General features: G+C 41.8%; 59 protein-coding genes, 1 rRNA gene and 3 pseudogenes (1 of these 63 running past the window's edge). 36 read left to right on the forward strand and 27 right to left on the reverse strand.

All coding sequences use genetic code 11. From position 1 onward, the window contains the following. The first annotated feature begins 28 nt into the window (after positions 1-28). Together rrf and E7T07_RS11115 are read left to right on the forward strand one after the other, a co-directional pair. Positions 29-144: ribosomal RNA gene (gene rrf / locus E7T07_RS08320) — 5S ribosomal RNA — on the forward strand. 243 nt (positions 145-387) lie between these two features. Then, positions 388-1,488, forward strand: coding sequence for a DUF3375 domain-containing protein (locus tag E7T07_RS11115; RefSeq protein ID WP_342773698.1), 1,101 nt, complete (start codon positions 388-390; stop codon positions 1,486-1,488). A 50-nt stretch (positions 1,489-1,538) separates the two neighbouring features. Here E7T07_RS11115 and E7T07_RS11220 read toward each other — a convergent pair. The 7 genes and pseudogenes from E7T07_RS11220 to E7T07_RS08350 all read right to left on the reverse strand — a co-directional run. Further along, a pseudogene (locus E7T07_RS11220) lies at positions 1,539-1,604 on the reverse strand (Mor transcription activator family protein); the annotation flags it as partial. Positions 1,605-1,658: 54 nt separating this feature from the next. Beyond that, on the reverse strand, positions 1,659-1,844 hold the full coding sequence (locus tag E7T07_RS11225) for a hypothetical protein (RefSeq protein ID WP_342773700.1): 186 nt from the start codon (positions 1,842-1,844) through the stop codon (positions 1,659-1,661). Positions 1,845-2,036: 192 nt separating this feature from the next. Beyond that, a complete protein-coding gene (locus E7T07_RS10985) occupies positions 2,037-2,174 on the reverse strand; it encodes a hypothetical protein (RefSeq protein WP_167874950.1) in 138 nt (45 codons plus the stop codon). A gap of 197 nt (positions 2,175-2,371) precedes the next feature. Beyond that, complete coding sequence (locus E7T07_RS08335) at positions 2,372-2,863, reverse strand: phage exclusion protein Lit family protein (RefSeq protein WP_246046186.1); 492 nt, start codon at positions 2,861-2,863, stop codon at positions 2,372-2,374. Further along, complete coding sequence (locus E7T07_RS08340) at positions 2,864-3,226, reverse strand: helix-turn-helix domain-containing protein (protein WP_135710694.1); 363 nt, start codon at positions 3,224-3,226, stop codon at positions 2,864-2,866. It lies immediately after the preceding gene. 127 nt (positions 3,227-3,353) lie between these two features. Beyond that, positions 3,354-3,809 (reverse strand): gp16 family protein, encoded by a 456-nt coding sequence (locus E7T07_RS08345; protein ID WP_135710695.1) that lies wholly within the window; start codon positions 3,807-3,809, stop codon positions 3,354-3,356. A gap of 4 nt (positions 3,810-3,813) precedes the next feature. Then, a complete protein-coding gene (locus E7T07_RS08350; RefSeq protein ID WP_135710696.1) occupies positions 3,814-4,122 on the reverse strand; it encodes a hypothetical protein in 309 nt (102 codons plus the stop codon). A 127-nt stretch (positions 4,123-4,249) separates the two neighbouring features. On the opposite strand from E7T07_RS08350, the gene E7T07_RS08355 reads away from it, so the two are divergent. After that, positions 4,250-4,609: an SbcC/MukB-like Walker B domain-containing protein gene (locus E7T07_RS08355; protein ID WP_246046206.1), complete on the forward strand. Its 360-nt coding sequence runs from the start codon at positions 4,250-4,252 to the stop codon at positions 4,607-4,609. Next, positions 4,609-5,790 (forward strand): Wadjet anti-phage system protein JetD domain-containing protein, encoded by a 1,182-nt coding sequence (locus tag E7T07_RS08360; RefSeq protein WP_135710697.1) that lies wholly within the window; start codon positions 4,609-4,611, stop codon positions 5,788-5,790. The genes E7T07_RS08355 and E7T07_RS08360 overlap by 1 nt, the downstream gene beginning before the upstream one ends. Before the next feature lie 58 nt (positions 5,791-5,848). Here E7T07_RS08360 and E7T07_RS08365 read toward each other — a convergent pair whose 3' ends face one another. The 5 genes from E7T07_RS08365 to artP all read right to left on the reverse strand — a co-directional run bounded on the left by E7T07_RS08365 (position 5,849) and on the right by artP (position 9,273). Beyond that, entirely contained in the window at positions 5,849-6,307 is a 459-nt protein-coding gene (locus tag E7T07_RS08365) for a surface-adhesin E family protein (protein ID WP_135710698.1), read from the reverse strand. 142 nt (positions 6,308-6,449) lie between these two features. Next, positions 6,450-7,133, reverse strand: coding sequence for an arginine ABC transporter permease ArtM (artM, locus tag E7T07_RS08370; protein ID WP_135710699.1), 684 nt, complete (start codon positions 7,131-7,133; stop codon positions 6,450-6,452). Further along, the gene (artQ, locus tag E7T07_RS08375) at positions 7,133-7,804 is read right to left on the reverse strand and encodes an arginine ABC transporter permease ArtQ (protein WP_135710700.1); all 672 of its coding nucleotides are present in this window, start codon (positions 7,802-7,804) and stop codon (positions 7,133-7,135) included. The genes artM and artQ overlap by 1 nt, the downstream gene beginning before the upstream one ends. A gap of 3 nt (positions 7,805-7,807) precedes the next feature. Next, the gene (locus tag E7T07_RS08380) at positions 7,808-8,530 is read right to left on the reverse strand and encodes a transporter substrate-binding domain-containing protein (RefSeq protein ID WP_135710701.1); all 723 of its coding nucleotides are present in this window, start codon (positions 8,528-8,530) and stop codon (positions 7,808-7,810) included. 8 nt (positions 8,531-8,538) lie between these two features. Next, positions 8,539-9,273, reverse strand: coding sequence for an arginine ABC transporter ATP-binding protein ArtP (gene artP, locus E7T07_RS08385; protein ID WP_135710702.1), 735 nt, complete (start codon positions 9,271-9,273; stop codon positions 8,539-8,541). A gap of 317 nt (positions 9,274-9,590) precedes the next feature. On the opposite strand from artP, the gene rlmN reads away from it, so the two are divergent. From rlmN to gorA, 7 genes are all read left to right on the forward strand, one after another. Continuing rightward, positions 9,591-10,709, forward strand: a complete 1,119-nt coding sequence (rlmN, locus tag E7T07_RS08390) for a dual-specificity RNA methyltransferase RlmN (RefSeq protein ID WP_135710703.1) — start codon at positions 9,591-9,593, stop codon at positions 10,707-10,709. A 40-nt stretch (positions 10,710-10,749) separates the two neighbouring features. After that, positions 10,750-11,301: a type IV pilus biogenesis/stability protein PilW gene (gene pilW, locus E7T07_RS08395; RefSeq protein ID WP_425455039.1), complete on the forward strand. Its 552-nt coding sequence runs from the start codon at positions 10,750-10,752 to the stop codon at positions 11,299-11,301. Between the two features lie 97 nt (positions 11,302-11,398). Next, positions 11,399-12,346: a RodZ domain-containing protein gene (locus E7T07_RS08400; RefSeq protein ID WP_135710705.1), complete on the forward strand. Its 948-nt coding sequence runs from the start codon at positions 11,399-11,401 to the stop codon at positions 12,344-12,346. Positions 12,347-12,354: 8 nt separating this feature from the next. Beyond that, positions 12,355-13,470 carry a flavodoxin-dependent (E)-4-hydroxy-3-methylbut-2-enyl-diphosphate synthase gene (gene ispG, locus E7T07_RS08405; protein WP_135710706.1) on the forward strand — a complete coding sequence of 372 codons (1,116 nt, stop codon included), beginning with the start codon at positions 12,355-12,357 and terminating at the stop codon, positions 13,468-13,470. Positions 13,471-13,493: 23 nt separating this feature from the next. Beyond that, on the forward strand, positions 13,494-14,765 hold the full coding sequence (gene hisS / locus E7T07_RS08410; RefSeq protein ID WP_135710707.1) for a histidine--tRNA ligase: 1,272 nt from the start codon (positions 13,494-13,496) through the stop codon (positions 14,763-14,765). A 10-nt stretch (positions 14,766-14,775) separates the two neighbouring features. Further along, on the forward strand, positions 14,776-15,390 hold the full coding sequence (locus tag E7T07_RS08415; protein WP_135710708.1) for a YfgM family protein: 615 nt from the start codon (positions 14,776-14,778) through the stop codon (positions 15,388-15,390). Between the two features lie 158 nt (positions 15,391-15,548). After that, entirely contained in the window at positions 15,549-16,919 is a 1,371-nt protein-coding gene (gene gorA / locus E7T07_RS08420; RefSeq protein ID WP_135710709.1) for a glutathione-disulfide reductase, read from the forward strand. A 37-nt stretch (positions 16,920-16,956) separates the two neighbouring features. On the opposite strand, the gene E7T07_RS08425 is transcribed toward gorA, so the two are convergent. Then, positions 16,957-17,280, reverse strand: a complete 324-nt coding sequence (locus E7T07_RS08425; RefSeq protein WP_135710710.1) for a DciA family protein — start codon at positions 17,278-17,280, stop codon at positions 16,957-16,959. Between the two features lie 96 nt (positions 17,281-17,376). Here E7T07_RS08425 and secM point away from each other — a divergent pair, with 96 nt between their 5' ends. From secM to mutT, 3 genes are all read left to right on the forward strand, one after another. Next, positions 17,377-17,694 carry a secA translation cis-regulator SecM gene (gene secM / locus E7T07_RS08430; protein ID WP_135710711.1) on the forward strand — a complete coding sequence of 106 codons (318 nt, stop codon included), beginning with the start codon at positions 17,377-17,379 and terminating at the stop codon, positions 17,692-17,694. Between the two features lie 108 nt (positions 17,695-17,802). After that, entirely contained in the window at positions 17,803-20,508 is a 2,706-nt protein-coding gene (gene secA, locus E7T07_RS08435) for a preprotein translocase subunit SecA (RefSeq protein WP_135710712.1), read from the forward strand. 65 nt (positions 20,509-20,573) lie between these two features. Next, complete coding sequence (gene mutT, locus E7T07_RS08440; RefSeq protein ID WP_135710713.1) at positions 20,574-20,978, forward strand: 8-oxo-dGTP diphosphatase MutT; 405 nt, start codon at positions 20,574-20,576, stop codon at positions 20,976-20,978. Between the two features lie 87 nt (positions 20,979-21,065). Here mutT and E7T07_RS08445 read toward each other — a convergent pair whose 3' ends face one another. The 7 genes from E7T07_RS08445 to ppdD form a co-directional block, all read right to left on the reverse strand. Beyond that, entirely contained in the window at positions 21,066-21,329 is a 264-nt protein-coding gene (locus E7T07_RS08445) for a GNAT family N-acetyltransferase (RefSeq protein ID WP_135710714.1), read from the reverse strand. Positions 21,330-21,339: 10 nt separating this feature from the next. Beyond that, complete coding sequence (gene yacG, locus E7T07_RS08450) at positions 21,340-21,546, reverse strand: DNA gyrase inhibitor YacG (RefSeq protein WP_246046207.1); 207 nt, start codon at positions 21,544-21,546, stop codon at positions 21,340-21,342. Then, positions 21,540-22,157 (reverse strand): dephospho-CoA kinase, encoded by a 618-nt coding sequence (coaE, locus tag E7T07_RS08455; RefSeq protein ID WP_135710716.1) that lies wholly within the window; start codon positions 22,155-22,157, stop codon positions 21,540-21,542. The genes yacG and coaE overlap by 7 nt, the downstream gene beginning before the upstream one ends. A 28-nt stretch (positions 22,158-22,185) precedes the next feature. Then, a complete protein-coding gene (locus E7T07_RS08460) occupies positions 22,186-22,860 on the reverse strand; it encodes a prepilin peptidase (RefSeq protein WP_135710717.1) in 675 nt (224 codons plus the stop codon). Beyond that, entirely contained in the window at positions 22,857-24,077 is a 1,221-nt protein-coding gene (locus tag E7T07_RS08465; RefSeq protein WP_135710718.1) for a type II secretion system F family protein, read from the reverse strand. Before E7T07_RS08465 ends, E7T07_RS08460 begins: the two co-directional genes overlap by 4 nt. After that, a complete protein-coding gene (locus E7T07_RS08470) occupies positions 24,074-25,456 on the reverse strand; it encodes a GspE/PulE family protein (protein WP_135710719.1) in 1,383 nt (460 codons plus the stop codon). Before E7T07_RS08470 ends, E7T07_RS08465 begins: the two co-directional genes overlap by 4 nt. Positions 25,457-25,532: 76 nt before the next feature. Next, on the reverse strand, positions 25,533-25,976 hold the full coding sequence (ppdD, locus tag E7T07_RS08475; RefSeq protein WP_135710720.1) for a prepilin peptidase-dependent pilin: 444 nt from the start codon (positions 25,974-25,976) through the stop codon (positions 25,533-25,535). Positions 25,977-26,083: 107 nt separating this feature from the next. On the opposite strand from ppdD, the gene ampD reads away from it, so the two are divergent. Continuing rightward, a complete protein-coding gene (ampD, locus tag E7T07_RS08480) occupies positions 26,084-26,641 on the forward strand; it encodes a 1,6-anhydro-N-acetylmuramyl-L-alanine amidase AmpD (RefSeq protein ID WP_135710721.1) in 558 nt (185 codons plus the stop codon). A gap of 66 nt (positions 26,642-26,707) precedes the next feature. Here ampD and mazG read toward each other — a convergent pair whose 3' ends face one another. After that, positions 26,708-27,496, reverse strand: coding sequence for a nucleoside triphosphate pyrophosphohydrolase (gene mazG, locus E7T07_RS08485; RefSeq protein WP_135710722.1), 789 nt, complete (start codon positions 27,494-27,496; stop codon positions 26,708-26,710). A gap of 162 nt (positions 27,497-27,658) precedes the next feature. On the opposite strand from mazG, the gene uspA reads away from it, so the two are divergent. From uspA to E7T07_RS11280, 11 genes and pseudogenes are all read left to right on the forward strand, one after another. Then, positions 27,659-28,084, forward strand: a complete 426-nt coding sequence (uspA, locus tag E7T07_RS08490; RefSeq protein ID WP_135710723.1) for a universal stress protein UspA — start codon at positions 27,659-27,661, stop codon at positions 28,082-28,084. A gap of 183 nt (positions 28,085-28,267) precedes the next feature. Continuing rightward, on the forward strand, positions 28,268-30,895 hold the full coding sequence (alaS, locus tag E7T07_RS08495) for an alanine--tRNA ligase (RefSeq protein WP_135710724.1): 2,628 nt from the start codon (positions 28,268-28,270) through the stop codon (positions 30,893-30,895). 85 nt (positions 30,896-30,980) lie between these two features. Continuing rightward, positions 30,981-31,163, forward strand: coding sequence for a carbon storage regulator CsrA (csrA, locus tag E7T07_RS08500; RefSeq protein WP_135710725.1), 183 nt, complete (start codon positions 30,981-30,983; stop codon positions 31,161-31,163). A gap of 27 nt (positions 31,164-31,190) precedes the next feature. Beyond that, positions 31,191-32,555 (forward strand): phosphohexomutase domain-containing protein, encoded by a 1,365-nt coding sequence (locus E7T07_RS08505; protein WP_135710726.1) that lies wholly within the window; start codon positions 31,191-31,193, stop codon positions 32,553-32,555. Positions 32,556-32,634: 79 nt separating this feature from the next. Next, complete coding sequence (gene galU / locus E7T07_RS08510; RefSeq protein WP_135710727.1) at positions 32,635-33,522, forward strand: UTP--glucose-1-phosphate uridylyltransferase GalU; 888 nt, start codon at positions 32,635-32,637, stop codon at positions 33,520-33,522. A gap of 146 nt (positions 33,523-33,668) precedes the next feature. Then, positions 33,669-34,076: a preprotein translocase subunit SecE gene (gene secE, locus E7T07_RS08515; protein WP_135710728.1), complete on the forward strand. Its 408-nt coding sequence runs from the start codon at positions 33,669-33,671 to the stop codon at positions 34,074-34,076. A gap of 1 nt (position 34,077) precedes the next feature. After that, positions 34,078-34,635, forward strand: a complete 558-nt coding sequence (gene nusG, locus E7T07_RS08520; RefSeq protein WP_135710729.1) for a transcription termination/antitermination protein NusG — start codon at positions 34,078-34,080, stop codon at positions 34,633-34,635. Between the two features lie 149 nt (positions 34,636-34,784). Then, positions 34,785-35,957 (forward strand): DUF6892 domain-containing protein, encoded by a 1,173-nt coding sequence (locus E7T07_RS08525; protein WP_135710730.1) that lies wholly within the window; start codon positions 34,785-34,787, stop codon positions 35,955-35,957. Between the two features lie 141 nt (positions 35,958-36,098). After that, on the forward strand, positions 36,099-36,527 hold the full coding sequence (gene rplK / locus E7T07_RS08530; protein WP_005818234.1) for a 50S ribosomal protein L11: 429 nt from the start codon (positions 36,099-36,101) through the stop codon (positions 36,525-36,527). A gap of 4 nt (positions 36,528-36,531) precedes the next feature. After that, positions 36,532-37,221, forward strand: a complete 690-nt coding sequence (gene rplA, locus E7T07_RS08535) for a 50S ribosomal protein L1 (protein WP_135710731.1) — start codon at positions 36,532-36,534, stop codon at positions 37,219-37,221. 170 nt (positions 37,222-37,391) lie between these two features. After that, positions 37,392-37,655: pseudogene (locus E7T07_RS11280) on the forward strand (IS1/IS1595 family N-terminal zinc-binding domain-containing protein); the annotation flags it as partial. A gap of 407 nt (positions 37,656-38,062) precedes the next feature. Here E7T07_RS11280 and E7T07_RS08545 read toward each other — a convergent pair. Beyond that, positions 38,063-38,557 carry a YfbU family protein gene (locus E7T07_RS08545; protein ID WP_135710732.1) on the reverse strand — a complete coding sequence of 165 codons (495 nt, stop codon included), beginning with the start codon at positions 38,555-38,557 and terminating at the stop codon, positions 38,063-38,065. A gap of 9 nt (positions 38,558-38,566) precedes the next feature. Further along, positions 38,567-39,319 carry an MlaA family lipoprotein gene (locus tag E7T07_RS08550; RefSeq protein ID WP_135710733.1) on the reverse strand — a complete coding sequence of 251 codons (753 nt, stop codon included), beginning with the start codon at positions 39,317-39,319 and terminating at the stop codon, positions 38,567-38,569. Between the two features lie 346 nt (positions 39,320-39,665). Between E7T07_RS08550 and carA the strand changes: the two genes are divergently transcribed. The 9 genes from carA (at position 39,666) to gyrB (ending at position 52,376) form a co-directional block, all read left to right on the forward strand. Next, positions 39,666-40,793, forward strand: a complete 1,128-nt coding sequence (gene carA / locus E7T07_RS08555; RefSeq protein WP_135710734.1) for a glutamine-hydrolyzing carbamoyl-phosphate synthase small subunit — start codon at positions 39,666-39,668, stop codon at positions 40,791-40,793. Between the two features lie 45 nt (positions 40,794-40,838). Next, positions 40,839-44,045 (forward strand): carbamoyl-phosphate synthase large subunit, encoded by a 3,207-nt coding sequence (gene carB / locus E7T07_RS08560; protein WP_135710735.1) that lies wholly within the window; start codon positions 40,839-40,841, stop codon positions 44,043-44,045. 240 nt (positions 44,046-44,285) lie between these two features. Further along, complete coding sequence (locus tag E7T07_RS08565; RefSeq protein ID WP_135710736.1) at positions 44,286-44,822, forward strand: PepSY domain-containing protein; 537 nt, start codon at positions 44,286-44,288, stop codon at positions 44,820-44,822. Positions 44,823-45,085: 263 nt separating this feature from the next. After that, positions 45,086-45,763, forward strand: a complete 678-nt coding sequence (locus E7T07_RS08570) for a response regulator (RefSeq protein ID WP_135710737.1) — start codon at positions 45,086-45,088, stop codon at positions 45,761-45,763. Continuing rightward, positions 45,756-47,102: an ATP-binding protein gene (locus E7T07_RS08575; RefSeq protein WP_135710738.1), complete on the forward strand. Its 1,347-nt coding sequence runs from the start codon at positions 45,756-45,758 to the stop codon at positions 47,100-47,102. The genes E7T07_RS08570 and E7T07_RS08575 overlap by 8 nt, the downstream gene beginning before the upstream one ends. 235 nt (positions 47,103-47,337) lie before the next feature. Next, positions 47,338-47,559 carry a hypothetical protein gene (locus E7T07_RS08580; RefSeq protein WP_135710739.1) on the forward strand — a complete coding sequence of 74 codons (222 nt, stop codon included), beginning with the start codon at positions 47,338-47,340 and terminating at the stop codon, positions 47,557-47,559. A 37-nt stretch (positions 47,560-47,596) separates the two neighbouring features. Further along, positions 47,597-49,222 carry a phosphoethanolamine transferase gene (locus E7T07_RS08585; protein WP_135710740.1) on the forward strand — a complete coding sequence of 542 codons (1,626 nt, stop codon included), beginning with the start codon at positions 47,597-47,599 and terminating at the stop codon, positions 49,220-49,222. 101 nt (positions 49,223-49,323) lie between these two features. Next, a complete protein-coding gene (gene trmL / locus E7T07_RS08590; protein WP_135710741.1) occupies positions 49,324-49,800 on the forward strand; it encodes a tRNA (uridine(34)/cytosine(34)/5-carboxymethylaminomethyluridine(34)-2'-O)-methyltransferase TrmL in 477 nt (158 codons plus the stop codon). A 116-nt stretch (positions 49,801-49,916) separates the two neighbouring features. Next, entirely contained in the window at positions 49,917-52,376 is a 2,460-nt protein-coding gene (gene gyrB, locus E7T07_RS08595; protein ID WP_425455040.1) for a DNA topoisomerase (ATP-hydrolyzing) subunit B, read from the forward strand. A 70-nt stretch (positions 52,377-52,446) separates the two neighbouring features. On the opposite strand, the gene E7T07_RS08600 is transcribed toward gyrB, so the two are convergent. From E7T07_RS08600 to E7T07_RS08615, 4 genes and pseudogenes are all read right to left on the reverse strand, one after another. Further along, positions 52,447-53,064: a glutathione S-transferase family protein gene (locus tag E7T07_RS08600; protein WP_135710742.1), complete on the reverse strand. Its 618-nt coding sequence runs from the start codon at positions 53,062-53,064 to the stop codon at positions 52,447-52,449. 9 nt (positions 53,065-53,073) lie between these two features. Then, the gene (gene lysA / locus E7T07_RS08605; RefSeq protein WP_135710743.1) at positions 53,074-54,321 is read right to left on the reverse strand and encodes a diaminopimelate decarboxylase; all 1,248 of its coding nucleotides are present in this window, start codon (positions 54,319-54,321) and stop codon (positions 53,074-53,076) included. A 72-nt stretch (positions 54,322-54,393) separates the two neighbouring features. Then, positions 54,394-54,498, reverse strand: a pseudogene (gene lptM, locus E7T07_RS11120) (LPS translocon maturation chaperone LptM); the annotation flags it as partial. Positions 54,499-54,618: 120 nt separating this feature from the next. After that, on the reverse strand, positions 54,619-56,130 hold the full coding sequence (locus E7T07_RS08615; RefSeq protein ID WP_135710745.1) for a CoA-acylating methylmalonate-semialdehyde dehydrogenase: 1,512 nt from the start codon (positions 56,128-56,130) through the stop codon (positions 54,619-54,621). 217 nt (positions 56,131-56,347) lie between these two features. Here E7T07_RS08615 and iolB point away from each other — a divergent pair, with 217 nt between their 5' ends. Continuing rightward, a protein-coding gene (gene iolB, locus E7T07_RS08620; RefSeq protein WP_135710746.1) for a 5-deoxy-glucuronate isomerase crosses the window boundary here: on the forward strand, positions 56,348-56,573 show its start. 608 nt of this gene lie beyond the right edge of the window; only the first 226 of its 834 coding nucleotides appear in the window; its start codon is at positions 56,348-56,350; the stop codon falls past the right edge of the window.

A 56,573-nucleotide genomic window follows, 5' to 3' on the forward strand; every position in this document is an offset into this window, starting at 1 on the left:
ATTAAGATAAAGTCATCAAAAGAATAATCTTGGCGGCGATAGTGCGGTGGTCCCACCTGACCCCATGCCGAACTCAGAAGTGAAACGCCGTAACGCCGATGGTAGTGTGGGAATTTCCCATGTGAGAGTAGGTCACCGCCAGGTAGGTATAGAGAGAAGTCCGAGTAGAAATACTCGGGCTTTTTTGCATTTAGAAACTATAATAACTACAATAAGAGAAATATAGTAGGCAAAATTGTATTTGATCAATCAGTCACAATTTCTGTGTTACACCTGAAAAACAATTTAAATAATATTAAGCTTAAATTAACGCTGACTAGCGTAATTCTATGAAATCGGCCTAGTAGATAGATGGAATTTGAGCTTCGATAAACCAAGGGGATTTCTTTGACCTTTCAATCTCTTCAAGCCAAATACAAACGCCTATTGTCGGAACATCGGGCGTGGTCGTTATTGCGTGCGGATAATGCACCTTATATTTTAGCGTTTATCGAGTCCTTATTTTCAGATGAAAACGAAGTAGAGTATGGGCAAGCGCGTTTATTATTGGAAGCCGAAATTGAGCGTAGTCGCGAATTGGGGATTTGGGAAACGGAAACTAATGCCAATACTTACCTAAATCAATGGATTCGCCAAGGTTGGTTAAGGGAAATGGATAACCAACTCACCAAAACCGATGCCGTTCAAACGGCATTGCGTTTTGCTCGCCAATTAGAAGAGCGTGCCACGGGGACGACAGCATCTCATCTGAGAATTGTGCAAGATGCAGTGCGAGATTTTGTGGTGGCGTTGAGCAGTAATACGGATGATCGCCTTGCCTTGTTAGAGCAGAAGAAAGCAGAAATTCAGCGTGAAATTGATGCGTTGCAAGCAGGTATTTTGGTGGAATTAGATGACAATACCAAGCGCGAACGAATTCGGGAAATTTATCAGCTTTGTTCCTTGTTAACAGGGGATTTTCGTCTGTTGGAAGAAGAAATCCGCCATCTTGATCAAGAACTACGTATTCAAATGATTGCAGAAGATAGCTCACGGGGCAAGGTGTTGCAATCCATAATGGAAAAAGAAGAATTACTGGCAAAAACCGAAGCAGGTAATGCGTTTGAAGGCTTTTTCCAGCTACTTTGTGATGCCAATCGTGCCACAGAATTCCGTGAGCAAATTCGACTGTTATTGGAAAATGACAGCGTATCGCAACATCTTTTGGCTAATCAGTCTCGTTTCTTGGCACAACTCATGAACGAGCTTAATAATGAAAGTCAACGGATTTTCCGTATTCGCCGCCGTACAGAGCAAGAGTTACGAGCTTATATTGAAAGCGGTCAGGCGCAAGAAAACCAAGCGGTTGATCGGCTCATTAGCCAATTGGAAAAATTGGCACTAGAATTTGGCGGTGTGGAAAATTTATTGCAAAAAAGCACCGCACTTTCTTTACCGGTCGGCCCTATTGTTATTTCATCTCCCCAATCTATGCGTTTAATCTCATAAATCTGTGTTTGCGACAAACGATATTTACGGATCAACTCATGAACATTATTACCCGTGAACTCTTGGTAAATCTGTGCATCACGCAAGGCGATTTTTAAGCGGTCGCCTGAGGGCATATAAATAGTCTGTTCGCCAAGATAGTGGGCAATCACACCTGTGATTTTGCCGGCTTACACTTTGGCGGCTTTATCTTCCAAACCTTGACGACATAATTCCGTACGCACCACTTCCACTAGATCTGCCAAGGTAGTCGGCCAAATATTGGCAATTTCCACATCGGGAATATGATCTAAATTATCAAACAACGCTCCCACAAAAGCGTGGTCTTCGGCAAAAAGATCGGTTTGCTTATCCATTTTATTCCCCCAGTTTAATCCGTCATAAATAAATGATAGCAAAACTATTCCGCTATGCGTGGAATTTTTTCACCGCACTTTCTATGGAAAATCACTTAACATAATGAATTTAAAAAGAAAAACCGCCATTCCTGGCGGTTAAAAAAGTTTGGTTTGATGTATAAAAAACACCCTTTCGGGTGTTTTAAATAATTATTTACAGTCACATTGTGGAATGGGCATTGGGCGATGTTTTGCTCTGATAATCGCACCAGTTCTCGGATCTTCACGAGTCCAGCGGAAAATGAGCGGGCAAACACGACCACATTTAGAACAAATAGTTGTAGCCATAAGACTAATCTCCATTTGATAAGTTACCATCACTTATCTATGGACAACAACACACAATTTGTTTTAGAATAATTTACCGTTTTCAAAGGTGTTCTTCTTTTGTGTGCATTGTGTACAGCGGATGGGGAACTATACATAGTAATTAATATTGGCGTATTATTTACTATCCAAAGGCCCAGCTCTTATGAGTTGGGTTTTTACATTCCATCAAAATCGAATTCTAACTGTGCTGAATAGTAAAATCCTAATCGTTCTAGTACAATGTCCGCAAAAGTATCGGCTTGCCATTCTGCATCTTCATTCTTCGTTGGCGGTTTTTTGGCATTATGTAATACGGCTCGATGACCTAGAAATAAATGTCCAAATTCGTGAAAGATAATAAACAATGCGGTTTTATCCCCGCGGCAAGCAAGGCGGTACGTTTTTTCTGGAATAGTTACTGTAAACGTACTCGGATCAAAATGACCGCGAGTCAAATTTTCCGTTGATTTTTTCCATTCTTCATCTGATTTTACAGATAAGTTAATAATAAAATTACTTCTCTCTTCGATTTGTTGGAAGACTCGTTCACATTTCTTTCGCATTCGTTTATTCAATGCAAACTCATTACAAAAATTTAAAGCAATGGATGCTATTTCTACTTCTTGCATAGGATGAACCCTATTTCCACGTAATTCGTATGTAACCATTTACTCTCCTTTTTCGTGACTAATACGAGTTAATAATTCTGAAATTTGAGCTAATTCCTGAGCTGTATAACGAGAATTAGCGAATCCAGCAACAAGCATTTTATGATGCTCAGATAAACCTTCAAGAGGAACATTTTGGTTAGAAACATCTGCTAATTTTTGCAAGTTTGTAATTTCAATACCTTTTTCTTTAAAGAAACGAGAAATTGCTACAACCCATTTTTTCGAAATTTTTTTACTCCCCGTTTCCAACCCGCTCAAATATGCTGGGGTAGTGTCTAATGCCTGAGACATTGTAAGCAAAGTTTCGTTGGCATCAATTCTAGCCTTACGAACAGCTTTGCCGAATTCTGTAAGTGCCATAATGTAATTCTCCTAATGATAATCAAGTCACTTTTTAGTGACGTTTTAATAATACCTAAATTAAATATTAAATTCAACCATTTTAGTTAAATTTTTTCACACAATAAAGCCACCTTTCAGTGGCTATCTATATGAGTTGTTTCCGCCATTGTTTTAGCCGTTCTAAAACAAGGCTCGCCATTTGGTCATTCAGCGATTGCACATTTAACACAATGGGCAGATCTCGGTGTTCTAAAATCGGGTTCACAATACTGCGAACCCATTTATTTAACGCCTGTTCCGAGCCGTCTCGGATAATGCCTTGCTTGTGCATTTCAATCCAAATAGCTCGAATTTTCGTTGCAATATTGCTTGTTACTCTCGCACTTTTTGAGCTTGGTGAGTGTTGGCGTTTTACGGTTTTCTTAAAGCCTTTTTGTTCCAATTCTTGCATCACTTTCATCAACTCTGTGACGCTCATTGCCTTGGTGCTATCCTTGCCTGTTAGTCGTTCCAACATTGCACGATAGCTAAATTCATCCATTGCTAGTTTTTGCTTGGCAATGTGTATGAGCTGGATTAGCTTTGGTTTGGTGTCGTGCATAAAGTCACGCCTCAAAAAAAGTATCGTTTTCTTCTAATAAAGACTCATCAAATTTAATCTCATCAATGACATCTTTTAATGTTAAAAAAATAGCGGATTTCGTTTTTTCCATTCCTTTATCTCGGTCTAACAAAAAGACCATTTGGTCACCATTTAATAAATCACGGTAAAACTCTACCTCATCAAATGTGTTACCTTCCCAATTAAAACGCCCAATCTTGCCACCTAAAACATCTGTTTTGGCATTAATCACAAGATTATCTTTATCGCATTCATCTTCAAAAATCACTTCTACACATACTTTTACTTCCATATTTTTCTCCTTAATTCAGCGACTTTTTTTACATAGTTATGCAGCTTTTTTAAATCACGCCCTACAAGCGTTAAGAGCTTGTCGGCATCTTGAATTTTGTCATCTAAACCCGAAGTGATTTGCTGTGATGATCGTTTTTGCCGGCGTGATTATGGCGGCAAGTTTGGCTTATGTTTTAACCCCGGATCATTGTGATCGTCCGGTGTATTGCTCTGTATTCTTAGACGAAGCCTTTTCCAATACAGCGGAAACTGTGAGCCGCCGTGTTTTGCGTGTGTTTAAAGCCTTGCATATTCATGTCAATTTAATTACGCCATTTAAGAATATTGATTTAGCCCGTGAATCGGCAAAAAGCTTGCTGATTGCAGAACGGGATCCTGACAAACATGAGAGCCGTTTGTGTGAAATGACTTGGCAAGAGCTGGATCGTCAGCAAGCAGAAAAGCAGCAGCAAGCGTTGAATAAATTAGGCATTGAGGTTATTTAGTGATTTTACCCGAGCAAGCCATTGCCCAACTGTATCAAAAAGAGTGGCAAAACCGCACGCAGTGTCGAGCAAGGCTAAAAGGCGAGCGGGCATTTCCCATTGAAATTGCGCTCAAACCGCCCAAAAGTGGCAATTTATTGTTAAAACAGACCGCACTTTTTGAACAATTTGTCACTGCTTGGCAACATCAACCTGCTTATTTTCAGGTTCAATGGACTACGCGGCAATATCGTCATTTTGGCGCGCAGCAAGTGCCGACCAAATGGATCATTCCCAATTGGGATAATTTGATTGAAGTATTGGGAGAAAAGGCTAAAAGCCAGTTTGAAAGTTGGAAAACCAAATTGGCATTTTTGCTGGAAACATTACCTGCAGAATCGTCATTATTTAATGTTTTTATCGATCATTTAGAGCAAATTGAAGCATTTTCACCTGAAGATCTTGCCTTATTTCGTAATTTAGTACCACAACTCAAACCACAAATGGGGCATGGCGATTATTTGCGTGCATTGCCACTCATTGGTGTTGACACAAAATTTGTGGAGCGACATTTTCGCTTGCTGGAAGATGTGTTGGATGTGCTTTATAAAGGGGCAGTGAAAGAACAGGGGCTTTTAAGTTGGCTCAATTGCAAAGCCAAACCCAAAGATTGGCTATTAGTTAAGCCCCTTTGCCCTAAAACCCAACAGGCTTTAGGTGGGCTGCCGTTGTTGCGTTTAAGTTCGGAAACCTTATGGGATTATGTGCTACCCGCCGAAAGAATTTTGATTGTGGAAAATGAACAATCTTGTTTGGCTTTGCCAACCCTTACGAATACGATAGCCGTCGCCGGTGGCGGAAAAAATGTTGCTTGGCTGGCAGCAGATTGGTTGATAAATAAAAAAATCGGCTACTGGGGCGATATAGACGGCGATGGCTTTCATATTTTGAGTTTAGCGCGAGAACGTTGCCCAAATTTGACCGCACTTATGATGGATGAACAAACCATACTGAAGTTTCAAGGACGAATGGTCGATGAACCACAAGCGTTGAACCAAATTCCACCCAATTTAACCGCCGAAGAACAAGAGTTATTTCAACGCCTAAGGCAAGGAGACTACGGTAAAACACGTTTAGAGCAAGAGCGAATTAGCGCGGATTATATTGAAGGCTGCTTGTTAAATTGGCTGAAAAGGACGTAGTGCAAAGTCGTGTAAAAAGGTGTAATAGGCGGATTTGTCTATTACACCTTAATATCAACTAGCGCATTAAGTTAACACACAAAATCTCGCTTAATGTATAAAGGGAAGAACCTTTTCTTAGCTTGATGGTGCGTTGGCGTTGTTTTTTGAGAGAAGAACGTTCGCCCTTGCCCCAAAAATCAGAATAATAATCCGTATTTAATTGGGTCAATTGATAAGTTTGACAGTTGATTACTTTGGATTGGCGCATTGATTTTGCATAGATTGTTGGGTCATCAAAATTATAAAGCCCTTTTGTCATATTGATTACAATATCAAAATAAACGAGATGTCGTTTACCGGATTCCGCCCATACAGAATTAATATCCGCATAATAATGTGCTTGTTGTGAGATTTTTAGATAGCCTTGCTCTACTACTTGAGGCGGTTCAAGTGGGATGTTGGGCATTTTTTTAGTTTCTTTTGCTGCGCAACTTGCGAGAATCAGAGCAAGTAAAATAGTCATCACTTTTTTCATGGTAGGCTCCTTAAACCATAAATCTAGGTTGGTTCATTAAGGGTATTCTTATTGTGTCACAAATAGGTTTGCTTTGAAACTACTAATTTCTTCATCCTTGTCGTATTAAAAAAGCGATTTGCCGGTGCAAATCGCTTGGACATTAGGCTTTTTCGACTTCTAATCGTTCAAAAGAGAGTACTTTTGTTTCCAGTTTCCGTAACAATAAAGTGGCAATGCCTGTAATGATTAAATAAATCAGCCCGGCAATGCTGTATATTGTCAGCGCATCATATTCAGTACCATAAAGTTGTCTCGCATATCCCATAATATCTAAAATGGTAATGGTCGATGCTAAAGACGTACCTTTGAAGACCAAAATAATCTCATTGCTATAGGATGGCAATGCACGGCGCAAGGCATAGGGAATTAAGATTTTTAATGTTTGTAAACGACTTAATCCTAAGGCGGCACAACTTTCCCACTGTCCTTTCGGAATGGCTTTTACTGCACCGTGGAATAGCTGTGTTGAATAGGCGGCACTGTTTAGCGCAAGGGCTAACATCGCACAGAACCATGCGTCAGAGAGCAATCCCCACATAGGGCTTTCAACAATCCACTGAAATTGTCCGGGCCCTGCATAAATCAGGAAAAACTGCACGAGCAATGGGGTGCCGGTGAATAAAATGACAAAAATTTTCACCGCGCTTTTTAGTACTTTATTATTTAGTGATAATAAAAAAGTGAAAAACACCGCCAAAATAAAGGCGACAATGAGTGCCACTACGGTGAGCGCCAAACTGGTTGGAATACCTTGCGCAATGACTTTGAGATATTCATAAAACATTAGTGAACTCCTCGTTCAAAACGCGTGAAACGTAATTCCAGTTTGCGGATAAACACTTGGCTAATAATTGTGATCACTAAATAAATCAACGCGGCTAACCCATACCATGTAAAGGGTTGGTGGGTGTTCGTATTAATTAGCTCCGCTTGGCGCATTAAGTCACTGACACCGATTAATGAAATTAATGCGGTATCTTTTAGTAATACGAGCCATTGGTTGCTCAGACCCGGTAAGGCATGACGCCAAACTTGCGGCATGATGATATGGAAAAACGCATAACTACGGCTTAAACCTAATGCGGCGGAACTTTCCCATTGTCCAAGGGGAATCGCCTGAATGGCTCCACGTAAGGATTGAGAAGCATACGCAGCAAAAATGAGCGATAATGCAGTCACACCGCAACCGAAAGCACTAAATTCAACGTAATCGCCCGTGATGAGTTCAACCAGTTCGGTTGCACCGAAATAAATTAAAAACACCACAATAATTTCAGGTAGCCCACGTAATAGGGCAATAGCAACAGAAACGGGTTTGCGGACACAAGCAAATTTGTTGGTTTCAAGGACAACAAAAAGCATGGATAACAGCAAACCCACAATCAAAGACGAAACTGCAAGCCCTAAGGTCATTAGGGTTGCAGATTTCATTAAAGGAAGATATTCAAAGAACATGGCTTATTTTGCGGTCATCCATTTATCATAAATTTTTTGGTATTCGCCATTGGCTTTAATGGTTGCTAAGCCTTTATTTAATTCTTCAACTAAGTCTTTGTTCCCTTTGTTAACCGCGATACCTAAACCATTACCAAAATATTTCGGGTTGGTTACTTTATCACCGACAAAGGTTAAGTTCGCTTCTTTGCTCAACATATCAGCTAGCACGGCAGTATCGCCGAAGATGATATCAATACGACCATTTTTCAAATCTAAGATCGCATCTTGTAAAGATGCATAAGCTTTAGGCGTATATTGCGTTGCTTCTGCCACAATATATTGTTGGAAGGTTGTACCGTTTTGTACACCGATATTTTTCGCAGTCGTTAAATCCGCTTTACCTTTGACCGCAATGAAACTCGCTGAGCTGTCATAATAAGCATCGCTAAACAGCACTTGTTTTGACCGCGCTTCTGTAATGTCCATCGCTGAAATAGCCGCATCAATACGTTTTTGTTTAATCGCTTGAACTAAGCCGTCAAAAGAATGGCTTTTGAATGAGCAGTTTGCTTGGATTTCTTTACAAATTGCATTGGCAATATCCACATCAAAACCAATAATGTCCCCTTTTTCATTGGTTAATTCAAAAGGTGGGTAACTTGGTTCCATCGCAAATTGAATGTCGCGTGCTTGTGCGCCCAATGCGGTGGTGGCTAAAAGTGCGGTTAAAAGTAATTTTTTCATAGAATCTCCTATTCAGAGTGGGATAGATATTGTTTAAACTGTTCCGTTTTTGGATTTTCAAAGCAACTTGCATCGCCCATTTCAATGATATGGCCGCGTTCCATATACACCACTTTTGTGGCCACTTTACGCGCCATACCGACTTCGTGGGTCACAATGACTTGGGTAATGCCGGTTTCTTTTAATTCTTGAATAATAGACACAATTTGCGCCGTAATTTCAGGGTCGAGTGCCGCAGTGGGTTCATCGAATAACAATACCTGCGGTTTCATCATTAATGCTCGCGCAATCGCCACCCGTTGTTGCTGACCGCCGGAAAGTTGCAACGGAAAACGTTCCGCATGCTCTTCTAAACGCAAGCGTTTCAGTAATTCAATCCCTTGCGCTTTGGCTTCCGCTTCACTAACGCCCAAAATTTTCATCGGGGCTTCGATCAGATTTTCCAACACCGTAAAATGCGGCCATAAGTTGTATTGTTGAAACACCATGCCCACGTTTTTACGCAGTTGAAGCAATTTCTTCTGATCCATTTTTTCTGATAAATCAAACGTGCTGTTGGCGATATTTAGCTCGCCCGATTTAGGCACTTCAAGTAAGTTCAAGGTTCGGATTAAGGTACTTTTTCCTGCACCACTTGGCCCAAGCAATACAACGGTATCGCCATCTTCCGCCGTTAAGTTAATGTCAAATAAGGCTTGCGCGGAACCGTAAAAGAAATTGAGATTTTTAACACTAATGGTCATGGTAAAATTACGTTATCAAGATAAAGGAAAATTGAAAATATATTACTTTTTTTTGCATAAATATGCAATATAAAAAGAGATTTATGCATGAAAAATCACAGCAGTATCATATAGCACTTGTACAACGCTGAAATGATGCTTGGTGGGCTTGTCAAATCATAGGATATTTCGGTTTTTTTATTATTTTTGTGATCTTCATTCCAAAAAAGTGCGGTCAAGCTTGGTGGAAATTGGAAATATTGATAGATTATTTCGCATGAAATCTGTACAATCGCCGCCTACGATTTTCCTGCCGTAAGGTGTAATAACGAGGCGATATGTCAGAAAAAATTAACTTAATGAATTTAACGCGCCAGCAAATGCGCGAATTTTTTAAAGAATTGGGTGAAAAACCTTTTCGTGCCGATCAATTAGTGAAATGGATTTACCACTTTGGCGAAGATAACTTCGATAATATGACCAATATTAACAAGAAGTTACGTGAAAAATTAAAAGAAGTTGCCGAAATTAAAGCGCCAGAAGTGGCGGTGGAACAACGCTCCGCCGATGGTACGATCAAATGGGCAATGCAAGTTGGGGATCAACAGGTTGAAACCGTTTATATTCCCGAAGCGGATCGCGCAACTCTTTGTGTTTCTTCGCAAGTGGGCTGTGCCTTGGCTTGTACGTTCTGTTCAACAGCGCAACAAGGTTTTAACCGCAATTTAACGGTGTCTGAAATTATTGGACAAGTTTGGCGTGCGTCAAAAATTATCGGGAATTTCGGTGTAACAGGCGTTCGACCTATTACGAACGTGGTCATGATGGGCATGGGAGAGCCTTTGTTAAATGTGGCTAACGTTGTGCCTGCAATGGAAATTATGTTAGATGACTTTGCTTACGGTTTATCCAAGCGCAGAGTCACCCTTTCGACTTCAGGCGTTGTTCCCGCATTAGATAAATTACCGGAAATGATCGATGTGGCGTTGGCGATTTCATTACACGCACCAAATGATGAATTGCGCGATGAAATTGTGCCGATCAACAAAAAATATAACATCAAAATGTTAATGGATAGTGTGAACCGTTATTTGAGTGTATCTAACGCGAATCACGGGAAAGTCACCATCGAATACGTCTTGTTAGATCACGTGAATGATGGCACGGAACATGCACACCAGTTAGCGGAAGTGTTAAAAAATACACCATGTAAAATTAATTTAATTCCATGGAATCCGTTCCCTGAAGCACCTTATGCGAAAAGCTCAAACAGTCGCATTGACCGCTTCCAGAAAACCTTAATGGAATACGGTTTTACGGTGATTGTGCGTAAAACACGAGGTGATGATATTGATGCTGCTTGTGGGCAACTCGCAGGTGATGTTATTGACCGCACCAAACGTACGGCGCAAAAACGTCAATTTGGTCAGACTATTGATGTCGCGGTACGTGCATAATGTAAATGCAATTAAAGTGCGGTTAGATTTAGGAGAGATGATGAAAAGATTAAAAATCGCCCAAATTAAACCGCACTTTTTATGGGCATTACTTCTTACCGCTTGCGTTTCAAGCGCACCCAATGGAACATTTGATAAACAACAGGCCGCCAAAGCGCGCGTTGAACTGGCTATTGGTTATTTGTATCAACAAGATCTCGCGCAAGCAAAACTGAATTTAGATAAAGCCCTAAGTTATGCCCCTGATTATTATCTTGTCCATTCTGCCTTAGCTTATTTTTATCAAAAGCAAGGGCTGATAGAGCAAGCAGACCAAGCCTATATTAAGTCTATTGATTTAAATCCTGAACAAGGGGATGTGCTGAATAACTATGGAACATTTCTTTGTGAACAAGGCCATTTTGAACGTGCTTATACGCAATTTCGACAAGCCTTGACTACCCCTAATTATTATCATCAAGCGGATACCTTTGAAAATCTTGCACTTTGCGCTTATGAACAGAATAACCCTATGATTTATCAAGAAAATATCCAAAAACTCGAGAAAATAGCCCCTGCACGTGCAATGCAACTGAAAACTCGCCTGAAATAACAGCTAATTTTGTCAATTTAGGTAATAACTGTTGCAAAAGCCCTTTTTCATATTTAAACTTTAGCGGATCATTTCTTTACTAAAGTTAGCACTTTTTATGGCAGAAACAGAACAATTAACGACAGAATTATCTGTAGGCGAGCAATTTCGTCAAGCTCGTGAAAAAATGGGGTTAAGCTTAGAGAATACGGCAAATAAAATTAACTTGCGCGTCAAAATTCTCGAGTATATTGAAAACAATGACTTTTCTCACAAGAATATTCCCGCAACTTTTATGAAAGGGTATATCCGTACTTATGCCAAATTTCTTAAATTACCCGAAGAGATTTGGGAGACGACTATTGCGAATTTAGGGGATACCACCAAACATGACTTTAATCGCATTGCCCGTGTTGAGCGTGTAACCAATCCCCATTCACACAGTCGTTGGGTTGGCTATTTCACAACAGGCGTGGTTGCAGTGGTGATTGGTATGACGGTGCTTTGGTGGTGGGAAAATTATCAGCAATCTAACACTGAACGTGATACCCTTGTGCAAAATTATACGCCAAGCGAAAACAGTGTTTCTGATAACCCTGATAACAATGTTGCCTTGCCGTCACCGGCTGCTACGGTATTAAATAATACGGATAGCGCAACATCAGCATTACCGCAAACAGAAGTACCTGCTCAAGCATCAGCAGAAATGGTGCAAGCTGAACCTGTTACTCAACCCGCTACCGAACAAAATTCGTCTAATCCAATGATGAATGAACAAGCGGCGAAGGAAAGTGCGGTGGAAAATTCACAAGAAAATCAGCCGGCGGCAAATGTTCAAGGTGATTTGCATATTGAAGTGGTGACAGCAACCAGTTGGATTAGCGTCAAAGATGCGAATCGCAAAGTACTGGCTGAAAAAGAATATAAAAAAGGTGAAATCCTGTCTTTTGACCACAAAGGTCCTTATTCAGTTATTATTGGCGCGCCAAGCAATGTTAAAATCACTTACAAAGGCGAAGATTATCCGCTTAAAGTGGATGGTCGAATTGCAAAATTTAAATTATAAGAAGTCCAATGTCAGCATTTAAACCCACTATCAAACGTCGTGAATCGACAAAAATTTATGTAGGAAATGTACCCATCGGTGGGGATGCACCGATTGCGGTACAATCGATGACCAATACGCGCACCACAGATGTGGAAGCCACCGTGGCACAAATTAAAGCCCTTGAGCGCGTAGGCGCAGATATTATCCGTGTTTCTGTGCCAACGATGGAAGCGGCAGAAGCTTTCAAGTTGATCAAACAACAAGCGCACGTGCCATTGGTCGCCGATATTCATTTCGACTATCGTATCGCCTTAAAAGTGGCGGAATATGGTGTAGATTGTTTACGGATTAACCCGGGCAATATCGGACGAGAAGATCGTATTCGTGCGGTAGTTGATTGTGCGAAAGATAAAAATATTCCAATCCGAATTGGGATTAATGCAGGATCTTTGGAAAAAGATATTCAAGAAAAATACGGCGAGCCAACACCTGAAGCCTTGCTTGAAAGCGCATTGCGTCACGTGGAAATTTTAGACCGTTTGAACTTTGACCAATTTAAAGTGAGCGTTAAAGCTTCCGATGTCTTTTTAGCAGTGGAAAGTTATCGTTTACTGGCGAAAGCCATTAAACAGCCATTGCATTTAGGTATTACTGAAGCAGGCGGTGCGCGTGCCGGCGCAGTAAAAAGTGCGGTGGGTTTAGGGATGCTTTTAGCGGAAGGTATCGGCGATACGTTACGGGTTTCCTTGGCGGCAGACCCTGTGGAAGAAGTCAAAGTCGGCTTTGATATTCTGAAGTCATTGCGTATCCGTTCTCGTGGTATTAACTTTATCGCCTGTCCAACTTGTTCACGCCAAGAATTTGATGTAATTGGCACGGTGAATGCCCTTGAGCAACGCCTTGAAGATATTATTACCCCAATGGACGTTTCCATTATTGGCTGTGTGGTTAACGGGCCTGGTGAAGCTTTAGTATCTGAGCTGGGGGTTACAGGCGGTAATAAGAAAAGCGGTTTTTATCTCAACGGCGAACGTCAAAAAGAACGTTTTGACAACGATGATATGATCAACCAATTAGAAGCGAAAATTCGCGCCAAAGTCGCAATGAAAGAACAACGCATTGACATTTCTCAAAGCGAATAACATTAATGAAAAAAGGATAAAGTGTGGCAAATATTATTAAAGCAATCCGCGGTATGAACGATACTTCACCCACAGAAACGCCATTGTGGCAATGGGTTGAAGGCAAAGTGCGGTCCGTTTTAGTCAATTATGGTTACTCAGAAGTGCGTATGCCGATTGTGGAAAGTACGCCATTATTCGCGCGGGCAATCGGCGAAGTGACGGACGTAGTTTCTAAAGAAATGTACACATTCTGGGATAATGATGAACAATTAACTTTACGCCCGGAAGGAACGGCAGGTTGTGTGCGCGCGGCGATTGAAAATGGCTGGAGCTATAACAATGAGCAACGTTTATGGTATATGGGGCCAATGTTCCGCCACGAACGTCCACAAAAAGGACGTTATCGCCAATTCCACCAAGCCGGTGTAGAAATTTTCGGTATCAGCAATCCTGAAATTGACGCGGAATTGATTATTTTAACCGCACGTTTATGGAAAGAATTAGGTATCGACAAAGACGTGACCTTGCAATTGAACTCTATCGGTTCCCTTGAAGCGCGTGCCAATTACCGTTCAGCATTAGTGGCATTTTTGCAAAATCACACCGCACTTTTAAGCGAAGAAGAAAAAGAGCGTTTGGTGAAAAATCCATTACGTATTTTGGATACCAAAAATCCTGAATTGCAAAAAGTATTAGATAACGCGCCAAAACTGTTGGATTATTTGGATGACGAAAGTCGCGAACACTTTGCACAACTTTGTGCACTGTTGGATGCGGTTGGTGTGGCTTATGAAATCAATCCAAAATTGGTGCGTGGTTTAGATTATTACAACAAAACCGTGTTTGAATGGGTTACAACGGCATTAGGCGCACAAGGCACTGTTTGTGGCGGTGGACGTTATGACGGCTTAGTAGAGCAGCTTGGCGGTCACGCTACACCGGGCGTTGGTTTTGCTATGGGCTTAGAACGTTTAGTGTTGCTAGTGCAAGAAGTAAACAAAGACATTGCACTGCCAAGTGCGGTGGATATTTACCTTGTTTTTGCCGGTGAAGGCACAACTGTCAGCGCGTTCCAATTAGCGGAAAAACTGCGTTCAGAATTACCGCACTTACGCGTGATGACGCATTGCTCAGGCGGCAACTTTAAGAAACAATTTAAACGTGCGGATAAAAGCGGTGCAAAATTTGCCTTAGTCATTGGTGAAAGCGAAGTACAAAATAACCAAGTGGTGGTAAAAGATTTGCTCGGCGGCGCAGAACAACAAACCATTGCCGCAGCCGATGTGGTGACCTATTTAAAAAACGCATTTTAAGGACTAAAAAATGGCATTAACAAGTTTTGAAGAACAAGAACTCAACGAATTAAAATCTTGGTGGCAAGATAACTATAAGACCATTATTGCGGTGGTGGTTTTATCATTAGCCGGCTCTTTTGGTTGGCGTTACTGGCAGGATCATCAAGTAACTAAAACACAAGAAATTTCTGCCCAATACGATCAAATTATTTTAAGCAATCAATCGGCAGAAGCGAAAAATGCAGAAATCGATGCGTTTGCAAAAGAGCACAACAAAACGGCTTATGCAACCTTGGCATTGTTTGAAAAAGCAAAACTTGCTGTTGAAGCTAAAGATTATCAATTAGCAGCAGCCGCGTTGCAACAAGCAATCACTGAAGCCCCGGACGATATTTTAGCTTCTTTAGCAGCATTGCGTTTAGCGAGCGTACAACTACAACTTAATGAAACCGATGCCGCATTGGCAACGTTAAATAATCAAGTAAAAGACACTTCGCTAGAAGCACGTAAGCTATTGTTAATCGGTGATATTCAAGCAGCAAAAGGCGACAAAGCCGCCGCCAAAGCAAGCTATGAACAAGCACAAAAAAACGCTTCGTCATTAGAGCAAGAATGGCTGCAAGTGCGGTTAAATAATTTGTAGTTTTGTTATTGTATTGAAAGGCTTGGGGTAAAATATCTCAAGCCTTTTTTATTTTTGGATTGGTAATATCAATTAAAATAATCTATTTAGACTTTTGCCTTTTTCACTCAATTTCGGCAGAATAACCGTAATTTTTATTGTAGATAGGAAACTGAATTATGACAAAACATTACGATTATTTAGCTATCGGTGGTGGTTCGGGCGGTATTGCGTCTATTAACCGTGCGGCGAGTTATGGTAAAAAATGTGCGATTATTGAAGCGAAACATTTAGGCGGAACTTGCGTGAATGTAGGCTGTGTACCGAAGAAAGTGATGTTTTATGGCGCGCAAATTGCGGAAGCGATTAAGAGTTATGCGCCTGATTATGGTTTTGATGTTACCGTAAATAACTTTGATTTCGCGAAATTGGTGGAAAGCCGTCAAGCCTATATTGGTCGTATTCATACTTCTTATAACAATGTGTTAGCGAAAAATAATGTGGATGTGTTAAATGGTTTCGCTAAATTTGTGGATGCGAAAACCGTGGAAGTGCATTATGCGGACGGTTCAACGGAGCAAGTGACGGCGGATCATATTTTGATCGCAACGGGTGGTCGTCCGAGTATTCCAAAGGTAAAAGGGGCGGAATATGGCATTGATTCAAACGGCGTATTTGCCTTGACTGAATTGCCAAAACGCGTGGCAATCGTTGGTGCAGGTTATATTGCCGTAGAGCTGGCGGGGGTATTTAATAGCCTTGGCGTGGAAAGTCATTTATTTGTGCGTCAACATGCGCCGTTGCGCAATCAAGATCCGTTAATCGTGGAAACTTTGCTTGAAGTCTTAGCGCAAGACGGGATTCAACTGCATACCAAAGCTATTCCGCAAGAAGTGGTGAAAAATGCAGACGGTTCTTTGACGTTGAAATTAGAAGATGGACGTGAAACCAACGTAGATTGTGTGGTTTGGGCAATTGGTCGTGAGCCTGCAACGGATGTGATCAACTTGGAAGCAACAGGTGTGGCAACCAACGAACGTGGTTTTATCAAAGTGGATAAATTCCAAAATACCAATGTGGACGGTATTTATGCAGTGGGCGATATTATTGAAGGCGGTATTGAATTAACGCCGGTGGCAGTGGCAGCGGGTCGCCGTTTGTCGGAACGTTTATTCAATAATAAACCAAACGAACACTTGGATTACAATCTTGTTCCAACGGTGGTATTCAGTCATCCTCCAATTGGTACCATTGGCTTAACCGAGCCGAAAGCCATTGAAATGTACGGGGCAGAAAATGTGAAAGTGTACAAATCTTCTTTCACCGCCATGTACACGGCGGTCACACAACATCGCCAACCTTGCCGTATGAAGTTAGTTTGTGTAGGCAAAGAAGAAAAAATTGTAGGCTTGCACGGTATTGGTTTTGGCGTGGACGAAATGATCCAAGGCTTTGCAGTCGCAATTAAAATGGGCGCAACCAAAGCAGATTTCGATAATACCGTGGCAATTCACCCGACAGGTTCGGAAGAATTTGTGACCATGCGTTAAATGAGCTAAGGTTAAGATAGTCGCTTCGGCGGCTATTTTATTTGTGTTTCCCAAGTTGAGGGTTAATGCTAAATTGTAGTGTCTCAATACTTGGATATTGCTGTTGAATCAATTGGATTAATTCTTGCTGGCGGAATAAAAAACTTTGACGAACCATCGCATTTGCCACGTCAATATTTAAACATTTTTCGCCAAAGTTAACGATTTGATACAAGCCATCAAATTGAATGGGAAATATCTTTTTGATGTGTTGATTTATCTCATTGATTAACAAACCTTTTTTCATTACATCTGCCAAGCTGGATGTTTCAAGCAGATCTTTAATATTCATGGCTTTTTGATAGCGTCTCATTTTTTCCATAAATTTGCTTTTTTATATTCCCCTAATATTTACTGCACATTTTAGCGAATTTCCGTTATAATTCGACCAATTTTTTACTAATTTCACGAGTTGATTTTGAATAATCTCTATCATCGCACGGCACAAGGACGGACGTATTTTTGGTCGCACATACTTTTTAGTATGATTGCGCTTTTTGCGTTGCCGCAAGTACAGGGTGTTGAACCGGCGGAGTTGCCGCGTTTAGAGTATCAAAATCAACCGATTCAAACTCAAGTTGTTCGTTCAACTTTTGTTCAACAGCAACAATTACAACGAACGCAAGGCGTTCATCCTATCTTCCAATCTGAAAAACAATCTCAATTTTTACCGCACTTTGCCACACAAATTTTTGCAAAGCATGCGCCTATTCGTGGTAGCCCCTATTTTTCTTAATTATCTCAGATCTTAGAGAGATCTTATTGTGCCGCTTATTATTTTATGGCGAGAGCTAAATAATAAGTGTATTGTCATTTATTGAATTAGAAAATTAAGAAAATCATTATGTTAAGAACAATTGTTACAAAAATTTTTGGTAGCCGTAACGAGCGTGTTTTACGCCGTTTAAATAAAGATGTAAAAAAAATCAATGCATTAGAACCGACTTTTGAAGCATTGAGCGATGAAGAATTAAAAGCCAAAACCGCAGAATTTCGTGAGCGTTTAGCGAACGGGGAAACCCTTGAACAATTATTGCCGGAAGCTTTTGCTACCGTGCGTGAAGCCAGTAAGCGTGTGCTTGGTATGCGTCATTTTGACGTGCAGTTAATTGGCGGTATGGTGTTGACCAGTCGTTGTATTGCGGAAATGCGTACAGGGGAAGGGAAAACATTAACTGCAACCTTGCCTTGCTATTTGAATGCATTGACAGGAAAAGGCGTTCACGTGGTGACGGTGAATGATTACTTGGCGCGCCGCGATGCGGAAACTAACCGTCCGCTTTTTGAATTCCTTGGTATGACGGTGGCGGTGAATATCCCGGGTTTGCCACCTGAAGTAAAACGTGAAGCCTATAAAGCAGATATTACTTATGCCACTAACAGCGAATTAGGTTTTGACTATTTACGCGATAATTTGGCGCACAGTGCGCAAGATCGTTTCCAACGCCCGTTGCATTATGCTTTAGTGGACGAAGTGGATTCCATTTTAATTGATGAAGCACGTACACCATTAATTATTTCAGGCCCTGCCGCAGACAGCTCAGAGCTTTATCTTGCAATCAATAAATTAATTCCAAATTTAGTTGAGCAAGAGAAAGAAGATAGCGATGAATTCCAAGGGGATGGCGACTATGCGTTAGACCTGAAAAACAAACAAGCGAACTTAACGGAACGTGGTTTAGAAAAATGTGAAAACTGGTTAATCGCTCAAGGTTTGATGGGCGAAAATGAAAGCTTATATTCACCGGCAAACTTAACCTTATTCCATCATATTACCGCGGCATTGCGCGCCCACACCTTATTCCAAAAAGACGTGGATTATGTGGTAAAAGATGGTGAAGTGGTGATTGTTGATGAACATACAGGCCGTACAATGGCAGGTCGCCGTTGGTCAGATGGTTTACACCAAGCTATTGAAGCGAAAGAAGGGGTGAACATTCAATCTGAAAACCAAACTGTCGCTTCTATTACGTATCAAAACTATTTCCGTTTATACGAAAAATTAGCGGGGATGACAGGGACGGCGGATACAGAAGCCTTTGAATTCCAACAAATTTATGGTTTGGAAACTATTGTTATTCCAACAAACCGCCCGATGATTCGCGATGATCGTACTGACGTTATGTTTGAGAATGAACAATATAAATTTGATGCGATCATTGAAGACATTAAAGATTGTGTGGCACGAAATCAGCCTGTGTTAGTGGGGACTATCTCGATTGAAAAATCGGAAGCCTTGTCGGCCGCATTGGATAAAGCGGGCATCAAGCATAGCGTATTGAATGCGAAATTCCACGCGCAAGAAGCGGAAATTGTTGCCAACGCCGGTTATCCCGGTGCGGTAACCATTGCTACCAATATGGCGGGGCGTGGTACGGATATTGTATTAGGCGGTAACTGGAAATCGGAAGTGGCGAAATTAGACAATCCAACGGAAGAGCAAATTGCGGCCATTAAAGCGCAATGGCAAGAACGTCATGATACGGTGATGAAAGCCGGTGGTTTACATATTATCGGAACAGAACGTCATGAGTCACGCCGTATCGATAACCAGTTACGTGGTCGTTCAGGCCGTCAAGGTGACCCGGGTTCTTCACGTTTCTATTTGTCGTTAGATGATGCGTTAATGCGTATTTACTTGAACGAAGGCAAGTTAAATATGATGCGCCGTGCATTCAGCACCCCAGGCGAAGCGATGGAATCGAAACTATTGGCGAAAGTGATCGCACAAGCGCAAGCCAAAGTGGAAGCGCACAACTTTGATGGACGTAAAAACTTATTGCAATATGATGATGTAGCGAATGACCAACGTCATGCGATTTATGCACAACGTAATACATTACTTGATAACGAAGATATTTCAGAAACCATTGATGTCATTCGTCAAGATGTGTTTAACGCGGTGATTGATGAATATGTGCCACCACAATCTGTGGAAGAACAATGGAAAATCCCTGAGCTAGAAAACCGCTTACGTAGCGATTTTGCGCTTGATTTACCGATTGCGCATTGGTTAGAAGAAGATAAAAACTTCCATGAAGATCATTTACGCGAGCGCATTATTGAAATAGCGACAGAAGAATATCGTAAAAAAGAAGCCTTAGCCGGTGCGGAAACCTTAAGACGTTTTGAAAAAGACATTATGTTGCAAACCCTTGATGAGCTATGGAAAGAGCATTTAAGCGCGATGGATTATCTACGCCAAGGGATTCATTTACGTGGCTATGCGCAAAAAGATCCGAAACAAGAGTATAAACGCGAATCTTTCGAGATGTTCACCAATATGCTTGATGCCTTGAAACTGAATGTTATTCGTATTTTAAGCCGAGTACAGGTTCGTTCAGCAGACGAAGTGGAGCAAGTTGAACAAGCGTACCAAGAAAAGGCACAACGTCAGGCGCAAGCCATGGAATATAACGGTCAAACGGAAGCGACTAACGAAGATGTTGCGATAGCTGAAAGTGAGCGTAAAATCGGACGCAATGAACCTTGCCCTTGTGGTTCGGGTAAGAAATATAAACATTGCCACGGTAATCGTGCGAATTATTAACCCTTTAATGTGCGGTCGTTTTTGACCGCACTTTTTATTTTTCATCGATATAGAACAATAAAAATATGGATACGAAAAAAGTAATACATGTTGCAGCCGGCATCATCCGTAATGAATTTGGTCAAATTTATTTGACCCAACGATTAGAAGGGCAGGATTTTGCACAGTCTCTTGAGTTCCCCGGGGGAAAAGTGGATGCAGGCGAAACCCCTGAAGTCGCACTGAAACGTGAGTTAGAGGAAGAAATCGGGATCCACGTATTAAGTGCGGTGTTGTATGAGCAGTTTTTGTTTGAGTATCCAAATAAAGTGCTGCATTTCCATTTCTATCTTGTGGAAGAATGGTTGGGCGAACCCTTTGGGCGCGAAGGGCAAGAGGGGTTCTGGCTAGATCAACGAGAATTGGATGCGGGTCAATTTCCACCCGCAAATTCGAAATTAATTCAACGTTTATTAGCAGAAACTCATTGAGCGTATTGATGCGCTGAGAAACAACCTAGCACGGCTCGTGCTAGGTTATTTCTCAAAGATGAACTTTGTTAGCAATCTATGAGCGCATTAATGCTCTCTTTCCCATTTCTTGGCGATATAGCTACAAGTGGGATGAAGATGGAGAGCGTTGGTTTGCACAAATTGGCGTAACGCCTGATAGAGCTTATCGGCAACGCCTTGCCCACGCAGGGTTTCGGATACATAGGTATGATTGGCGTTAATGGTGTTAGCGTTTTCAAAAAAATAAGTGAGTTCCGCTATTTTATTACCGTTCTCATCTAAGAGAAAAAACGCGCCTTGTTCGTCCTGTTGTTGATGTTGAATGTTCATTTCTCTTTCCTTAACGGCTGGTCCAATCGTCAGAAAATTCCGGATTACTCGCAAAATCCGCGGTATCACAAGGGATGGCTTTTTCTTCATCTGCCCATTCGCCTAAATCAATAAGCTGGCAACGTTTGCTACAAAAAGGGCGATAAGGGCTTTGTGTTGACCAGATTACGGATTTTTTACAAGTTGGACATTCCACAGTAAAGGTTTCGGTCATAATTTTTCCTTGGCTAATTTCAAATAAGTGCGGTGTAATTTTAACACGTTTTCGCGTAACGTATCGGCACTTTCCGCTTGTTCGGTATCATTATTAATTACATCATCCGCATAGCGCAATCGTGTTTCACGACTTACTTGGGCATTCATAATTTGTTGAATTAATTGAATGTTATTGTTATCTCGCTGACTGGCACGATGTAATTGGGTTTCTGGTTTAACATCAATCACCAATATACGATCACAAAGTTCGCACAGGTTATTTTCAATGAGCAGCGGGACGACAAATAACACATAAGGCGCGGTTTGCGCTTGTAGTTGAGCCAGCATTTCGGTACGAATGGCAGGATGTAAAAGTTCATTAAGCCAGTTTTTTTCAGCTTCATTGTGAAATACTAACTCACGCAATGCCGCACGATTGAGTTCGCCTTGTTCGGTTAATACCTGTTCACCAAAGTGAGCCGCAATTTGGGCTAATAACGGTGAGCCTTTTTCTACCACTTGCCGCGCTACCACATCCGCATCCACAATAGGTACACCGAGTTCGGCGAATATATTGGCAATGGTGCTTTTGCCGCTACCAATCCCCCCTGTTAATCCAACCACATAACGCATAATTCATCCTTCAATGTTTATATTTTGCTTATCCTATCACAAAGGCAATCATTGCCCCAAGGTTCAGAAAGGGCGCAAAAGGAATAATGGTGGTGCGACTGATTAAGGCATAGCCGATGGCGCTGAGACAAGCGAGAAAAATAAAGAGCGGTAAAAGTTGCCAAGGTAAAAAACTGCTTAGTGCCGCAATTAACCAGTAATCACCACGTCCAAAGGCTTCTTTTTGGTAATACCATGTTGAAATATGAAAAATCCCCCAAAACAGCCCAAAGCCTATTCCCGCGGAAAAAAGGCTTTGCTCTAGGGGGAGCGAAATGATTTGATAATAAGCGGATCCCAAGCCGATACCAAGCAATAGCTGGCATAGGGCGGGGGAAATTAATTTGTAATGCCAGTCAATCAGCCCAATCACAAAAAGGAGTATCAATCCCGCACTTATCATGAGCGCGAAGATCGGGCGACTAACAATCAGGTTATTGAGAGCAAATATCGTTCCTGCAGTTAAAAAACTCAGCCATTTTTTACCGCACTTTATGGGCTTTAATATCGCATTTTGGGGTAAAAACGGTGGTGGATTTTCAGGGAAAATTTCACAATAACTTGCATAAATATTGAGCGTGAGCTGTTGGGCAAAATGGGTGACATAATGGTGTGCTGCTAATCCCATACAACCACTTAACGCAAAACAAAGAAAATACATCATTGAATCAGCGATCCCATGTTAAAAATCGGTAAATACATGCCCAACATAATTAAGCCAATTAGTCCGCCGATGATGACCATCAGTAAGGGTTCGAGCATTTGAGACAGCAGATCAATTTGGTGATCCAATTGTTGTTGATAAGTCTCGGCGATATGTTTCAACATTTGGCTTAACTGCCCCGATTGCTCGCCAACCTGTAACATTTGTTGGGCTTGCATGGGAAATAAACCTGAACCTACGCTGTCAGAAAAGGCATAGCCCTGCGTAATCCACTGCAACATAGCGTCCACTTCTTGAATTAAAATGGGATCCCCTTGCCAAGGCGTTTTGGTTTGCCAACTTTTCTTTTGGGGCAAAAAAGATTGTAACGCTTGAGTGAGTGGCACGCCGGATTGCAACATTAATTGCAGGCTTCGGCAAAAGCGAATTAATCGCGCCAATGCGGTAATGTTTCCTAAAATCGGCAGGTTGTAAATCAGATTCGCTTTGTAGTGATTCAGTTGAACCGAATGGCGAAGTTGATATTTGAGTATGAAAAACGCGATTGTGAGTAGACTCACCAATAGCCAAAAATAATGCTGCAAGCCATGGGACAAACTAAGCAAAATGGCAGTGAAAGTCGGTAGCTGGGTTTGATTGTCACCATACATTTCGGCAAATTGTGGCACGATAAAAATTAATAACAGCATGGTTAGTAACAATGAAATTCCCAAAACCATCATAGGATAGAGCAAGATTTTTTGGATTTTGCGTTGTAGTACGAGTGCCTGTTGTTTATGAGTGGCGATTTGGGTACACACCGTGGCTAATTTACCTGTCATTTCGCCCACTTTAATTAACTGATTTTCCTGAGTCGTTAAAAATAAGGCTTGGCGTTCTAAGGTTTGTGAGAATGATAAACCACGCTCAATATCCGCGATGCAATGGCGTAACCATTGATTGAGAGAAATATTGGTGCAGTTTTGTAATAAAATATGCAACGCATTTTTTAAGGGAACCGCAGCGTTGAGTAATGTCGCCAACTGTTGCAACAGATCGCAAATTTCGGCATTTTTCGGTTTTGTTGAGAGTGGCCAATTTTGGTGTAGCTGAATTTGGTGTAAACCACGTTTAAATAATGCTTGTTTTGCCTGAATTTCATCTTCAGCCACCAACATACCTTTTTGTGTTTGGTTTAGGCGATTTTTCGCTTTCCAACGATAGCTTTTCAATGTCATGTTTCACTTCCTAAAACCCGTTGCAGTTCGGCTAAATCTGTCGTGTGATCCGCCACTTTCATCAGCCCTGCTTGATAAAGCGAAGGGAAATCCGTTTGGAAATTGCCGTCAGAGGTTGGCTGTAAGAATTGATAAACTCCGATACGCCCTTTGTAGCCTTGATGACAATCGCATAAACTTTCCATTTTCTCACCGCACTTTTGGCAACGTTTCCGCACCAAGCGTTGCGCAATGACAAGCAGTAATGCGTTATCAATTTCATGACGTTGAATACCTAATTGTAATAAGCGAGAAATCGCGGATGGTGCATCATTGGTGTGTAGGGTGGATAGCACTAAATGCCCTGTTTGCGCCGCCCGTAATGCCATGGTCGCACTTTCTTCATCACGGATTTCCCCCAACATAATGACATCAGGATCTTGACGCAAAAACGTACGAAGTAACCGACTAAAATCTAATCCAATTTGCAGGTTAACTTGGGTTTGAATAATACCCGCTAATTCGATCTCAATAGGATCTTCTGCGGTCATAATATGCTTATCCGGCGTGTTAAGATAGGAAAGTGCGGTGTAAAGGGAAATACTTTTTCCGCTACCGGTTGGGCCTGTCACCAAAATTAAGCCTTGCGGTTGCATTAAGGCGCGTTGAAAAGTTTGCTGTTGTTGGGCGGTCATCCCCAAATCCGCAAAGGCGAAGGTCACCGGCTTATTTTGCTGAACACGCAACACAATTTTTTCACCCAAGGGTGTCGGCAAGGTGGAAAGACGAAAATCCAACACATCGGAAAAGGTGGTTTTAAAATGAAATCGTCCATCTTGTGGCAACCGCGTTTCCGCAATATCCAGTTTCGCCAGTAGTTTTAAACGAGAAATCACGCGTTGAGACAATGCCTGTGAAATGGGGGATTGCGTTTGCAATACGCCGTCAATACGAAAACGCACCTGCAACTGGGCGCTTTGGGGTTCAAAATGAATATCAGAGGCCTGCTGTTGCAATGCTTGCTCAAAAATACGATCTAACAGCTGAATAACGGGTTCATCGGTTTTTTGTGCGATTTCTGCGTCTGTATTTTGCTCAATATGATAGAAAACCGGGTTTTCTTCCACTTGATATGTCTGTGGTGCAAGGGATTGCAGCTGTTTTTTTAATTCTGCCGTAGATAGCAACACGGGCTCAACGGTTTTTCCCACGAGAAAGGAAAAGGTATCACAGGCGGAAATATTGGTTAAGCTGTCTATGCCAAGCCAAAGCGTTTGTTCCGTCTCTTTTAAGGGCAAGGCAAAATAGCGGATCAACAGATGTTGTTGATCCTGATTTTTCGCCCATAAGTGCGGTGAAATTTCCATTTGTTTTCCGTCAGCGGTTGTAGCGATCGGCATGGCATTATCCTGTATAAACAATTGAGAATAAAAAAACAGCGGTAAAAATGAGTTACCCTAATGCGTTCCCCAAAAATCAGTTACAAAAACCTGATGGGAAAATACTGGAATCAGGGGTACATACCGTTGCCCAAGTGACGCCGCTTGAGGCATTTCCGCTTGCCGTTAAGGTATAGCTTACGCCATCAAGAGAGCCTTTCCCTTTTACTGTGACTACGCCGGCCGCTACATTGACGCTGGCGACATATTTCCCTAAACCGGTGTTATTGGCTTGAATACCATTGCTGCCCGCGGTACAGTTGGTGGCAGCGCCCGTGTTATAAACACAAAGTTCGACTTCGGAACGATAAGGCGCGGATGCCTGTAATAGTTCGGAAATCGCCGCTTTTTTGGTGTAGTTTTGATAAGACGGAATGGCAATGGTGGCGAGAATAGCCACAATGGCGATAACAATCATTAACTCAATCAAGGTAAAGCCTTTACGTATATTGAAGGTTAATGAAGTGCGGTTAAATTTCATGGTGTTTTCCTTTTAATGATAAATGGTGGGCGCACTTTGAAATAAAGTGTAAATCCTGTCAAAATAACGCTTTCAATTTTGGAATGAAGATCACAAAAATAAGTATTATGCCGACAAAAACATTGCCTAAAATTCGTCATGGTTGGTTAGAAACGGTGCGAAAAGTTCCGTCTCCCCATTTTGATCCGCGACCGGATAAACAAGATATTTCCTTACTCGTTATTCATTACATTAGTTTGCCGCCTGAAGAATTTGGCGGTGGATTTATTGACGATTTTTTTCAAGGCAAATTAGATCCTACGCAACACCCTTATTTTGAAGAAATTTATCAAATTCGGGTGTCTGCTCATTGTTTAATTGAACGTAATGGGCGTGTGACGCAATATGTGAATTTTAATGACCGCGCTTGGCATGCCGGGGTTTCTTGTTTTGAAGGGCGTGAAAAATGCAATGATTTTGCCATTGGCATTGAATTAGAAGGCAGCAATGAACAACCTTTTACGGCGGCGCAATATGACGCGTTGATCGCTTTAACCAAAGCTATCCAAGCGGCTTATCCTAACATTACGAAAGAACGTATTGTGGGGCATTGTGATATTTCCCCAGGGCGAAAAATCGATCCGGGGCAGTATTTTGATTGGGATGGCTATTTGGGGGCGTTGTAATCGAAAATAGCGATGAAAACACTGAAATGCCGCTTGGGGAGCTTGTCGAACCCAGCGGCATAAGACTTATTTCTCTTCCTGTTTCACTTCATTCCACAAAATATCCATTTCTACCAAGGAACTTTGTTCGGCGCTTTTTCCCTGTTCTGCTAATTTTTGCTCAACGGCACGAAAGCGGCGTTCAAATTTATGGTTGGCTTGGCGCAGACTTTCTTCTGCGTTGACCTTTAAATGACGCGCAAGGTTAACCGTTGCGAATAAGAAGTCGCCCATTTCTTCTGCCACTTTTTCCTGTATCAAGTGCGGTCGATTTAATTCTTGTTTGATTTCTGCTAATTCTTCTTCTACTTTGGCAATCACATCGGAGAGATTATCCCAATCAAATCCTACCTTAGCGCATTTTTTCTGTAATTTTTCTGCGCGCATGAGTGCAGGGAACGCTTGTGGTACATCCGCTAAAATAGAGTGATTCTCAGGATTGTTTTTTTCTTGCGCTTTAATGCTATTCCAACGCGCAAGGGCTTCTTCTTCATTGCCCGCTTTTATATCCCCAAACACATGAGGATGGCGGCGTACGATTTTTTCCGCCACATCATTGACCACATCATCAAAGGTAAAACTACCGTCTTCGGTGGCGAGTTGGCTGAAAAACACCACTTGCAACAATAAATCACCTAATTCTTCGCGCAAATTGGTTTTGTCATTTTTTTCAATGGCATCAATCACTTCATAGGTTTCTTCTGTTAAACAAGGGATCATGGAGTGGTAAGTTTGTTTTAGATCCCAGGGGCAACCACCGTTAGGGTTGCGAAGTTGGGCGATGAGTTTGATAAAATCTTGAATATGGTATGACATTGTTTTTTCTCGCATAAAGGCTAAGTGCGGTCAGTTTAGGACGCAAATAAAAATAATTCAATAAATTTTCTGAAATGTGATCTAGTTCAAATTTTTTTCATTATCAGGGTGATATTATACAGACAACAAAAAAGGACAACCTAATCAGATAAGGAGTAGATTATGTATAAACATGTTCTAGTTGCAGTGGATCTTTCAGATGAAAGTGAAGTTTTATTGAAAAAAGCAGTTGGTGTGGCGCAGCGTCACGGGGCGAAACTTTCAATTATCCACGTGGATGTCAACTTCTCCGATCTCTACACAGGTTTAATTGATGTCAATATGTCGTCTATGCAAGATCGCATTTCAAGCGAAACGCAACAGGCTTTAGTTCAACTTTCAGAAAATGCGGGTTATCCGATTTCTGAAAAATTAAGTGGTAGTGGTGATTTAGGACAAGTGCTTTCGGATGCTATTGAGCAATATGATGTGGACTTGCTTGTAACTGGCCACCATCAAGATTTTTGGAGTAAACTAATGTCTTCAACACGTCAAGTGATGAATACGATAAAAATTGATATGCTCGTGGTACCGCTTCGTGATGAATAGATAAAATTTCATCAATAAACGACTTAAAATAAACCGCGCTTTCGTCCTAAAGTCGATAGTGCGGTTTGATTTTTGAAGAAATCTAAAAAAATCCCTGAGAAAATAGGGCTAGGTCGTTCTATAAATAAAAAAAATATGTCAAAATAAACCGTTTTTAGAAATAAAAAAATTGTTAGGTTTACAATGAAAACAACAGCTCAAATTCGACAATCATTTTTAGATTTCTTTCATAGCAAAGGTCATACTGTCGTAGAGAGTAGCTCTCTCGTGCCGGAAAATGATCCAACGCTATTGTTTACCAATGCCGGAATGAACCAATTTAAAGATGTGTTCTTAGGCATGGAGAAACGTGCTTATACGCGTGCGACAACCGCGCAACGTTGTGTGCGCGCAGGCGGTAAACATAATGACTTAGAAAATGTGGGTTATACCGCACGTCACCATACATTCTTTGAAATGATGGGAAACTTTAGTTTTGGTGACTACTTTAAAAAAGACGCGATTCAATTCGGTTGGGAATATTTAACGAGCCCAGAATGGTTAGGGTTACCAAAAGAAAAATTATACGTAACCGTTTATGAAACTGATGACGAAGCTTATGATATTTGGCACAAGATTGTAGGTGTACCGACCGATCATATTATTCGCATTGGTGATAATAAAGGTGCGCCTTATGCTTCAGATAACTTCTGGGCAATGGGCGATACAGGTCCTTGCGGTCCTTGTACTGAAATTTTCTATGATCACGGTGATCATATTTGGGGCGGATTGCCGGGTTCACCGGAAGAAGATGGCGACCGCTATATTGAAGTTTGGAATATCGTATTTATGCAATTTAACCGTTTGCCGGACGGTACAATGGAAAAATTGCCAAAACCATCTGTTGATACAGGTATGGGTTTAGAGCGTATGACCGCGGTGTTGCAACATGTAAACAGCAACTACGAAATTGATATTTTCCAAACCTTAATTAAAAAAGCAGCGGAAATTGTTGGGACAACTGATTTAGATAATAAATCCTTGCGTGTTATCGCAGACCACATTCGTTCATGTGCTTATTTAATTGCCGATGGCGTGATTCCATCAAATGAAGGTCGTGGTTATGTATTACGCCGTATTATTCGCCGTGCGGTACGTCATGGTCATTTACTTGGCGCGAAAGAAACATTCTTCTATAAATTAGTGCCAACCTTAATTGATGTCATGGCGGATGCAGGCAAACAAGTTAAAGAAAAACAAGCGAATGTTGAAAAATTATTACGCTTGGAAGAAGAGCAATTTGCGCGTACGTTAGAGCGTGGCTTAACCTTGTTAGACGATGCGCTTGCCAATGTAAAAGATGGTGTACTTTCAGGTGAAGTGGCGTTTAAGCTTTATGATACCTATGGTTTCCCATTGGATTTAACGGCGGATGTTTGTCGTGAGCGTAATATCACCATTGATGAAGCAGGCTTTGAACGTGAAATGGAAGCACAACGTTTACGTGCGCAATCCGCAAGCAACTTCGGCGTGGATTACAGTAACGTTATTCGCGTGGATGGTGAAACAAAATTTGAAGGTTATACAAACGCAGAAAGTCTGGCAAAAGTGACCGCACTTTTCTATGACGGTAAACCGGTGGAAAGTATTTCTGCAGGTCAAAGTGCAGTGGTGGTGTTAGAAAATACCCCATTCTATGCGGAAATGGGTGGTCAAATTGGCGATAGCGGTGTATTAACCGCACAAGGCGTGAAATTTGAAGTAAAAGATACTCAAAAATATGGCTCGGTTTTTGGCCATATTGGTGAATTGGCACAAGGTAGTTTAAGTGTCGGCCAAATTATTAATGCAAGTGTTAATGCAGAACGCCGTCAACAAACGCGTTTAAATCATAGTGCAACACACTTATTACACGCAGCACTTCGCCAAGTTTTAGGCGAACATGTGGCACAAAAAGGTTCTTTAGTTTCCGATGCAGGGTTACGTTTTGACTTTGCGCAACCGGAAGCGGTAACCAAAGAACAAATTGCAGACATTGAGCGTGTAGTGAACTTCCATATACGTGCAAATCATCCGGTTTTAACGGAAGAAATGAGCGTAGAAGAAGCCAAAGCGAAAGGTGCTATGGCATTATTCGGTGAGAAATATGGTGATGTGGTTCGCGTTGTGACGATGAGTCCGTTCTCAATTGAACTTTGTGGTGGTTTACATGTAGAACGCACAGGTGACATTGGTTTATTTAAAATCGTGTCAGAAGGTGCAGTAGCTGCAGGTATTCGCCGTATTGAAGCCGTAACAGGTGAAGGGGCGATGGATTGGTTATTTAGCCAACAAGCGATTTTGGCTCAAAGTGCGGATGCATTGAAATCCGATGTGCCTTCGATTCCTGAAAAAATTGTTCAGCTTCAAGATAAGGTGAAGAAAACGGAAAAAGAATTAGAACAACTGAAAGCGAAAGCGGCACAAGCGGCAGGCTCTAATTTAGCACAAAGTGCGGTAAAAATCGGTGATGTTTCAGTGATTGTTCATCAACTAGATGGTGTAGATGCGAAAGGATTACGCGTGATGGTTGATGATCTGAAAAATCAATTAGGTTCCGCTGTAGTTGCCTTTGCTTCGGTGGTCGAAGACAAAGTGAACTTAATTGTAGGGGTTACGTCTGATTTAACGTCAAAAGTGAAAGCAGGCGAATTGGTAAATGTGATGGCACAACAAGTAGGTGGTAAAGGCGGCGGTCGTCCGGATATGGCGATGGCCGGTGGTTCTCAACCTGAAAATGTGTCTGTTGCATTAAATACCGCAACAGAATGGTTAAAAACAAATTTGCAATGATACTTGCGGAGGTAAACAAATTATTATAGCCGTGAGGTATCTAGGGATGGAACGACAGGCGTATTCAATACTTAGGGAGGTCTGTATGTTAATTTTAACCCGTAAAGTCGGTGAGAATTTGCTCATCGGCGATAACATTTCTATCACGGTTTTGAGTGTGCGTGGTAACCAAGTTAAAATTGGCGTGGATGCACCAAAGGATGTTTCAGTGCATCGTGAAGAAATTTATCATCGTATCAAAGAAGCGGAAGATGAATTAAAAAAATAGCTAGGTTAGAGCAATCAGGAGGTGTTTATGTCTAAACTAACTTGTTTTAAAGCCTATGATATTCGTGGTCGTTTAGGTGACGAATTAAATGCGGATATCGTTTATCGAATTGGGCGAGCATTCGGGCAGTTTCTGAAGCCAAAAACGATTGTTGTAGGTGGGGACGTGCGTTTAACCAGTAAAGAGTTAAAAAGCGCGGTCACTAATGGCTTGTTAGATTCAGGCGTAAACGTGATTGATCTGGGTGAAGTGGGTACCGAAGAAGTTTATTTTGCCACTTCATTTTTGAAAGCTGATGGCGGTATCGAAGTCACTGCAAGCCATAACCCAATGGATTTTAATGGCTTAAAATTGGTGCGTGAGGGATCGCGTCCAATTAGTGCAGATACCGGGCTGGCTGACATTCAGCGTTTGGCAGAGGAAAATAATTTCCCTGAAGTGACTCAACGTGGAACTTACAAACAACAATCTGTACTGGGGGATTACGTTGAACGCTTATTGTCTTACGTAAATTTAGACAATATCAAACCGTTGAAACTCGTCATTAATTCGGGTAACGGGGCAGCAGGTCATGTGGTGGACGCGATTGAAGCACAATTCAAAGCTCGCCGTGTACCTGTTGAGTTTGTGAAAGTCCATAATAATCCGGATGGTACTTTCCCACATGGTATTCCTAATCCAATTTTACATGATAACCGTCAAGATACGATTGATGCGGTGCTTGAGCATAAAGCGGATTTCGGTATTGCTTTTGACGGCGATTTTGACCGCTGTTTCTTCTTTGATGAAAAGGGTGGTTTTATCGAAGGTTATTATGTGGTTGGATTATTAGGTCAAGCTTTTGCGCAAAAACACAAAGGCGCGAAAGTCATTTATGACCCACGTTTAATCTGGAATACGGAAAAAATTGTGGCAGAAAATGGCGGCGAAGCAGTCATGTCAAAATCCGGTCACTCATTTATTAAAGAAAAAATGCGTGAAGTGGATGCGGTATATGGTGGTGAAATGTCTGCTCACCATTATTTCCGTGATTTCTATTACTGCGACAGCGGTATGATTCCATGGTTATTGGTCATGGAATTAGTTTGCACAACAGGAAAAACATTAGGTCAATTAGTGAATCATAGTATTGATACTTATCCGTCACCAGGTGAAATCAATAGCAAATTGACAGATGCGCAAGCGGCTATTGCTCGTGTTCGTGCAGCCTATGAGAAAGACGCGATTAGCGTCAGCGATTTAGACGGGATCAGTATCGAGTATCCAAACTGGCGTTTCAATTTGCGTAGCTCAAATACCGAGCCGGTCGTACGTTTAAATTTAGAAACTCGTGGCGATAAAGCATTAATGCAAGAAAAAACAGACGAAGTGTTAGCATTATTACGCCAGTAATGGGTAAAACTCTGTAATTTTGACCGCACTTTGCAGAACATAGGCAAAAGTGCGGTTGTTTATATTCAAGGAAAAAAACATGAAAGTGATTATTCCGGTAGCAGGTCTTGGAACGCGTATGTTGCCGGCTACAAAAGCCATTCCAAAGGAAATGCTAACCTTAGTTGATAAGCCATTAATTCAATATGTAGTTAATGAATGTGTTTCTGCGGGCGTGAAAGAAATTGTTTTGGTGACACACTCATCAAAAAATGCCATTGAAAACCACTTTGATACTTCTTATGAATTAGAATCCATGTTGGAAAAACGTGTTAAACGCCAGTTACTTGATGAAGTGCGGTCAATTTGTCCAAAAGATGTGACGATTATGCATGTTCGTCAAGGTAATGCAAAAGGTCTAGGTCATGCGGTATTGTGTGGTCGTCCATTGGTGGGTAATGAACCTTTTGCCGTGGTCTTGCCGGATGTTTTGTTAGCGGATTTTACCGCTGATCAGAAAAAAGAGAACTTGGCGGCAATGATCAAGCGTTTCAATGAAACTGGTGCAAGTCAAATTATGGTTGCGCCTGTAGCGCCTGAAGAAGTAAGCAGCTATGGTGTAGCGGACTGTAACGGCGCAGAGCTTAAAGGCGGTGAAAGCGCAAAAATCTCTCGTATGGTTGAAAAACCTCGTCCAGAAGAAGCTCCATCCAATTTGGCAGTTGTGGGACGTTATGTGTTCTCTGCGGCAATTTGGGATTTGCTGGAAAAAACACCGGTGGGCGTAGGCGATGAAATTCAATTAACAGATGCTATTGATATGTTGATTGAAAAAGAAACCGTAGAAGCATTCCAAATGACCGGGGAAACCTTCGACTGTGGCGATAAAATTGGCTACATGCAAGCTTTTGTAGAATACGGTTTACAACATGAAAAACTCGGCACTGAGTTTAAAGAATATTTGAAAAAATTGGCGAAAACCCTATAACCTACGTGATTTTAAAAGGCTAAGGGCGTAAGTTCTTAGCTTTTTTTATGCTTTCATAAAAATTGATATGAAAGATCGAAATATAATGCTAAAATCACCAGCTCAAAAGTATTTCAAACTATTTTTACATCGAATTAGGTTTATTTATGGCTTTAGTTGCGGATAAAAAGAAAGACATTGAAGAAGTCGGTCAAAAATCAAAAGGCGTAAATGTCTTTTTATGGGTATTATCGCTTATCATCGTACTTGTTGCGTCAGTCGGTAATGTAGTATTTGCAGAACAGTTTTCAACGCCAATTCGCGTTGTTGCTATTTTTGTTCTTTTAGTGCTTGCACTTGTCTTTGCCGCCTTAACGAACGAAGGTAAACGTGCATTAAACTTTTTTAGCGAATCACGCGTAGAATTACGCCGTATTGTATGGCCAACTCGCCCGGAAACCATGCAAACGACATTTATCATTATTGCGGCAACCGTATTGTTATCTTTAATTCTTTGGGCATTAGATAGCATTATTATCGCCGTTCTTAACTTCTTAACCAATTTGAGATTCTAAAATGACAGAAACAACAGCTCCAAAAAAACGTTGGTATGTATTACAAGCCTTCTCAGGTTTTGAAGGCCGTGTAGCAGCGACTTTGCGCGAATATATTAAATTAAACCAAATGGAAGACCAATTTGGTGAAGTTTTGGTTCCGACAGAAGAAGTGGTCGAAAATGTAGCGGGTAAACGCCGTAAAAGTGAACGCAAATTCTTCCCCGGTTATGTATTAGTTCAAATGGAAATGAATGATTATACCTGGCAATTGGTGCGTAGCGTACCGCGCGTAATGGGATTTATTGGCGGCACACCTGATCGTCCGTTACCTATTAGCCAACGTGAAGCAGACATTATCTTGAACCGCGTTGAAGAAAATGCAGATAAACCACGTCATCGTAACGAATATTTACCGGGCGAAGAAATCCGCGTGAAAGAAGGTCCGTTTGCAGATTTCAACGGTACGGTAGAAGAAGTGGATTACGAAAAAGGCCGTTTAAAAGTCTCTGTTTCTATCTTTGGTCGTGCAACTCCTGTTGAACTTGAATTTGGTCAAGTGGAAAAAACGAACGGTTAGTCACCAAAGAATAAGAAATGAAGCAATATAGACCGCTTGTTACAATTATGTAGCAAGCGGTTTTTTTATAAAAAATATTTTAAATGACACAAGCTGTCACTTCCCTTTTATATACTTCGCTCAGCAATTAACAAAAGAAGGAAATGCTTATGCTGAGTAACATTATAAAAGTCGCTGCTTTAGGGCTAGTGGGCATCGGTGCCAAAAAGCTTTATGAGCAGTTTAAGAATGAAGAGAAAGCACTTTCTCTAGCCACAGTTACCAAGGATTTAGACCTAGATCCTTCTATTAACTTACGTGATTTCTATTTTAAAAAGGAGGAATATGTGTTAAAGGACGCAGAAAAAATCACCGATCCAATGATGAAGTTGATTCCTCTTGCCACAACAGACTCATTTGATCAAGCACACTTTTACAATCATCTCAAATCGCATTTACCTGAAGCAGCGAAAAATTGGAGCAATGAGCAGAAAAATGAATTTGTAAGAGCGGTGTTATCGACTTTTGAAGGTGCATTTCGTTGGGATTATTATCATGCAGAACATCACGCCAATATTCTTGATATGTGCAATGCCAAAGGCACAATGCGAGATTGTTTACGTTTTGTGGCAGAGCTTTTTCCAAACGTGGAGCAAGGCAAGCGATTGGCGCTTATTCTTAAAGAAGTGGCACGTATTCAAAATCGATTGAAAAATCCGATTTATGATAAAAACCAAACCCCAAGTGTGCAATTCAAAGATATTCGCTTTAAATTTGCGATTATTCAGCAGTTAATGGCAGGAGAACAGTTAAAACCTGTTTTTAACTATCAGCTGTTTGCTGAAGAATTTAGCTATTTTATTGATCCTGCTTTTCCTAGTTCAGCGGCTGGGGACTATATGCTTAATTTGGATATTACTCAACATCAGCTTAATTGTGTCAGTGATCTTTATTTAAATCATTATTCCGGTGATTTTTCATTTTTACACTTACCAAGACAAATAACCGGAGAGAGTAGTCTATATGAGCCTTTTGATCACCGATGTCGCCCTGCAGATATTGTACCAATGACGACTAATGTTATCGAAGATTTAGCCTTATTGCCAAATTTAAAATCCATCTCGCTACCTAAAGATAAACCCTTTGAGATACTTGATATCAGACAAACAGGATTAGTGAAACATTTAGATGGGACATATCTTGGCGCTGGACAAGGAATACAAATAGATAAACTCATAGTCCCAAGAGTCTTTCTTGAAGCATTAAATGAGAAAGGTATTGCGCTTTATCACGGAAGCAAAAAGCTTGATATAGCAGCCATTTTAAATGGGGAAAGTGCTTGAAAAAACACCGCACTTTTCGTATAATTCGCACCCATTATGAGCAAGGCAACTTGCTCATATTTTTGTGACGACACGAAAGTGTTATTTATCATCGGGGAGCTGAGTTCAGCGTTTGTACCCAAAACATAGGAAACTTAAAAAATGGCAAAAAAAGTCCAAGCATACGTTAAGTTGCAAGTTGCAGCTGGTATGGCTAACCCATCACCACCGGTTGGTCCTGCATTAGGTCAACAAGGTGTGAACATCATGGAATTCTGTAAAGCATTCAACGCTCGTACTGAGAGCTTAGAAAAAGGTTTACCAATTCCTGTTGTAATCACAGTATATGCTGATAAATCATTTACTTTCGTAACGAAAACTCCACCGGCAGCGGTATTATTGAAAAAAGCTGTAGGTATCAAATCTGGTTCAGGTAAACCGAACAAAGATAAAGTGGGTACCGTAACTCAAGCACAATTACGTCAAATCGCTGAAACTAAAGCAGCAGATATGACCGGTGCGACTATCGAAACTAAAATGAAATCAATCGCTGGTACAGCTCGCTCAATGGGCTTAATCGTAGAGGAATAATACAATGGCTAAATTGACTAAAAAAATGAAAGCAATTAAAGCTGGCGTAGATTCTACTAAAGCTTACGAAATCAACGAAGCAATCGCAGTATTAAAACAATTTGCAACAGCTAAATTCGTTGAAAGCGTAGACGTAGCGGTGAACTTAGGTATCGACCCTCGTAAATCAGACCAAAACGTACGTGGTGCAACCGTATTACCACACGGTACAGGTCGTACAGCTCGTGTAGCCGTATTTACACAAGGTGCAAACGCAGAAGCAGCGAAAGAAGCGGGTGCAGACTTAGTAGGTATGGAAGATCTTGCAGAGCAAATCAAGAAAGGCGAAATGAACTTTGACGTTGTTATCGCTTCTCCGGATGCAATGCGTGTTGTAGGTCAATTAGGTCAAGTATTAGGTCCACGTGGCTTAATGCCAAACCCAAAAGTGGGTACAGTAACACCAAACGTAGCTGAAGCAGTTAAAAATGCTAAATCTGGTCAGATCCGTTACCGTAACGACAAAAATGGTATTATCCATACTACAATCGGTAAAGCAGACTTCGCGCCTGAGCAATTAAAAGAGAACCTTCAAGCATTGTTAGCGGCTTTAACTAAAGCTAAACCAACAACAGCAAAAGGTATCTACATCAAGAAAGTAAGCATCTCTACAACAATGGGTGCTGGTGTAGCAGTTGATCAAGCTTCACTTTAATTCTTGAGTTAATCAGAATAAAAACCGTAAGAGCAATCTTACGGTTTTTTTATTGAAGATAAGAAGATAAAGGCTTAAAGGACAAAATTAATGGTCAAAACCTCGTTAAAGCCTTATAGTAAAAGGATTTTACGAGGTTCAAAGGTTTTGATTACAAAAAATGCTTTTATTGCTCAAGTCCTGATGTACAAAAATACGGCAAAATTAAAGACAAACAACGCTATAAATGCAACCATTGTGACAAGCAGTTTTTAGGTGGAATTAGGCTGGATAATCATCAACTTTGGATGGAATATGCCTATAGGAAACAGACACTTTCTGAGCTTGCTACACATCGCCGTTTAAGGAGTGCATATCGAAGTTTAATGAACAACCTTCCTTATTTGTTCACCTATCAAAAATATCCAGGTTTAGGTATTCCTAAATACATCTAATTTAATCGAGGGGCAATTTGAACATTTGAAGCGACTTTTAGGTAATCACAGGGGAATGAATCTCACTCAAAAACTAAAAATGATTGAAGAGATTTTGGGTGTTTAGATTGTATAAAAAATGGTCATAAAATCTGTGTGTTTTATGACCATTAAAAATGTCCTTTAACGAATCGCTATGCTAAAAAAACATTAATTTTGTCCTTTATACCAATAAAGTGCGGTCAAAAAAGTTGAAAATTTTGACCGCACTTTTTATGGGTATTGTGTAGTACTCGCACAAAGCTGAAATGGCGGTTGGTGAGCTTGTCGAACCACAAGCTATTTCAGCGTGTACTGCACAAGACTTACGTTTCGACAGGCTCAACGACCGTCTTGTGCAACTACCACATAAAATCGCTTTTTATTTCTTAAGCGTTCAGAATATTTTGAATTTCTTGCATACTTAAATGGTAAGCATGTGGACACGCATGCCATACATCAAGCATTTTGATGTATTTATCCCACATTGGGGTTTGTGAGTCGCAACCATGTTCACATTGCATAAATTCTTGGTATTTGCCTTCTACCCCTGAGACAAAGCGAAGGTAGTTGAGGTATTTTTTCTCGCGTACGGCACAGTAACCCGCGAACATTAAGCGGTGTGGGGTTACCCCTGATTTATCTGCCAAATTGTTGTATGAAACATGTAATGCTTTATACATTTCTAGGGTATCTAATACCGTTTGGCAATCTTGCTCACTGATTTCACTAAAATCTTGGCTAAGCTCTTTCAATTCACGGTCAAATCCGCCTTTGACGATCATTTCTGCTCTGGTGTATTTTTTCTCATTAGCAGGATCAAGTAAGCCAAGTAATTTATATTGGTTCGCTAAAATTAAGCGTTGAATGGTGGTCATTTCCATAAAAGTCTCCTAATCAATACTATTTAAATCTTCTTGTGAAAGCCCGGTTTCTTCTTTTACTTTGATTTTACCGTCTGTCGCACGGTATTCGAGATTTTGGTAGAAGGCTTCACGGAATGTAATATATGGGTCACTGGATTGTTCTAAGAACACTTCTTTGTCCATGGCTTTGGCGCGCTTATCAATTGTTTGCACACCATATTTTGCCATAGACCAAGGCAATCCTGCCCAATCCCAGAACGGATATACGTAAGCGGCATCAACGATGGTTCCTGTTAAATCGCGTGTCGTGGTGGCGTTATAAATAGGAAAGACAAAATACGTCCCCGCTTCAACGCCATAACTGCCGAGGGTATCGCCGAATGTGCGTTTTCCTTCGATTTTTAGCGGATCGCTGTAACTTGCCCAGTCAATGAATCCCCCTAAACCAAAGGTAGAGTTAATAATAAAGCGGTTTAAATGCACCATGGCTTTTTTCCCTTCGCCTTCCAATAAGCGGTTAACAAAGCTCACCGGTTCGTCAAGGTTATTGGCAACATTGGATAAGCCTGTGGTTAATGGGCTTGGTAAGGCGTTCCAGCCTTTTGCGACAGGTTTTAACATATAAGGATCTAAAACTTTATAGTTTAAATCCCACATGGTGCGGTTAAATCCTTCTAACGGATCGCTGCGCTCTCCCGTCACAGGATCGATGGTGCCTGCACATCCTGTTAGTGTTACCATAGCAAGAAGTGCGGTCGCCAAAAGGGTCGTTTTTTTCATAAATAGCTAATCCCAAAAGTGATAAGAATAGTTTGCATTGTAAATGACTTACTCTAAATCTACAAAAGAAATCTTTTCTCTCAGGTTGAGTATCAGTTTTCTTGAATAAAGTGAATTTTTATGCAAAAATTACGAATAAATAATCATTAATCACATGTGATAGCGCTTGAATGAAAGGCGTTAGTCCTTTAAAATACGCAAGTTTAACAAACGATTGCGTAATGGATTAAATTGCCTTTGGTTTAGGGTTGATAAATAACCAAAAGCGCGGTGAAATTTTTACGAAATCGTGGTTAATGAGCATTTGTAAGTGCTCGACCAACATCAACATATCTAGGAGTATTTTATGTCTGAACCTGCAATTCTCGTTCTTGCGGACGGCAGCGTTTTCCATGGCACATCAATTGGTGCTACAGGCCACACGATTGGCGAAGTGGTATTTAATACCTCAATGACCGGTTATCAAGAAATCCTAACGGATCCTTCCTATTTTCGCCAAATTGTTACGTTAACTTATCCCCACATTGGTAACACAGGAACCAATCTCGAAGATTTAGAAAGCGATGGCGTTTATGCCGCAGGATTAATTATTCGTGATCTGCCAAAACTTCATAGCAATTTCCGTTCTAATCAAAGCCTTTCTGAGTATTTAAAAGAAAATAATGTTGTCGCCATTGCGGATATTGATACACGCCGTTTAACCCGTATTTTGCGTGATAAAGGGGCGCAAGCAGGTTGTATTATGACAGGCAACATTGATGAGAAAAAAGCGTTAGAGTTAGCTTTAAGTTTTGGTTCAATGGCGGGCAAAGATTTGGCACAAGAAGTGACTACCAAAGAAACCTATCAATGGACTCAAGGCGAATGGCAATTAGGCAAAGGTTATGTAGAAACCACTGCGCCTGAGTTTAATATCGTGGCTTATGACTTTGGTGTGAAACGCAATATTTTACGCATGTTGGCTCAACGTGGTTGTCATATCACCGTTGTTCCTGCTAAAACACCGGCAAAAGAGGTCTTAGCCTTAAATCCGGACGGTATTTTCCTTTCTAACGGCCCGGGCGATCCAGAGCCTTGCGATTATGCGATTAACGCTATCAAAGACATTTTGGCTACCAAGAAACCGGTTTTCGGCATTTGTTTAGGTCACCAACTTTTAGGCTTAGCCAGTGGCGGCAAAACGAAAAAAATGGCATTTGGTCACCACGGCGCAAACCACCCTGTGCAAGATTTGAATACACAACAGGTGATGATTACCAGCCAAAACCACGGTTTTGAAGTGGATGAAAATAGCTTGCCGGCGAATGTGCGTGTGACCCATCGTTCATTATTCGATAATTCAGTACAGGGTATTGAATTAACAGACCAAGTGGCTTATTCCTTCCAAGGTCACCCGGAAGCCAGCCCAGGCCCGCACGATGTGGCGTATTTGTTCGACAAATTTATCGAAGCAATGCGAGCGGCAAAAGCGTAAAAAAGTGCGGTTAAAATTAAACGAATTTTGAAAGAGATATAGAAAATGCCAAAACGTACAGACATAAAAACCATCCTAATTATTGGCGCAGGTCCGATTGTCATTGGTCAGGCTTGTGAATTTGACTATTCAGGCGCGCAGGCGTGTAAAGCCTTGCGTGAAGAAGGGTATAAAGTGGTGTTGGTGAACTCTAACCCGGCGACCATTATGACCGACCCGAATATGGCGGATGTCACTTACATCGAGCCAATCCAATGGCAAACCGTAGAAAAAATCATTGAGAAAGAACGCCCGGATGCGATTTTACCGACCATGGGCGGTCAAACCGCATTAAACTGTGCCTTAGATTTATCCAAAAATGGCGTGTTGAAAAAATACAATGTGGAATTAATCGGTGCCACAGAAGACGCCATTGATAAAGCGGAAGACCGTGGTCGCTTTAAAGACGCGATGGCAAAAATCGGTTTAAGTACACCAAAATCTTTCGTTTGTCATACCTTCGAAGAAGCCTGGAAAGCGCAAGAAGAAGTAGGCTTCCCAACCTTAATTCGTCCATCCTTTACCATGGGCGGTTCAGGCGGTGGTATCGCTTATAACCGCGATGAATTCCAAGCGATCTGCGAACGGGGTTTTGACGCTTCACCCACCCACGAATTATTAATCGAGCAATCGGTTTTAGGTTGGAAAGAATATGAAATGGAAGTGGTGCGCGATAAAGCGGACAACTGCATTATCGTGTGTTCTATCGAAAACTTCGACCCAATGGGCGTGCATACGGGCGACAGTATTACCGTTGCGCCGGCGCAAACCTTAACGGATAAAGAATATCAAATTATGCGTAACGCTTCTTTAGCGGTGTTACGTGAAATTGGCGTGGACACCGGCGGTTCAAACGTCCAATTTGCTATTAACCCGGCTAATGGCGAGATGATCGTGATTGAAATGAACCCGCGCGTGAGCCGTTCGTCTGCTCTTGCCTCAAAAGCGACCGGTTTCCCCATTGCGAAAGTAGCGGCTAAATTAGCGGTCGGCTATACCCTAAACGAATTGCGCAACGATATTACAGGCGGCTTAATCCCAGCGTCATTCGAGCCGTCTATTGACTATGTGGTCACTAAAGTGCCACGTTTTGCCTTTGAAAAATTCCCACAAGCAGACGATCGTTTAACCACGCAAATGAAATCCGTGGGCGAAGTGATGGCAATGGGACGTACCTTCCAAGAATCCTTGCAAAAAGCATTACGTGGCTTAGAAACCGGTATTTGCGGTTTTAATTTGCTTTCGGAAGAACCGGAAAAAATTCGTGCGGAATTAGGTAACCCGGGTCCAAACCGTATTCTTTATGTCGCGGATGCCTTTGGTGCCGGTTTCAGCCTTGATGAAGTGCATCATTACTCAAAAATTGATCCTTGGTTCTTAATTCAAATTCAAGAATTGGTGTTGGAAGAATTAGCCTTAGAAAAACGTAGTTTTGCCGATTTAGACCGTGCGGAATTACGCCGTTTAAAACGCAAAGGCTTCTCTGATAAACGTATTGCGCAGCTCACTAAAGTGACTGAAGATCAAGTGCGGGCAAAACGCCACGAGTTAAATTTACACCCGGTGTATAAACGCGTGGATACCTGTGCGGGTGAATTTAAATCTGATACCGCGTATTTATATTCGACTTATGAAGAAGAATGTGAAGCCAACCCAACGGATCGTAAAAAAGTGATGATCTTAGGGGGCGGGCCAAACCGTATCGGTCAAGGGATTGAGTTCGACTATTGCTGTGTACACGCGGCATTAGCCTTACGCGAAAGCGGTTTTGAAACCATTATGGTGAACTGCAACCCTGAAACCGTTTCTACAGACTTTGATACCTCTGATCGTTTATATTTTGAACCATTAACCTTAGAAGACGTATTAGAAATTATCCACACCGAACAACCTTGGGGCGTTATCGTTCACTATGGTGGTCAAACCCCATTAAAATTAGCGAACGCATTACATGCGAACGGAGTGAATATCATCGGGACATCCGCAGACAGCATTGACGCCGCGGAAGACCGTGAACGCTTCCAAAAAATCTTACAAGATTTAGGCTTAAAACAACCAAATAACCGCACTGCGCGTAATGCGGAAGAAGCAGTGAAATTAGCGGAAGAAGTGGGCTATCCGTTGGTGGTGCGTCCGTCTTATGTATTAGGCGGTCGCGCAATGCAAATCGTTTACAACGTGGACGAACTCAACAAATACATGCGTGAAGCAGTATCGGTTTCTAATGACAGCCCAATTTTATTGGATCACTTCTTAAACAACGCTATTGAAGTAGATGTGGATTGTATTTGTGACGGTGAGCAAGTAGTGATTGGCGGTATTATGCAACATATCGAACAAGCGGGTATCCACTCAGGCGACTCAGCGTGCTCATTGCCGCCATATTCATTATCAAAAGACATTCAAGATGAAATCCGCCGTCAAACTACGGCGATGGCGTACGCCTTGAATGTCGTGGGATTAATGAACGTACAATTTGCGGTACAAAATAACGTGGTTTATGTATTAGAAGTTAACCCACGCGCAAGCCGTACTGTGCCGTTTGTGAGCAAAGCCACCGGCCAACCGTTAGCGAAAATCGCAGCACGTGTTATGGCAGGCATTAGCTTAAAAGAGCAAGGCGTTCAAGGTGAAGTGATTCCTAAATACTTCAACGTGAAAGAAGCGGTATTCCCATTCATTAAATTCCCGGGCGTAGATACCATTTTAGGGCCGGAAATGCGCTCTACAGGTGAAGTGATGGGCGTGGGCAGAACCTTCTCGGAAGCTTTCTTGAAAGCGCAATTAGGCGCAAACGAACGTATTCCAAAAACAGGCAAAGTGTTCTTATCGGTAGATAACGCAGATAAATTACGCTTATTGCCTGTGGCGCGCGCCTTACAAGAACAAGGTTACGGCTTATGTGCCACTATGGGAACGGCGAAATTCTTACGTGAGAATGGTGTTGCCACACAAATCGTGAACAAAGTGCGCGAAGGTCGTCCAAATATCGTGGATGCGATTAAAAATGGTGAAATTGCCATGGTAATTAACACCACAGGCAGCTTACCTGAATCAGTTGCCGATAGCCATTCTATCCGCCGCAGCGCATTGCAACAACGCGTTTTCCTACAAACCACCATGGCAGCCGCCGAAGCCCTTGCCGAAGGGGTGAAAAGTATTGATGGCTGCGATGTGTATTCGGTTCAAGCGTTACACGCGCAATTGCCGTAATGTAACACGGCTGTAGGGGCGAAACATCTTTCGCCCTGATTTATCATGATTATTTTGGGGCGAAAAATATTTCGCCCCTACAACATTATTTAGGTTTGTCGTCAGTCCAGATAAAAAATTTATTTTTCCTAATTTTTCCCTAATTTTTCCTTTTTATGATACCCACATCGAAAGGCAAGTGCCGGACGATAATTGAGATGATTATTTTAATTAGGAAACAAACTTAAATAAGGAGACGTTATGTCAAAAGGTAAAAAAGTATTATCAGCATTATTAGCTTCAGCGATTTTAATTGGTGGTGCAAGTGCTTATGCAAGCAGCAACCCGGAAAAACAAGCCGCATTTGAACAGGCCACAGTCAGCGCAGCGCAAGCAGTTCAAGCGGCAACAGCAAAAGTGGCGGGTAAAGCAACCGAAGTTGATTTTAACTTTAAAAATGGTTCAAGCTATTACAAAGTCGATGTAGTTCAAGATAATCAAGGCAATGGCGAAAAACATGAAATCGTAGTGGATGCGAAAACAGGTGAAATTTTAGCGGATAATGTAAAAACGAAACATCACAAAAAAGATAAAGTTCGTCCGGAAGCCAAAGTCACACTTGAGCAAGCCATGGACATTGCAACACAACAGGCTGGCGGAAAAATCAAAGACGTAGAGCTTGACCGCGAACACAATAGTCTTCGTTATGAAGTTGAAAGCATCAAAGACGGTAAAACCTATAAAACTGTGATTGATGCCAATAGCGGCAATGTAATCCAATCCGGTATTGATTACTAATTAGAAAAAAACAGCATTATGTAGCCATAATACAAAGCTGAAATGACGGTTGGTGAGCCTGTCGAACCACGGTTGGTGAGCTTGTCGAACCATAAGACATTTCAGCGGTTACACAAGACTTACGTTTCGACAAGCTCAACGAACGTCTTGTGTTGGCTCTAAATAATATGGAATACAACCGCACTTTTGAGCTGAATATCAAAGTGCGGTTGTTTTTTGTGATATATTGCCTACCGAAGGATTCCGCGGAAAAAGGAAAGAAAATGCGTATTTTATTGGTTGAAGATGACAGAATGATTGCTGACGCGGTGTCAGCCAATTTAAAAGACAGTCATTATGCGGTGGATTGGGTGAATAACGGTAAAACCGCCGAAGAAGCTTTGCTGAGTCAATCTTATGATTTGGTGTTGTTGGATTTGGGCTTGCCCGGGCAGGATGGCTTAAAAGTTTTGGCGCATATTCGTCAAAAGAAAAATAACACGCCGGTGTTGATTGTGACGGCGCGAGATGATTTGGAAAGCCGCTTGTCGGGCTTAGACGGTGGCGCGGACGATTATATTGTGAAGCCCTTTGATATGGCAGAGTTGCAAGCGAGAATGCGCGCGATTTTGCGCCGTCAAGGTGGACAAAGTTCGCCCAAATTGACCAACGGCACGATTACGTTAGATCCCACAACCTATCTGGTGGAAATCGCCGGGCAAGATACGCCTATCACCTTGAGTAACAAAGAATTTTCGGTGTTGCAAGCGTTAATCAGCCGTGCCGGCATGATCCTTTCCCGTGCGGATTTGGAAGATAAAATCTACGCTTGGGGTGAAGAAGTGGAAAGCAATGCTATCGACTTTTTAATTCATGGTTTGCGCAAAAAAATCGGCAAAGAACAGATTAAAAATGTCCGTGGTGTGGGCTGGATGATGCCAAAAGGAAATAGCTATGTTTAAATCCATTAAAACCAAATTGATGGTGAGTTTAGTGTTATCTACCGCCATGACCAGTGTGATTGCGGCAGGGATTGCTTTTTATGATACCTATCGCGAAACCTACAAACAACAAGACCGCACTTTAAAACGCATTGCCAGTTATATTACATCCCCTGATGAATTATTGAGCGGTTTTCGTGAAGGGGATGATAACCGCATTGCGGTTTATTGGCTGGCAAATAATCAACCTCATCCGCATTTTCAGTTACCCACAAATTTAGAGCGTGAATACTATAATTTTGTGCAACATAAAAAGACATTTAAACTCTCACCTAATCAAAATCCGCGCAATATTTTTACGAATTTATGGTATGACGAAGAAACTTACCGTGGCTATTTGCAACAGAGAGAAAATGGAATTCTTGCCATTTTGCAAGAAAATGAATATCGGGAAGAATTGGCTGAACATTCTGCGTGGGCAAGTTTAATGCCCTTGTCCGTCTTATTGCCGTTAATTATCGTGTTAACCTTTTGGGTGGTTAAACGCACGATGAAACCTGTGGAACGTTTGTCAAACAGCTTGGGCGAACGAAATGCACAAGATTTAACCCCCTTGCCCCTTGATCAAGTACCTGCGGAAATCACGGGGTTTGTGCAAGCCATTAATCAACTATTGGGGCGCACCGAAGCCTTTGTTGAGCAACAAAAACGCTTTATTGCGGATGCCGCACACGAATTACGCAGCCCAATGACCGCACTTTCCTTACAAGCAGAACGCTTAAATCATCAAGCCATGCCGGCAGAAGCGAAAGCACAAGTGCAACAATTAAATCAAGGTATTCGCCGTAGCCGCGATTTATTAGAACAGCTGTTATCCTTAGCACGCAGCCAAAATAAAGATCAAAAACACCAAAGCCATTTGAATTTACACAGCATTTTCAGCCGTGTTATCGAAGATCTTTATCCTTTAGCAGAACAAAAAGCGCAGGATATTGGCGTGGTTTCCGAAGGTTCACCAACCATTTATGGTAATGAAACGGACTTTTATTTATTGATTAAAACCCTTGTGGATAACGCCATTCGTTATACACCAACAGGCTCGCAAATCGACTTAAGTGCGGTGGAAAAAGGCGATGTTTTGGAAATCTTTGTGGAAGATAATGGTCAAGGCATCCCGGCGGAAGAACGCGCGCGCGTGTTAGATCCTTTTTATCGCATTTTAGGTTCCGATCAACAGGGTTCAGGCTTAGGCTTAGCCATTGCCCATCAAATTGTGCAAAATTATCGCGGTGAAATTCAATTATTAGACAGCCCACATTTTGCGAGTGGATTGATGATTAAAATGAGATTTAAAAAATAAATTAATCCCTAATTTTAGAATGTTGGGCAACCCTATACGAGCCGTATAGGGTTACTTAATCTGAGCCGCGCTGCGGCTCTTTTTTCAGCCCCGGCGGGGCTGGGCTTAAGGAACCTGGCACGGCTCGTGCCAGGTCTTTTTGAAAACTCTCCCATCCCTAATTCTTCGCTAATTTTTCCTATTCATAATGACACCATGGAAACAATTCAATGGTGTTTTTTATAGGAGAAATCAAATGATCAAACGTATTTTAACTCAAGCTCAACAAGTTCTTATCCTTTTAGCGGCGACAGTGTTATTTATTGGTATTTTCAGCGTCAATCTGATGCTTTTCTGGCTTTCTTTTATGGCGTTGATTTTTGGGGCGTTATTTATGCGCAAAACGCCAAAACACGCAACGATGTCTTTTGGCGACACTTGGCGTAATTCGCGTTTATTAGTAGCGATGATTGTTTAAAACGATTTTATTTTTAACCGCACTTTTAGGAGTAAAAATGTCCCTTCGCTTACCACAATGGAAAATGTCATCTATCAAATTAAATTTGTTGTTGGCATTGTATTTTACCCTTGTTCTTAATATCGCGTTTTTCCGTGAAGTGATTTCTTTGAGTCATCCAACGGATTACTTTTTATTGACCACACCGTTGGTGTTATTTGTTGCTTGTAATATTGTGTTTAATGTGTTGTCTGTTCCCGTTTTACACAAAATAATTATTCCGGCCTTTTTGCTCATTAGCGCGGCGGTGAGTTATAACTCATTGGTGTTCAACGTCTATTTTGACCGCGATATGTTGACCAATGTGTTGCAAACAAACGTTGCGGAAAGCTCGCGCATGTTCAGTTTTTCCTATGTGGCGTGGTTGTTGGTGGTAGGTGTGTTGCCGACTGTTTTATATTTGTGCGTCAAAGTGGATTATAAAAAATGGTGGGTGGAATTGTTGGCGCGTATGGGATCAATTTTGGCATCCGCGTTATTTGTATTCGCTATCGGCGCCGTGTTTTATCAAGACTATGCCTCTTTTTTCCGCAACAACAAATACTTACCTCATTTGCTAGTGCCGTCTAATTTTGTTGGCGCGACAATCAGTAAAATTAAGCATACGCGTATGGAAAATATGCCCTTCGTGCAAACAGGCATTGATGCCAAAATGGAAAAAACGGACGATGATGTGAATGTGTCTGTGATTGTGGTAGGCGAAACCACCCGTGCGCAAAACTGGGGGGTAAATGGTTATGGGCGTCAAACTACACCTTATTTAGCGGAACGGGTAAAGCGCGGTGAAAATCTGATTAATTTTACCGATGTGAGCAGTTGTGGAACCGCTACTGCCATTTCTGTGCCTTGTATGTTCTCTAGCTTAAACCGCAGCGATTATGACGCGGTGCAAGCCAATCATCAGGATAATTTATTAGACACCGTACAACATGCAGGCGTAAAAGTGCAATGGATTGAAAATGATGCGGGCTGTAAGGATGTGTGTAACCGTGTGCCAACCATCAACACCGTGGATTTACAAGTGCCGGAATATTGCACAGACGGCGAATGCCTTGACAATATTATGTTGCCTGAATTGGAAAAAGCGTTGGCTAATGCCAGCCAAGATACGGTGATTGTGTTGCATACTATCGGCAGCCACGGCCCCACTTATTTTGAACGTTATACAGAAAAAGAACGCCAATTTACGCCTACTTGTGATACCAAAGAAATTAATCAATGTTCACAGGTGGAATTAATCAATACTTACGATAACGGCATTCTTTATATTGATCAGTTTTTAGATAAAGTGATTGGGCAATTAGAAGCCTATCCGAATCTCAAAACATCCATGCTCTATCTTTCCGACCACGGCGAAAGTTTAGGGGAGAATAATATGTACTTGCATGCAACGCCTTATGCCATTGCGCCGAAAGAGCAAACGCAAGTGCCTATGGTGATGTGGTTTTCGCCAAAATGGGTGGAAAATAAAAAGGTGGATTTAACTTGTTTGCGCCAAAACGCGAATCGCCCTTATTCTCACGACAATTTTTTCCATTCGGTGTTGAGTTTAATGGATATGAAAATGGCGAGCGTCAAAGCCTACAATAAGGATTTAGATATTTTAGCAACTTGCCGAAAATAGATTTTAAGACTAGAATTTAGCGCAGTTATCATTTTGTAAAGTGCGGTGGAAAATTCAATGATTTTCTGACCGCGCTTTGCTGTTTTTGTAAGAGAACTGTTATGTTAGACATTGTTTTATATGAACCCGAAATTCCGCAAAATACAGGAAATATCATTCGCTTGTGCGCCAATACCGGCTTTCGTTTACATTTAATCGAACCCCTTGGTTTTACTTGGGACGATAAACGTTTGCGCCGTTCGGGGTTGGATTATCATGAATTTGCAGAAATTAAACGCCACAAAACCTTTGAGCAATTTTTAGCAAGTGAACAGCCGAAACGTTTGTTTGCGATGACTACCAAGGGCGGCCCTGCCCATAGCGATGTGCAGTTTGAAGTGGGGGATTATTTGATGTTCGGCCCTGAAACGCGCGGTATCCCAATGACCATTTTGGACAGTTTGCCGATGGAACAAAAATTACGTATTCCTATGACGGAAAATAGCCGTAGTATGAATTTATCCAACTCTGTTGCAGTAGCAGTTTATGAAGCTTGGCGACAATTAGGCTATCAAGGTGCGGTGAATTTAAACCGTTGATTTTGGGCGTCAAATCTGACGCCTTTTTCCCATTCCAATACATACAAATCCGTGCTTTTCCGTGCATTTTCTGCTATAATCCCGCCTAATTTTTCATAGCAAAATAGAGATTTTTTATGTCAGAAAATATGACGGCAACAGATGCTTTAGAACAACAACCCGAATATGGCGCAAGCAGCATTAAAGTGTTAAAAGGCTTGGATGCAGTGCGTAAACGTCCCGGTATGTATATCGGGGACACCGATGATGGCACGGGTTTGCACCATATGGTTTTCGAAGTGGTAGATAATGCCATTGATGAAGCGTTAGCAGGACATTGTTCAGATATTATTGTTACTATTCACGAAGATAATTCTGTTTCTGTGCAAGATGACGGCCGTGGTATTCCTGTGGATATTCACCCTGAAGAAGGCGTTTCGGCGGCAGAAGTGATTATGACCGTGTTGCATGCGGGCGGTAAATTCGATGATAACTCATACAAAGTATCAGGTGGTTTGCACGGTGTGGGCGTGTCAGTGGTGAACGCACTTTCCGATAAATTACAGCTCACTATTCGCCGTCAAGGTCATGTACACGAACAATTCTATCATTTAGGCGAACCGCAAGCGCCGTTAGCGGTAATTGGCGATACGTCAAAAACAGGGACAACCGTACGCTTTTGGCCAAGCCCAACGATTTTTACCAAAACCGTTTTTGAATACGATATTTTGAAAAAACGCTTGCGTGAATTGTCTTTCTTAAACTCTGGTGTGTCGATTAAATTGATCGATGAACGCGATGGCACACAGGATCATTTCCATTACGAAGGCGGTATTCAAGCATTCGTGGAATTCTTAAACCACAACAAAACCCCTATTCATCAAAAACCGTTTTATTTCAGCGTAGAAAAAGACGGCATTGGGGTAGAAGTGTCGTTGCAATGGAATGACAGCTATAACGAAAATATTTATTGCTTTACCAACAACATCCCACAACGCGATGGCGGTACGCATTTGGCGGGTTTCCGTGGCGCGTTAACGCGTACCTTAAATGCCTATATGGACAAGTCGGGCTTGAACAAAAAAGGTAAGAGCGAAAAAGACAAAGTGGATACCTCGGGGGATGATGCGCGCGAAGGGTTAGTGGCGATTATTTCGGTGAAAGTGCCTGATCCAAAATTCTCATCACAAACCAAAGACAAGTTAGTTTCTTCCGAAGTCAAAGGCGCGGTAGAATCCGCCATGAATGAGCGTTTACAAGAATATTTGGAAGAAAACCCAAATGACGCCAAAATCATTGCCACTAAAATTGTCGAAGCCGCACGCGCGCGTGAAGCAGCGCGTAAAGCTCGTGAAATGACACGCCGCAAAGGGGTGTTAGATATTGCCGGGCTTCCGGGTAAATTAGCGGACTGCCAAGAACGCGATCCAGCTTTATCAGAACTTTACTTGGTGGAGGGGGACTCTGCGGGTGGTTCAGCAAAACAAGGGCGCAACCGTAAAAACCAAGCCATTTTGCCGTTAAAAGGGAAAATCCTAAACGTAGAAAAAGCACGTTTTGACAAAATGCTTTCTTCGCAAGAAGTGGGCACATTAATCACCGCACTTGGCTGTGGCATTGGTCGTGACGAATATAATCCTGACAAAATGCGCTATCACAAAGTTATTATCATGACCGATGCGGACGTGGACGGCTCGCATATTCGTACGCTTTTATTGACCTTCTTCTATCGTCAAATGCCTGAAATCATTGAGCGTGGCTATGTTTATATTGCCCAACCGCCACTTTACAAGGTGAAAAAAGGCAAACAAGAGCAATATATCAAAGATGACGAAAGCATGACCCAATACGAATTGGCGATTGCCCTTGAAGACGCGGCATTGTATGTGAACGAAAATGCACCGGCAATGAGCGGTTTGGCGTTGGAAAATTTAGTGTCGGAATTTAACAGCGTGAAAAAACTCATTTTGCGTTTACACCGCCGTTACCCTGAAGCCTTGCTGAACGAATTGATTTATCAACCTACACTGACCAACGACATTTTAAGCAATCAAAGTGCGGTGGAAAATTGGGCAAATTCTTTAGTGGAAAGTCTGACTGCCAAAGATGTCGGGGGAAATCACTACTGCGTACGTACGCAATATAACGAAGAGCGTAAAGTACATGATGTAGTGTTAACCGTTCGTACTCACGGTATTGACCACGATTACTTCTTAGATTACAACTTTGTGAACGGTAATGAATACGCACGCATTGTAAAATTAGGTACTCAAATCAATGGCTTGTTGGAAGACAGCGCGTATATCCAACGTGGCGAAACCAAGAAACCTATTTCTAGCTTTGAAGAAGCCATTAACTGGCTTGTGGCGCAATCACGCCGTGGCTTAACGGTTCAACGCTATAAAGGATTAGGCGAAATGAACCCTGAACAACTTTGGGAAACCACCATGGATCCTGAAGCGCGCCATATGTTGCAAGTCACCATCAAAGACGCCGTAGAAGCGGATCAACTCTTCAGCACTTTAATGGGTGACGAAGTAGAGCCACGCCGCGAATTCATCGAACATAACGCCCTACGCGCGAATTTGGATGTGTAGAAAATTGTGTTAAAACAAACCGCGCTTTGACTGAGAATCAAAGTGCGGTTTTTATTTTTGCTATTTTAAACTAAGCCGGTAGCCCTTGTTTGGCTAGTGCGGCTTTGACACCGGGGTTTTCGCTGACGCGTTGGTAGAAAGGTTCTAGGTGAACGAGTGGGCTGTAGTCTAAGCCGATAAGTTTGCACCAACGGAGTTCTACGTATAAGTAAATATCCGCGACAGAAAGTTGTTCGCCAAAATAAAGGTGTTGGCTTAAATGTTCGTTAGCGATAGTCAACAAGGTAAGAACCTGTTTAGCGGCGGCTTGACGAATGTTATTGGTTAACTCTTCGTTGCCTTTTGCATAATCAGGTAAGTGGAATAATGGCCCAAATGCTTTGTGTAAATCGGCATTGCAGAACGCCAGCCATTTCATGGCTTTAGCTTTGTCTTGGGCGGTTTTGCTTCCAAATAATTTGGCTTCGGGGTTGAGCGTATCCAAATAACTTAAAATGGCGATATTTTGTGATAAGACAAAATCACCATCAATTAATAGTGGCACGGAGCCTTGTGGATTGAGTGCTAAATATTCAGGTTTTTTGATTTCTTCACGGCTTGCTTCGATAGCCACGTAAGGTTTGCCGACCCATTCAAGGGCAATGTGTGGCACCAGTGAGCATGCGCCTTTTAAGTAATAAAGTTTCATGTTATGTCCTTATGCTAAGAGATTTTCCAATTGCCATAGATTTTCGTAAGTTTCACGGCGGCGGACTAAATAGGCTTTGTCGCCATCGACCATAACTTCCGCGGTACGTGGTCGTGAGTTGTAGTTTGAACTCATACTTGCGCCGTATGCGCCTGCGGAACGTTGAACAAGATAATCGCCTGCGGCAATGCTTAATTCGCGTTGTTTGCCTAAGAAGTCAGAGGTTTCGCAGATCGGGCCGACTACGTCATAAATGGCTTTTTCTCGTTCTAAAGTGCGGTCAATTTCAACGATATTCATATGCGCTTCATAAAGTGCCGGGCGGATCATGTCGTTCATCCCTGCATCCACAATGGCAAAATTACGATTTTCGTTGGTTTTGATGTATTCCACTTTGGTTACTAAAATCCCTGAATTCGCAGAGATGGCGCGACCGGGTTCAAGAATAATTTCAAGATCAAACGCTTTTAATTTTTCTAGTAACGCTTTGGTGTAATCCGTTGGATGTGGTGGTGTTTCATCGGTGTAAGTCACCCCTAAACCACCGCCAAGATCTAAATGTTTAAGAACAATCCCATCTTGTTTTAATTGTTCAATGAGCACGATTAAACGATCTGTAGCGTCTAAGAACGGTTGTAGTTCCGTGAGTTGTGAACCGATATGGCAATCCATGCCGGTAATTTTAACGTGTTCTAAGGTGGCGGCAAGACGATAAACTTCGCGAGCTTGTTCAACACTGACCCCAAATTTATTTTCTTTTAATCCCGTGGAAATATAAGGGTGCGTTTTGGCATCCACATCGGGATTGACGCGTAATGAAATTGGTGCGATTTTTCCCATTCTGCCTGCAACTTCATTGATGCGCAGTAACTCGGGTTGGCTTTCTACGTTAAAGCAACGGATGCCCACTTCAAGGGCGCGTTCGATTTCTTTTTCCGTTTTTGCTACGCCGGAAAAGACTACTTTGGATGCATCGCCACCGGCGATAAGTACGCGTTCAAGTTCGCCTTGAGAAACGATATCAAAGCCGGAACCGAGTTTTGCCATGGTTTGTAAAATCGCAATATTTGAGTTTGATTTTACCGCAAAGCAAATTAAATGCGGATGGTCGCCAAAGGCGTTGTCAAAGGCGTGCCAATGACGTTCGAGCGTGGCTTTGGAATAGATATAAAGCGGCGTGCCAAATTCTTGTGCGAGTTGTGCCACAGGTAAATCTTCGGCATAAAGTTGGTTATTTTTGTATTGGAAAAAATCCATAGTTTTATCCTATTGTGGTTGTGTTTGATTCGGTTGTTGTTGGTGTTCTTGTTGTAGTTGTTGGGGTTGATTTTGTGCTGCGTCTTCCGCAGGAAAATAAAGCGGACCTTTGACACCGCAAGCCGTCAGTAGGCTACAAAGTGCGGTTAAAACAAGAAGAGAAATGCGTTTTTTCATTGTGAATTCCTTATGAGCAAATATGACAAAGATTCTACACTATTTTGCGTTAAAGATAAAAAAGAAGAGAGCGGTTGGCTCTCTTCTCGGGTTAAGTCTTTTTATAGGATTTGCCTGAAATTACATGGTTGGCATACTAAATGAAGCATCACCTTCTAATACGGCACGGCTTGGCCAGCGTGTGGTGATGGTTTTCATTTTGGTGTAGAAACGCACAGAATCCGGGCCGTAAGCATTTAGTGTGGTGTAAGCGGAATCTTTCCAACCACCGAAGCAGTGGTAAGCAATTGGCACAGGAACCGGAACATTCACGCCAACCATACCCACTTGAACGCGATGCGTAAATTCACGCGCTGCGCCACCGTCTGCGGTAAAGATTGCCGTACCATTGCCGTATGGGTGATTGTTAATCATTTCCATGGCTTCTTCAAAGCTATGAGCACGCACAATGCCTAGCACCGGACCAAAGATTTCTTCTTGGTAGATCACCATATCTTTAGTGACTTTGTCGAACAAGGTGCCGCCAATGAAGAAACCATTTTCAAAACCGGCCGGTTTTTTACCACGACCATCGACTAATAATTCCGCGCCTTCTTTCACCCCTTGATCAATATAGCCAGTCACTTTGTTTAAGTGATCTTGGGTAATTAATGGGCCGAAATCCATTTCTTTTTCACCTGCTGGCGTCATGCCTGGACCGAAACGAAGAGCTTGAACTTTTGGAATTAAGGCTTCTACCAATTTATCTGCAGTGGCATCATCAATGGTCACCGCTAACGCAAGTGCCATACAGCGTTCGCCTGCCGCGCCATAAGCTGCCCCCAATAAGGCGTTGGCGGTAAATTCAATATCTGCATCAGGCATAATTAAGGCAAAGTTTTTCGCCGCACCTAATGCTTGAACGCGTTTGCCATGGGCTGAACCTACGCTATAAACACTTTTTGCCGCTGGCGTTGAGCCCACAAAACTTGCCGCTTTAACACGTGGATCTTGTAATAAAATTTCATTATCGAGGCGACCGCCATGAACCACATTAAATACGCCGTCCGGCAATCCGGCTTCTTTTAATAATTCCGCTAAACGAACGGATAAACTTGGGTCAGCTTTGGCGGGTTTTAAGATGAAGGTATTACCGCAAGCTAATGCCACAGGGAACATCCACATTGGCACCATAGCCGGGAAGTTAAATGGTGTGATCCCAATGGTGACCCCTAATGGTTGCATGGTGGAATGGACATCAATGCCACGGCCTACTTGTTCTGAGAATTCCCCTTTTTGTAAGTGTGGAATACCGCATGCAAACTCGACCACTTCTAAGCCACGTTGTAGTTCCCCTTGTGCGTCTGAGAAAGTTTTGCCGTGTTCTTCGGTAATTAATGCTGCCAATTCATCCCAATCGCGTTCCAACAGTTCTTTAAATTTAAATAAAATACGCGCGCGGCGAAGTGGCGGTGTGGATGACCACTCAGGAAATGCCGCTTGTGCCACATCAATGGCTTCATTGACTTCTTCAGGGGTACTCATGACCACTTGGCGGATTTGTTGACCTGTTGCTGGGTTGTAAATCGGATGAATTTCAGTGCCTTTGCTTGCAACCTGTTTACCATTAATAAAGTTATAAACTGTTTCCATTCTTAACTCCTTACATAAAATAAATCATCTCATCGGCACAGCAGTTTGCCTTGGTATAGCATAGGCTTATGCTCAAAAAAATCAATTCATTTTTAATGAAAAATAAAATAAATATTTCATTTTGTGATCTATGTCTTATTTTTAAAAAAATGTTATAGCGAATTTTAAGCAAAAGCGTATTATTTCTCTGAGATTTTTCTTTATATAGGAGAAAGGTATGAGCTATTTATTGTCTAAATCAGGCAAGCAAGCCCCTAAAGCCAATGGCGAAGTGCAAAAAATTACGCCGGAAAGTGCTAAATGGGAATATGTTGGTTTTGAAATGTATCATTTAAATGAAGGGCAAGTTCTCGATTTTAATACTGAAAATACCGAAGCTTGTTTTGTGCTGGTATCGGGCTTTGCTACGATTTCAGTGGATGATGCGACCTTTGAAAATCTGG

Origin of the sequence: Actinobacillus porcinus, assembly GCF_901764995.1 — a bacterium.
Taxonomy (GTDB): Bacteria; Pseudomonadota; Gammaproteobacteria; order Enterobacterales; family Pasteurellaceae; genus Exercitatus; species Exercitatus porcinus.

Excerpts from the sequence above, each read along its gene's own strand:
- E7T07_RS08565 (WP_135710736.1), top strand. The coding sequence starts at position 44,286 with ATGTCAAAAGGTAAAAAAGTATTATCAGCATTATTAGCTTCAGCGATT.
- E7T07_RS11225 (WP_342773700.1), bottom strand. The coding sequence starts at position 1,844 with ATGGATAAGCAAACCGATCTTTTTGCCGAAGACCACGCTTTTGTGGGA.
- E7T07_RS08425 (WP_135710710.1), bottom strand. The coding sequence starts at position 17,280 with ATGGAAAAAATGAGACGCTATCAAAAAGCCATGAATATTAAAGATCTG.
- E7T07_RS08340 (WP_135710694.1), bottom strand. The coding sequence starts at position 3,226 with ATGGCACTTACAGAATTCGGCAAAGCTGTTCGTAAGGCTAGAATTGAT.
- mazG (WP_135710722.1), bottom strand. The coding sequence starts at position 27,496 with ATGTCATACCATATTCAAGATTTTATCAAACTCATCGCCCAACTTCGC.
- carB (WP_135710735.1), top strand. The coding sequence starts at position 40,839 with ATGCCAAAACGTACAGACATAAAAACCATCCTAATTATTGGCGCAGGT.
- alaS (WP_135710724.1), top strand. The coding sequence starts at position 28,268 with ATGAAAACAACAGCTCAAATTCGACAATCATTTTTAGATTTCTTTCAT.
- ppdD (WP_135710720.1), bottom strand. The coding sequence starts at position 25,976 with ATGAAATTTAACCGCACTTCATTAACCTTCAATATACGTAAAGGCTTT.
- gyrB (WP_425455040.1), top strand. The coding sequence starts at position 49,917 with ATGTCAGAAAATATGACGGCAACAGATGCTTTAGAACAACAACCCGAA.
- E7T07_RS08575 (WP_135710738.1), top strand. The coding sequence starts at position 45,756 with ATGTTTAAATCCATTAAAACCAAATTGATGGTGAGTTTAGTGTTATCT.
- nusG (WP_135710729.1), top strand. The coding sequence starts at position 34,078 with ATGACAGAAACAACAGCTCCAAAAAAACGTTGGTATGTATTACAAGCC.
- galU (WP_135710727.1), top strand. The coding sequence starts at position 32,635 with ATGAAAGTGATTATTCCGGTAGCAGGTCTTGGAACGCGTATGTTGCCG.
- E7T07_RS08335 (WP_246046186.1), bottom strand. The coding sequence starts at position 2,863 with ATGGTTACATACGAATTACGTGGAAATAGGGTTCATCCTATGCAAGAA.
- E7T07_RS08505 (WP_135710726.1), top strand. The coding sequence starts at position 31,191 with ATGTCTAAACTAACTTGTTTTAAAGCCTATGATATTCGTGGTCGTTTA.
- E7T07_RS08350 (WP_135710696.1), bottom strand. The coding sequence starts at position 4,122 with ATGGAAGTAAAAGTATGTGTAGAAGTGATTTTTGAAGATGAATGCGAT.
- pilW (WP_425455039.1), top strand. The coding sequence starts at position 10,750 with ATGAAAAGATTAAAAATCGCCCAAATTAAACCGCACTTTTTATGGGCA.
- csrA (WP_135710725.1), top strand. The coding sequence starts at position 30,981 with ATGTTAATTTTAACCCGTAAAGTCGGTGAGAATTTGCTCATCGGCGAT.
- artM (WP_135710699.1), bottom strand. The coding sequence starts at position 7,133 with ATGTTTTATGAATATCTCAAAGTCATTGCGCAAGGTATTCCAACCAGT.
- E7T07_RS08345 (WP_135710695.1), bottom strand. The coding sequence starts at position 3,809 with ATGCACGACACCAAACCAAAGCTAATCCAGCTCATACACATTGCCAAG.
- mutT (WP_135710713.1), top strand. The coding sequence starts at position 20,574 with ATGGATACGAAAAAAGTAATACATGTTGCAGCCGGCATCATCCGTAAT.
- E7T07_RS08465 (WP_135710718.1), bottom strand. The coding sequence starts at position 24,077 with ATGACATTGAAAAGCTATCGTTGGAAAGCGAAAAATCGCCTAAACCAA.
- E7T07_RS08585 (WP_135710740.1), top strand. The coding sequence starts at position 47,597 with ATGTCCCTTCGCTTACCACAATGGAAAATGTCATCTATCAAATTAAAT.
- E7T07_RS08550 (WP_135710733.1), bottom strand. The coding sequence starts at position 39,319 with ATGAAAAAAACGACCCTTTTGGCGACCGCACTTCTTGCTATGGTAACA.
- E7T07_RS08380 (WP_135710701.1), bottom strand. The coding sequence starts at position 8,530 with ATGAAAAAATTACTTTTAACCGCACTTTTAGCCACCACCGCATTGGGC.
- artQ (WP_135710700.1), bottom strand. The coding sequence starts at position 7,804 with ATGTTCTTTGAATATCTTCCTTTAATGAAATCTGCAACCCTAATGACC.
- E7T07_RS08400 (WP_135710705.1), top strand. The coding sequence starts at position 11,399 with ATGGCAGAAACAGAACAATTAACGACAGAATTATCTGTAGGCGAGCAA.
- uspA (WP_135710723.1), top strand. The coding sequence starts at position 27,659 with ATGTATAAACATGTTCTAGTTGCAGTGGATCTTTCAGATGAAAGTGAA.
- E7T07_RS08600 (WP_135710742.1), bottom strand. The coding sequence starts at position 53,064 with ATGAAACTTTATTACTTAAAAGGCGCATGCTCACTGGTGCCACACATT.
- E7T07_RS08470 (WP_135710719.1), bottom strand. The coding sequence starts at position 25,456 with ATGCCGATCGCTACAACCGCTGACGGAAAACAAATGGAAATTTCACCG.
- secA (WP_135710712.1), top strand. The coding sequence starts at position 17,803 with ATGTTAAGAACAATTGTTACAAAAATTTTTGGTAGCCGTAACGAGCGT.
- E7T07_RS08365 (WP_135710698.1), bottom strand. The coding sequence starts at position 6,307 with ATGAAAAAAGTGATGACTATTTTACTTGCTCTGATTCTCGCAAGTTGC.
- rplA (WP_135710731.1), top strand. The coding sequence starts at position 36,532 with ATGGCTAAATTGACTAAAAAAATGAAAGCAATTAAAGCTGGCGTAGAT.
- secE (WP_135710728.1), top strand. The coding sequence starts at position 33,669 with ATGGCTTTAGTTGCGGATAAAAAGAAAGACATTGAAGAAGTCGGTCAA.
- E7T07_RS10985 (WP_167874950.1), bottom strand. The coding sequence starts at position 2,174 with ATGGCTACAACTATTTGTTCTAAATGTGGTCGTGTTTGCCCGCTCATT.
- ispG (WP_135710706.1), top strand. The coding sequence starts at position 12,355 with ATGTCAGCATTTAAACCCACTATCAAACGTCGTGAATCGACAAAAATT.
- E7T07_RS08445 (WP_135710714.1), bottom strand. The coding sequence starts at position 21,329 with ATGAACATTCAACATCAACAACAGGACGAACAAGGCGCGTTTTTTCTC.
- rplK (WP_005818234.1), top strand. The coding sequence starts at position 36,099 with ATGGCAAAAAAAGTCCAAGCATACGTTAAGTTGCAAGTTGCAGCTGGT.
- E7T07_RS08615 (WP_135710745.1), bottom strand. The coding sequence starts at position 56,130 with ATGGAAACAGTTTATAACTTTATTAATGGTAAACAGGTTGCAAGCAAA.
- artP (WP_135710702.1), bottom strand. The coding sequence starts at position 9,273 with ATGACCATTAGTGTTAAAAATCTCAATTTCTTTTACGGTTCCGCGCAA.
- E7T07_RS08545 (WP_135710732.1), bottom strand. The coding sequence starts at position 38,557 with ATGGAAATGACCACCATTCAACGCTTAATTTTAGCGAACCAATATAAA.
- gorA (WP_135710709.1), top strand. The coding sequence starts at position 15,549 with ATGACAAAACATTACGATTATTTAGCTATCGGTGGTGGTTCGGGCGGT.
- E7T07_RS08570 (WP_135710737.1), top strand. The coding sequence starts at position 45,086 with ATGCGTATTTTATTGGTTGAAGATGACAGAATGATTGCTGACGCGGTG.
- carA (WP_135710734.1), top strand. The coding sequence starts at position 39,666 with ATGTCTGAACCTGCAATTCTCGTTCTTGCGGACGGCAGCGTTTTCCAT.
- E7T07_RS08355 (WP_246046206.1), top strand. The coding sequence starts at position 4,250 with ATGATCGTTTTTGCCGGCGTGATTATGGCGGCAAGTTTGGCTTATGTT.
- E7T07_RS08460 (WP_135710717.1), bottom strand. The coding sequence starts at position 22,860 with ATGATGTATTTTCTTTGTTTTGCGTTAAGTGGTTGTATGGGATTAGCA.
- E7T07_RS08415 (WP_135710708.1), top strand. The coding sequence starts at position 14,776 with ATGGCATTAACAAGTTTTGAAGAACAAGAACTCAACGAATTAAAATCT.
- coaE (WP_135710716.1), bottom strand. The coding sequence starts at position 22,157 with ATGCGTTATGTGGTTGGATTAACAGGGGGGATTGGTAGCGGCAAAAGC.
- rlmN (WP_135710703.1), top strand. The coding sequence starts at position 9,591 with ATGTCAGAAAAAATTAACTTAATGAATTTAACGCGCCAGCAAATGCGC.
- trmL (WP_135710741.1), top strand. The coding sequence starts at position 49,324 with ATGTTAGACATTGTTTTATATGAACCCGAAATTCCGCAAAATACAGGA.
- lysA (WP_135710743.1), bottom strand. The coding sequence starts at position 54,321 with ATGGATTTTTTCCAATACAAAAATAACCAACTTTATGCCGAAGATTTA.
- ampD (WP_135710721.1), top strand. The coding sequence starts at position 26,084 with ATGCCGACAAAAACATTGCCTAAAATTCGTCATGGTTGGTTAGAAACG.
- E7T07_RS08525 (WP_135710730.1), top strand. The coding sequence starts at position 34,785 with ATGCTGAGTAACATTATAAAAGTCGCTGCTTTAGGGCTAGTGGGCATC.
- E7T07_RS08580 (WP_135710739.1), top strand. The coding sequence starts at position 47,338 with ATGATCAAACGTATTTTAACTCAAGCTCAACAAGTTCTTATCCTTTTA.